The sequence below is a fragment of the Ruminococcus flavefaciens genome, from assembly GCF_900143025.1.
GTDB classification, from domain to species: domain Bacteria; phylum Bacillota; class Clostridia; order Oscillospirales; family Ruminococcaceae; genus Ruminococcus; species Ruminococcus flavefaciens_I.
Map to the genome: position 1 here is coordinate 22,371 of NZ_FRCT01000014.1, position 57,671 is coordinate 80,041.

The window sequence follows — 57,671 nt, forward strand, 5'->3', positions numbered from 1 at the left end:
TCGCCGCCGAAGCCGCCAAAGTTCATTCCGCCGCCGTTGTCGCCGCCGAAGCCGCCAAAGTTCATTCCGCCGCCGTCACCGCCGCCGAAACCGCCCATCTGGCTGAAGTCAAAATTGCCCATGTCAAAACCGCCTGCTGATGTCGAGAGAGGTAAGCTTGCTGCGATCATCATTGCAGATACGGTTCCGCTGACGATCTTTTTGAGTGTGTTCTTTTTCACACCAATCACTCCTTTGTAATCATTTATTTTTCTACAAATTAATGATTAAATAAACCCCTGATGAGCAAATGCTCTATATATTTCACTTACAGAATAAACTATTTGGCAATTAGATACAAGTCAATACTTGCTGTAATTAATTTAAGTTACCATTTTTTGTCATTTTAATTAAATAGAAATATTGGCACTACCAATCAGCTTTATACATAAGGTGGACAAAACACATATTTAGTGGATATTATACTACAGGTGTAAATAATTGCTTGAAATTATAACTAATTGTTGTATTGTTTAAAGTAGTAATTTCCATATCTTATCATCAGCAAAAAAGTGTGTTTTTACAAAAATGAAAACAGAACTTCACAAAATAAAAAATGCAGCCCCTCCCTGAAAAAACTTCGGGAACGGCTGCAATAACGTTCAATTAATATTTAATCACGCCTTAATAAATCACTGAAATAAGCAGGCTGTTCACTGCTTTCGGCACTTATTTCTTCTTTTCGTACACAGAAAAGCTGAGTCCGAGATCATCTCTGCGCTCCTGCTCAACAAGCTCAAAACGGCTCTTGTCAAAATCAGGGAACATGACAGTTCCCTCAAAGGGGCGATCCAGCTCAGTAAGGTAAAGTCTATCCGCCATATCAAGCGCCTCGGCGTATATCCTTCTGCCGCCGCAGATGAAGATCTCCTGTTCTCCGCCCGACATTTCCGAACATTTCTGCGCCAGCTTCACAGCTTCATCAAAGCTGCGCACCGTCCGAAGATTGCGTGAAAAAAGGCTCTGCGACGAGGATACTATAATATTTATCCTGTCAGGCAGAGGTCTGCCGACGCTTTCATAGGTATGTCTGCCCATTATACATATATTTCCCTTTGTCAGCTTTCGGAAATAGGCTCTGTCCTCGGGGATATCCCACGGCATCTTTCCCTTGCAGCCTATTACGCCGTTTGCTGCTACTGCTGCTATTATATTTATCATCTGTCACCAAGCCTTTCAAGAAGTTCCGAGACCTTCACTCCGAGTACGGGGTGAACGTAATCGGGCATAAGCTCTGCTGCGGGTCTGAGCACGAAATCCCTGTTCTGCATATCAGGGTGAGGAACTGTGAGGTCGGCATCTGATATGACGCTCCTGTCGTAGAAGATCAGATCAAGGTCAAGGGTTCTCGGACCCCAGTGGATCTCGCGTGTGCGTCCTGCTTCGTTTTCGATACGGTGCATGAGGTCGAGGAGTCCTCGCGGCGAGAGAAAAGTCTCGCAGAGAACAGCTCCGTTAAGAAAATCGTCCTGCTCCGTGTAGCCATAGGGCTTTGTAACTATGAGCGAGGACTGCTTTACGCTGCTGATATACTCACTTTCTTCCAGCTTTTTCACGGCTTCAGCAATAATGCTCCTGCTGTCGCCCATATTCGAGCCCAGTGCAATAAGCGCAGTATGGCGGCTGCGGCTTATTTTTACCGATACAGAGCCGAATTCCATATCTATAGGCGCTTCGGGCTTTCTTATCTCGATATCCGTGCGGACTATAAGGGGAGAGCTTTTCAGTACGGCTATGGCTACTGCCTGTGCTGCGGCTTCAATAAGCTTGTAGGTGTGCTGCGTCATGGCTTCGTTTATGACCTTACAGACCATGCCGTAATCCACGGAATTTTCAAGCTCGTCGGTAAGTCCAGCCTTTTCCGTATCAACGTAAAGCACAGCGTTTACGTAGAAATTCTGACCGTTTATGTTTTCATGCTCAAATACACCGTGATGAGCAAATATTTTCAGTTCGTCAATGCATATCCTGTCCATTCCTGTATCCTTTCATTACCGCCATAGTCATTTTTACGGCACGGACATTTTCCTTTATATCGTGTACTCTCAGGAACGCTGCCCCCTTCATGGCTCCTATTACCGAAAGAGCAATAGTTCCTTCAAGGCGTTCATCTGAAGGCAGGTCAAGAGTAAGTCCGATAACAGATTTTCTTGAAGCTCCTAAAAGTACGGGATAGCCTAGTCTTTTGCAGAATTCGTCCATGCGGTCCATGACCTCGAGATTGTTTTCGTAGCTCTTTGCAAAGCCTACTCCCGGGTCGAGAATGATCCTGTCACGGCTGATGCCTGCTTTTTCCGCAATTTCAACAGTTTCCTCCATATCGGCAATGACATCATCAAAATATGAGGTATAATCCATATTGTCCCTGTTGTGCATAAGACAGCAGGCTGCGCCGGTTTTGGCTATGAGTGCTGCCATTTCGCCGCTGTCGTATTTAAGTCCCCATATATCGTTGACAAGGTCCGCACCTGCTTTTATGCCTGCCTCTGCGACCCTGAATTTGTAGGTATCAAGTGAGATCGGTACATCAAAACGACTCTTTACAGCCTCGATAACGGGAGCTGTACGCTGTATTTCTTCCTCGTCGGATATCTTTGTATAGCCCGGACGGGTAGACTCTCCGCCGATATCAAGTATATCCATGCCCTCCGAGAGCATTTTCTCGGTCTGTCTGAGAGCAGAATCTATATCGTTATAGCGTCCGCCGTCTGAGAAAGAATCGGGAGTAACATTGAGAATACCCATTATATAACAATTTCTGTTTACGTCAAATTCTTTATTGCCTATCTTCATTTTTATACCTCTATATTATAATTCCTTTTTTCTTTTGACCAGTTACATTCGTCCTGTGCCTTGCAAAAGCTGCACATCCTCGATTTCTTGTCAGCCTCGTAAAAGGCAGCTTTCAGCTTATCCGCTTTGTCTCCGCCTTTTCTGTGAGAAAGTATCAGGCCTGTTATTTTCTCGGTCTTTTCTCTGCAACAGCCTATTTCAGCCAGTATCTGCCTTGCCATTTCAGCTCCCGCAGTCTCATGCGGAACACCCTGTGTATATTCCTCTACCCTGCCTATATCGTGGAGAAGTGCCGCAGAATACACGATATCGGCTTCGGCAGCTATATTTCTCTCATTGCATATCAGCATGGTCATTCTTGCCACAGCAAGCAGATGCTCAAGCCCGTGTCCGCAGAAAATACGCTCTTTTTCAAGTATTTCAAGCTCCTCGAGCCTGCGGCGGAACGTGCTGTTCCCAAGTATCTTATTTGCAGTTTCCAACATCATCTTTGCCTCCGATGAACAGATGGTTTCAATTAATTATATCACAAAATATAAAATAAATCAATAAATGTCTAATTTATAGTTTTTTATTGAATTTTCTTGTATAAACAGTCAATAATAATTGACTTATCATATAATATATGATATAATAATTACAAAAGAAAAATGATAAATAATATGATAAAGTCAATCTTTAAATCTGCACTGCTATATAGGCTTATTTATCGGAAAGGAACGCACTTATGAACAATACAAGAAAAAAACTCGCATTGTTTGTCGGACAGGCTGACGAAGAATATCAAAGCCGTTTCATCAGTGGCTTCCTGAAGAAAGCTCTCGCTGCGGATTACGACGTGTGCATCTTTTCGATGTACCTCAAATACCAGGATACTCAGGAAAGAGAGCTTGGAGAATCAAATATCTTCTCCCTTATGAACCCCTCGAAATTTGACGGCGTTATTATTCTGAAAGACAGTATACAGTCCGAAGGCGCAGCCGAAACGCTTGAAAACAGATTAAAAGAAACTTTTGACAGACCTATCGTTGTTATAGAAAAGGAAAGCGACCTATTTCCGAGTATATGCACTGACGGCTATTCCGCTGTATCCGAGCTGATAGATCATCTTATCACCACACACGGTTGCAGGGACATATCTTTCGTTTCAGGCAAAAAATGGCATAAACATTCTAAAGAGCGCCTTAAAGCCTATCGTGACGCTATGAAAAGTGCAGGGCTCGAGGTATCCGAGGACCGTATTTTTTACGGTGATTTCTGGTATCAGAGCGGCGAGATATACGCCGAAAAGCTGCTGGCAGAAAATGCTCCTCTGCCCGATGCTGTAGCCTGCGCAAATGACCAGATGGCTATAGGACTATGCAAGGTATTCTCCGCTCACGGCATACGCGTCCCCGAGGATATCGCTGTTGTGGGCTATGATTCAACATATGAGGGCAGAACAAGTCCCTGCTCTCTCACTTCTTCCGTTATACCTGCATATGAATTCGGCGAGTATGCCTTTGATTTCCTCATGAAAAAAATGCAGGATAAAACTCCCGATTCGTTCAAGCTAAAGCCTCAAATGCTCATCGGTGAAAGCTGCGGCTGTCACAATGAAACTATGCCTCAGTATCAGATAAGACGCAGTGAATGGGGTACAGATATCTCGGAGGAAGGCTTTGACTCTATTTTCAATAATATGGACGAGAACCTTATCACTCAGTCTTCTCTCATCGAATACATAAGTACAGTTTATTCCTACGCCTACCAGCTAAAGGGCATAAGCGAATTTCACCTTTGCATTGAAAGCAAATGGAGAAATATAGGGCTGGGTGTACGTGTACCTCACAATGGATACAGGGATATGATCCATGCAATAAGATATTACAGCAGCCATAAAAATAATATGGCAGGTCTGGAGGAAACTTTTTCGGCAAAGGAAATGCTCCCCGACCTTTACAACGAACGCCCGTCCCCTGCCGCTTACTTCTTCACTCCTGTTTATTTCGAGAACGAGTGCTTCGGATATGCGGCAGTAAGATGCACGGAGCCGTGCAATTCATATAATGATATATACAGACGCTGGATAACCGCAGTTTGCAGGGGCTTTGAGATACTCAAACGCAATGTCGCCCTGAAGCATATGCAGGAACAGCTCGAACGTATGCGGAACAATAAATTTGCTGTATATTCCTACGCTTACGGAAGTCTTGACGAAAAGGAAAAAAAGGAATATGACCTCGTTTCGGATATACTCAACGAAAACCTGCTGGATTATTACTTCCAGCCCATCGTCAACACCATTGATGGCAGGATATACGGCTATGAAGCTCTCATGCGTTCAAAGACAAATCCATATGTAAGTCCGCTTTCCATAATCAAGTTCGCAACTATGCAGGAAAGGCTTGAAGATGTTGAAAGGGCTACCTTCATAAATGTGCTTCGCATAATAAATGAAAAACGCGATCTGTTAAAAAATGTAAAGGTGTTTATAAACAGTATCCCAGGAATAAGGATAAACAAGGACGATCTTCCTTTGATAAAGGACTATCTCGACCGCAATTCAGCGGAAATAGTCATCGAACTTACGGAGGAAGCCGAACTCAGCGATAATGACCTGACAAGGCTTCAGGATTTCTACAATGAATATAACATCGGCTTTGCAGTTGACGATTACGGTACGGGCTATTCCAATGTGACAAATCTGCTAAGGTATATGCCTGATTATGTAAAAATAGACCGTTCTCTGATAAGTGAGATACAAAATCAGCCCAAGAAACAGCATTTTGTCAGCGAGATCATTGATTTCTGCCACGACAACAATATCTTGGCTCTTGCCGAAGGCGTTGAGACTTCCGAAGAACTGAGAACTGTTATACATCTTGGCGCAGACCTGATTCAGGGCTACTATACCGCAAGACCTTCAGCCGAGATCATTCCTCATATAGATGAGAAGCTTATGAATGAGATCAGGCAGTTTCATCAGGAACGCATCGACGGCAATAACAAGAAGATATATTCAGCAGGCAAGACCAATCGAATATCACTTACCAAGCTCGTCAAGAACGGATATACGGATATAGTTGTGGGCAAGGACGAAATGGTATACAAGGACGTTTCCATAATCGGAACCCCTGAAATGAAAACCAATATCCACCTGCGGGTTGAAGCCGGCTACAGCGGACGCATAACCCTTGAGGACGTATTCTTTACCAATATCAAAAAGCGTCCGTGCATAGAGATCGGCGCAGATTCAAATGTTGCTATCGTGCTCCGCGGAACAAATCGCCTGATGAATACAGGCATACAGGTCCACGAATCGTCAAGGCTAATAATGGAGGGCGACGGCACTCTTACTATCGACCTTAACGCTGCCGAATACTACGGCATTGGAAATAAGCTCGACGCCCGTCACGGCGAACTCATATTCGATCAGGACGGTGCCATAAATATTAACTGCCGCGGACAAAAGGGCGTATGCATAGGCTCGGGACTTGGCGGTAAAATATCCATAAACCGCGGTGAATACAACCTGATATCCTGTACCGAGTCCTGCGTGGGCATAGGCGCTGTAACAGGCGAGGCAAGACTTAACATAAAAATGTGTCTTATCGAAGCTGAATTCACAGGCGAAACAGGTCTGCTGATAGGCTCGCTTGAAAATAATGCCTTTGTTTCAATTAGCAAGGTCACTATCCATCATTACGGCAAAAGCACATATATGTGCATCATAGGCTCTATAAACGGTAACAAGGCAGCTGTAACCGCAGGCAGCTTCGGAAGCATGATAAACATAATGTCCGATAATTCAACGATTTTCGGAGCTCTGAACGGCATATCCGAGATAGACCTCTCAGATTCCTCGCTGAAGCTTGAAAGCACAGGCAAAAATGCTCTTATTTTCGGCGGCTTTAACGACAATACATCAATAAAGCTTTTCAATTCCGATATAAACGCCGTTGTACGCTCTGCTGAGGAAAAGGATACATATGCCGACGACGAAAACATTCATATCGTCAACGGAAGGTTAAAAATTCTTGTAAACGATAAGGAAATAAAGCATAATATCGTTTTCAATTATACATGATATTTTAAACCTCATCTCTCCTGCCATAATTTCGGAGGCACGGAGCTTTATGCAAATTCTCTTGACGGAGGTGAAACTCTCAATGATCAATCCACTTATAACTATAGCATTTTTCGGGTGCGCTCTTACAAGCAGATACAGAAGCGGTCTTTGCAGATGCTTCAATAAAGCCGCAAGAAAGATCAATGCCAATATTGTTTACTTCAATTCTCTCGGAAAAATAGGTGAAAAAACAACTGATTTCGCAGAAGGCGAATATGACTTTATTGATTATATAGACCTGGAACAGTTCGATGGCATAATTTATGACGGTGAAGGCTACAACGTGAAGGGTGCGGCAGAAAAGGTAATAGAAAAGCTTCGCACCGCAAAATGCCCTGTAGTATCTATCAGCACTCATGTTGATGGGTTTTATAATATAGAATTCGAGGACGCATCAGGTATGCGCAGGCTCATAGAGCATTTCATAGATGTTCACAAACATACAAGAATAGGCTTTATGGCGGGCTATATGACACACCCCGATGCACAGCTGAGACTGAAGGTGTTCAGGTCTGTAATGAGATCAAGAGGTCTCCCCGAGGACGGATCAGGTGTATTTGAGGGCGATTTCTGGTTCCATAAGGGCGGTGAAGCCGCTGATTTCTTCCTTTCACAGCCGGAGCGTCCGCAGTCTATAGTATGCTCAAATGACTATATGGCTATATCCCTTATCTCCGCCTTTAAGCTGAGAGGGATAAGAGTCCCCGAGGATATAGCAGTATCGGGCTATGACGGCTCTATTGAGGGAAAACAGGTCGTTCCCCATATCACTACTGCTACACGCGAAAGAGAAGATATCGCCGAGAAAACTATGTCCATACTCAATAAGCTCATACATAACGAGCCTATTGACGAGGATAATGTGGTCTCTCCGAGAATTATCGTATCCCAGTCATGCGGCTGCAAAAAAATAATCTATAAGGACGAGATACATAATATCGACGAAATCAATAATATCATAAGATTATTCGATTACTGTGTAAATGATGCTCAGGCTGCGATGATAAAGCTGAATAAGGTTGAAAAGCTTGATGAGCTGGAATCTACCTTCAAGGGCTGTGCTACAAACTTTGGTGATTATAACGCATTCTTCCTCTTTGCTCAGACCGATACCAAGGGCAGATTATCCTGTACCAGCGAATACTCTGTTCCCTCGGATAAGTTCGTTCCGCTGATATGGATAGACAAGAAAAATGAATATGCACAACTGAAGTCGGAAGAGCCTATGAAAAGTGCGGACCTGATAGCACATATCAACCTTGATACTCCCCATTTCTATTATATTATGAGTATACACTGCCCTGAGCGAATGTTCGGCTATACTCTTATCGAAATGGAAGACGATGACATCTTCAGCGACTTCTATAACATCTTCCTGCTCAATCTTTCCGTTACTATTGAACGTCTTTGGAAAAACGACAATATCAAAAAGCTTTACGAAAACCAGAAGGGTCTCTACGAAAAGCAGAAACAGATCAGCATACACGATGCACTTACGGGTATGTTCAACCGCAGAGGCTTCAATGACGCCTCTGAGTCTGCGGTAAACAGCCTAAGCGGTAAAAGCACGATCTGCACTATGGTGCTCGATATTGACGGTCTAAAACGTATCAATGACGTTTACGGTCATAACGAGGGCGATATTGCCATAAAGGCGGCGGCAGATATAATCACTCAGTGCTGTACTTCAAATGAGATAGCAGGACGTGTGGGCGGCGATGAATTCTACATCTATGCTTCCGATTATTCACAGGAAAAGCTGGATAAATTCAATTATGATCTCCTGCGTCTGTGTAACGAGTACAATGCAACTCAGGGCAAGCCCTATAAGATCGAGCTGAGCTACGGTGCATATCTTATAGAAGCGGATAGTAATACACGTATTGAGGATCTTATAAAAATTAGTGACGCAAGAATGTATAAACAGAAGATGTCAAAACCCGGAAGACAAAAAAGATAATTGGTAAAATCATACCCCCGATGCGGTAATTTTGTACCGTTTCGGGGGTGTTTTTTGCTTTTTCATTACTTTTGTACAAATGGCAGAAGCATTGTTTATATATTTTGCTGATTTAACAGTTATTTAATAATATCAAATGTCCGCAAAAATATAACTAATTGTAAAGAACCGTTCTTTTTCTACAAAAATCATCATTTTTTGAGTTGACAGTAGACAAAAAACATGATAATAATTAATATATATATTATTTTTTTGGCATAACTGTATATTTCTTACCGTACTCCCTCTATGGCTGATACCATTGTCAGAAAAAATATGCAGACAATGTCTAAATTATATTTTATAGGAGGATTGGAAATGAAAAAGAAAATTTTTTCTACCATGTCGGCTGTTGTACTTGCCCTCTCATGTACACCGGCTGTACCTGCTTGTGCAGCAGAAGATGAGTATATACTGCACAGCACATTCGAGGAAGGAAGCGAACAGTGGAACGGAAGAGGTGCTGCATCTGTAAAGACAGTATCAGGCAAATCACGCTCAGGTGAGGCTTCTCTTTATACCAGCGGAAGAACAAACTCTTGGAACGGTGCTACCGTAGGACTTGGTTCGGGCTTCTCCGCAGGACAGGATTACGCTTTCAGTGCATATGTAATGACTGAGGATACTTCCTCTCCCGTTACATTCTACCTTACTTTGCAGTACAGCGACGGAAGCAGCACCAGCTATCCTAAAATTGCAGAAGTAACCGCTGAAAAGGGGCAGTGGGCTCACCTTGAAAGCAGCAAATTCACTATCCCCGACGGCGCAAAGGATATACAGCTTTATGTTGAGACCGACGAAAGCAATTGCGACTTCTATCTTGATGAGGTAGTCGGTGCAAAGAGCGGCACTGTGATAAGCGAACCTGCTGCCGCAGTTCAGATGAGCAAGGGCGATATCAACTATGACGGTACTATCGACTCGCTGGATATCATTGCAGCCCGCAGAGGTATCATAAACGGTATTACAGACAAGAAAACTCTTAGAGCAGCAGACGCTGACAGCAACGGCGTTTTTGAAGTAAACGATGCTGTTCTCATTATGCAGTTCGTTGCAGGTAAAATAAAGGAATTCCCTGTAAATGAGCCTGTTGTTGTTCCCGGTCAGCAGAAGTACACCTGCGAGGAGCTCACCGAGAAGGTGCAGAGCGAGCTGGTAAACAATGAGCCTTCAAGTTCACATCAGGAGAAGTCAGGCGTTCAGTACGGAACGATCAAGAAGGAAAACTATTTCTCAAAGAAGGCTAACAAGAACAAGCCTTATAATATCCTGCTCCCTGCAAACTATGATCCTAACAAGAAGTATCCTGTACTCTATGTGCTCCACGGATTCTTCGAGAACGAGGACCGTATGATAACAAAGGGCAACGGCACTATGTATACACGTCAGATAGTCGGAAACGCTATCGCTGAGGGCGCAGCTAAGGACATGATCGTTGTTTGCCCGTTCATATTCACAAGCGCTACTATGAGAGACGCTACAGGCTTCGGCGACGCAGGCTCTGTTGAAGGCTACAACAACTTCGTTGACGATATCGTTGACAGCCTTATGCCTCATATCGAGGAGAAGTACAGCGTTGCTACAGGCAGAGAGAATACTGCCGTTACAGGCTTCTCAATGGGCGGTATGGAATCACTCATGATCGGTATGAAGCACGGCGACAAGTTCGGCTATGTTGGTGCTATTTGTCCTGCTCCTGGCGGTTCGGGCGCATTCAAGTGGAGCAATCCTGACGAGCAGCCATATCTCCTTATGATAACAGGCGGTACTCAGGACGACGTTGTTGGTCTTAATACTCCTGAAGGATATCACAATAACTTCAACAAGAACGGCGTTCCTCACGTATGGCACGTTGTTCAGAACGGTCACCACGGCGACGACTCTATCCATTCACATCTCTATTGCTTCGTAAGAGGCGTATTCCAGGCAACTGAGGGCGATGTAAGCGGTTCATCTTCAACACCGACAACTCAGACTCCTACTGTTACTCCTACAGAAACACCTTCAACAACTCCTACCGAAACACCTTCGACCTCAACAGGTCAGCGCAAATACAGCATGGAAGAGCTCACAAAGCTTGTCCAGAACAAACTCGTAAACAACGAGCCAAGCAGCTCTCATAACAAGAAGCAGGGCGTTCAGTACGGTACTCTCAAGAGAGAGACATACTTCTCAAAGAAGGCTAACAAGAACAAGCCTTACAATATCCTGCTCCCCGCAAACTATGACCCAAGCAAGAAATACCCTGTACTCTATCTGCTCCACGGCTTCTTCGAGAACGAGAACCGTATGATAACTCAGGGCAACGGTCAGATGTATACACAGCAGATAATCGGAAACGCTATCGCTGAGGGCGAGGCTAAGGACATGATCGTTGTTGTTCCTTTCGTATTCACAAGCGCAACTATGAACGATGCTACAGGCTTTGCAGATCAGGGCTCAAATCAGGGCTACGACAACTTCGTTGACGATATCGTTGACAGCCTTATGCCTCACATCGAGAGCAAGTACAGCGTTGCTACAGGCAGAGAGAATACTGCCGTTACAGGCTTCTCAATGGGCGGTCGTGAGTCTCTCCAGATCGGTATGAAGCACGGCGACAAGTTCGGCTATGTTGGTGCTATTTGTCCTGCTCCCGGTGCTTCAGGTGCATGGAAGTGGAACAGCGAAAGCGAAACTCCTTATCTCGTTATGATAACAGGCGGTACTCAGGACGACGTTGTTGGTCTTAATACTCCTGAGGGCTATCATAACAACTTCAACAAGAACGGCGTTCCTCATGTATGGCACGTTGTTCAGAACGGTCACCACGGTGATGACTCTATCCATTCACACATCTACTGCTTCGTAAGAGGTATATTCCAGGCAACTGATTGATCCTATACCTTTATAAAAGATCTCCCTGTTTTCACAGGGAGATCTTTTTTCATTTTCTTATAAATGCATTGTCAATGTCGGGAACTCCGCTTTTATCGGAAATGTAACGTTCCAACTTATTCAATAAACAAATTGTGTACCTGCGATCATTTTTCAGGTGAAAGCAGACGTTTATATGTCCTGTCTATCCCTATCGCTCCAAGAGGTGCTGTTATCAGTATGGCAAGGACTGCTACCGATAAAACTTTTTTTCCGCAGGGAAGTCCAAGTGAAAGGGGTACAGAGCCAATAGCTGCCTGCACTGTCGCTTTTGGAAGGTAGGCTATGATGCAGAAAAGTCTCTCCTTTAAATTCAGCTCCGTGCCAAGCATACATATAAAAACTCCTATGGCTCTGAATATGAGTGCAATGAATATCATAAGCAATGCGGAAGCTCCTGCGGCAAGAGTATAGCGCACATCTACCGCAGCTCCAACAAGTACAAACAGCATTACCTCCGCACCTATCCACAGCTTGCCGAATTTCTCCGACATACGTGCCGAGACCTGCTTTTCGGCTCTGAGCTTTACAACACAAGCCATAGCCACAACTGCAAGAAGTCCTGATACGGCAATATATGGCTTCGCAAAGCTCTCAACTGACATCAGCAGAAATGCTGTGCCCAGCATAATAACAGCTTTTGCAGTATTTCGTATCTTACGGCTGTGCTGATATGATTTCTCGAAAAACAGATACAAAGCCAGTCCCACTGCTGCGCCGAGTATGACTCCTGAAACTATGGACACGGGTATATCAAGAAAGTCTGTCACTTTTGCAGAGCCGCCCTGCGCCATTGCGGTAAATGTGGAAAAAAGTACGATAACAAAAATGTCATCGCAGGAAGCTCCTGCAAGTATCATCTGTGGTATGCTTTTTGCTGTGCCCTGTTTATCCTCTATGAGTTTTACCATTCGCGGTACTACTACCGCAGGCGATACGGCACTCAGTACAGCTCCCATTACTGCTGCTTCCATGCAGTCGACCTCCAGTAAAAGCGGTGCAAAGCACACATATCCCGCTATCTCAAAGCAGGCAGGTAAAAAAGACATCATCACGGCAGGTCTGCCTACCTTTTTCAGGTCGGACAGATCAAGTGAAAGTCCTGCCTTTATCAGTATTATTATGAGAGCTATCTGCCGCAGCTCCGATGAAATGCCGAGTATGGAGCTGTCGAGAAGGTCGAGCACATAGGGGCTTACTGCTATACCAACACCTAACATTCCTATTATTCGCGGCAAGCCTATCTTCTCGGATATGGCTGCTGCGAATAGTCCTGCAAGAATTATTATTGCAAGTGATAATAACATAAAAATTCCTCCATAAAATCAAAAAAGCCGACAGCTACTGCGTAAAAATGCAGAAGTCATCAGCTAAATAAGCGGTTTTGGTTTCCCACGGGAGAACATCATTCCCATATAAAATTGTCTGATATTATTATAACATGATAATACGCGAAAGTCAACAACTGTATATAAAACTTTGTACTCTACGGAGCGTGGATTGACGATGCACTGACTATGAGGTATAATGAAAGCATGAAGTGAACAAATATGATTTATAAAGAGGTGATATTATGGATCAGATCAAAACAGGTGAGCTTATCAGGCATTTCCGTACAGAAATGAAACTTACCCAGAAACAACTCGCCGAGCGTATAAATGTAAGCGATAAGGCTGTTTCAAAGTGGGAGCTTGGCAACGGCTGTCCCGATATTTCCCTGCTGGCGACACTGGCTGAGGTCTTTGGCACAGATGTACAGGTGCTGCTGTCAGGTGAAATTGATAAAAACGAAAGTGAGAAGGGTAATATGAAAAAAATAAAATTCTATGTGTGCAGCAATTGCGGAAATATCATTACCGCGACTTCAGATGCGGCAGTTACCTGCTGCGGAAACAAGCTCTTCCCTGCCGAACCAAGAAAGGCTGAGGAGAATGAGAGACTCAACGTGGAAGATATAGGCGGCGAATGGTACATTTCCTCAGATCACGAAATGACCAAAGAGCATTACATCACATTCGCGGCTTATGTTTCAGACAGCAGTATAATGATGTTCAAGCAGTACCCCGAATGGAATTTGCAGTTCAATCTGCCTATGTACAGATCGGGCAGACTCATGTGGTACTGCACAAAGTGCGGTCTGTTATATCAGGATATCAGACCCGAAAGGAAGTAAAAAGAGCCCCTTTTTTCAAAGGGGCTCTGTCATTAATATATTGCTTTCTTTATGGACAGTATTTATTAGTTTGTGCTGTTGGCAGCAACTGTTGCTGCTACGATAGCGCAGCATATCACTGCTTCCTCTGCGGCGATCATAGCAAGTGCAGAAGCTGATATGGCTGCTTCTGTATTGGTGTTATCTTCATAAAGATCGGCTGTAAGCATTGCTGCGTGCATGAGCCTTGTTTTCTTGTCAAGACTGAATATGCCATAGCCCTTCTGCTTTTCAAGCAGATCATCTATTCCTATGATATTGTCAACAATCTCTTTTTCATCAGCATCTATTATTGAAACAGCTGCAAGTGAGGTCAGTTCAAAATGCTTGCCGAACTTGTGTCCTGCTTTCTTCAGCATCTCAAACATACTTGTCATCCTTGCTGTCTTTTGCTCAGGTGCGCCGTCTGTCATAGCGAATATATGAGATACTGTCTGTATGGCATTTTTATCGGAAAACTCTTTTTTCAGAAGATCATAGCACTTCTCTGCATCGCTGATGAGCTGTTCATCACTCTTTGTTGAAAAAGCCATGAAGCCTGCCATGATATTGTCTTCGCTCGAAGTGAGTATAGGATGCTCCTTCTTCATCATATCATATAAAGACTTACCCCTTAAAGCGATCTTTTCTGCCTCTTCAACTGTCGTTCTCTCGGCAAGAAGAGCTGCAAGCATTGCAAGATATTCCGATCTTTTGAAATGCTCCTTTAAAATATTATATATCTCAGCGGTCTTTGCAAAAGCTGCCCCGGGATCTGAGGTTATACACAGCTTTGCTGCAAGAGGTGTAATGACATTTCCTTTTAAATATGAGGCAAAGCCTGCATTATCCTTGATTATCTTCTTACACTCCTTCAGTTTGTCTGCGTCTGCCTTTACTCCCGCTGCGCAGAATACATTTGCGGCAACCGGATAAATATAATCGCTTTCATGCTTTATTGCTTTCTTTACTATATCCCTGTTTTCAATGAACTCCTGTGTGATCTGATCAATAGTGCTTCTCATTGCTAAAACTCCTTTTTCATTTATCAGTAAGCTTTCCGCTTCTGTGATCTTAGTATAACATATCATCAAATACTTATCAACATTTTAATATTACGGAACATTACAATTTTGAAATGATGCTATATGGATAATAAATGTATCATTCTCTCCTTCTGTAAATATATACAAAGCCGCATATGCCTATTACAGCAAATACTGCTCCGCCAAGTATCATTAGTATAAACAGAATATAGTCAAAGTCGTCTGTTGGCAAATATACTACTTCGGGCGAATGCGAGTCTATCAGTATTTTAATCCTTAGTCCACGCTTGTATTTTGCAGGCTTTGTGCCTGTATTACTTGTGTATTTATACGTTTTACCATTGTATTCATATTCAAGCACCGGAGAGTATGTTATTCTCTTATGCAGTCCCGGCGTTTTAAGGCTTACCATATCAACTACAACGGCATTTACCTCAGTATCACATTCGGATTTTGTATATGCTCTTGATATAAAAAGATAAGCTCCCAGTGTAATAAACACTATGCCTATGAGCAGAAAAAGCCCCAGGCCAAAGAAGTTGTTTTTCATTTCCTTTGATATGTTTTTCATGGCTGCCTCCCTTACAGAAAAGAATTACATATCAATTATACATTATAATCATAAGAAATACAAGAAAACAAAAAAGTCTCTGTACTGAACAGAGACTTTTCTGCTTTTTATTGGAGGGATTCATCTCATTCTGAGAAATGACTAACTTTGCTTATATCATCTCTTCTGTCCGTAATACGCATTTGAACCATGCTTGCGGAAGAAATGCTTATCAAGAAGTCTCTGCGGCATCACGCCTGTATCGGGACGAAGTGTACGGGTTATCCACGCCATTGCGGAAAGCTCTTCAAGCACTACCGCATTGTGGACAGCCTCCATACAATCCTTTCCCCATGCAAAGGGTCCGTGATTTGCCACAAGGACTGCGGGTATCTTATCATAATCATGACAGCACTCAACAATGACTCTGCCTGTTTCAAGCTCGTAGTCTCCGTTGACCTCTGTGTCTGTCATATCTCTTGTACAGGGTATCTCACCGTAAAAATAATCGCCGTGAGTAGTTCCGAGAGGCGGTATGCCCTCACAAGCCTGTGCAAATGAGGTCGCATAGCGGCTGTGAGTGTGTACTACTCCGCAAACGCCCTCAAAATTCCTGTATATCTCCAGATGTGTAGGAGTGTCACTTGACGGCGAAAGCTCGCCTTCGACCTTTTCACCGTCAAGTGTCAGTATAACTATATCATCTGCCGTCATTGTGTCGTATTCAACACCGCTGGGCTTTATGGCAACAAGTCCGCTCTCACGGTCGTATTCGCTCACATTGCCCCATGTGAATGTCACAAGTCCGTACTTTGGAAGAAGCAGATTGGCTTTAAGGACACGCTCTTTAAGCTCCTTAACGTCCATATATCACATCTCCGATCATTATATCGCGTTCAAGCTTTTCCTTTGTGGTATCCTTGTTTATGACAACAAGCTCTATTCCCATGATGCGTGCAAAATCACGTACAGTCTCGTCTGTTATATCGTATGAGAGTACTGTATGGTGTGCTCCTCCTGCGATGATCCAACATTCAAGTCCTTCAAGAAATGATGGTGCAGGCTTCCACATAGTTCTTGCTACGGGGAGATTCGGCATTGACTGGAATGGCTTTTCACACTCAACGTCCTGGGAGATGAGCCTGAATCTGCCGCCGATGTCGATAAGTGACAGTGCCTTTGCCGAGCCTGACCTGCCCTCGAATACTATTCGTGCAGGTGCTTCCTTGCCGCCTATTCCGAGAGGGTGTACCTCTATGCGCGGCTTGTCTGCTGCAATGGACGGGCATACCTCAAGCATATGTGAACCCAGTATCAGTTCATGCTTATAATCGTATGTGTAATCTTCCATAAATGATGTATTTCCGTCGGGATACATTGCCTTTACAACTGCGGTCATACCGGCAGTTTTCCAGTCGCCCTCAGCACCGAAGCCGTAGCCCTTGTGCATGAGATGCTGTGTTGCAAGTCCCGGGAGCTGACGCATACCGTGAAGGTCCTCGAAGGTGTTGGAGAATGCCTTTGCGCCCTCGCGTACAAGCATCTTTTCTATTGCTATCTCCTCACGAGCCTGATATCTTATTGCTTCTTCGTCCTTCTTGTCGTAGTCGTAAATCTCTGCGTATTCTTTCATAAGCGCATCTATCTCTGCATCTGTTACAGCGTTCATGCACTCAACAAGATCCCCTACCGCAAATGTATTTACCTGCCAGCCCAGCTTGAGCTGTGCTTCTATCTTATCGCCCTCTGTCACGGCAACTTCACGCATATTATCGCCGAAACGTACTATTTTAAGGCTTCGGCTGAACATAACGCCTACAGCTGCACGCTGCCACTCTGCTATCTTCGCCTGCACCTTCTTATCCTGCCAGTGTCCTGCAACAACTGTTCTTGGCATACGAAGTCTTGCTCCGATAAATCCGTGCTCTCTGTCGCCGTGAGCGGACTGGTGAAGGTTCATATAGTCCATGTCTATAGCTTCGTTGGGGATAGTCTCGTTGAACTGTGTGTGGAAATGCAGCCACGGCTTCTGTAAGAGTGCAAATCCGTTTATCCACATCTTTGAGGGCGAAAATGTATGACAGAATGTGATTATTCCTGCACACTCATCGTCATAATTTGCTTCCTTTATCACACGCTCTATCTCCGACTCTTTCTTTACAGTCAGCTTGTATTCAACAGGGAACGGAAGGTCGAGTCCGTCTACTATCTTCTTTGAGTCCTCCTCTACCTGTCTGAGTGTTTCTTCGCCATACAGAAACTGCGAGCCAGTTATAAACCAGAATTTCATTCTATATCTATCCTTTCTATTTTTCGGAAACGGCTGCCCTTACTGCCGCAAGTCCCGAAAGATAATTTCTCATGTATTCATTTATTCCGTCCACATCTTTTTGCTGAGGAGAAACAGTATTTCCATTCATATCAGCAAATACCCTGTTATTCAGATAGTCCTCAAGGGTTTCGTCCTTCTCCCTGACCGCCATATAGTCCGCAAGAAGTGCTATGCCCCATGCTCCGCCTTCTCCTGCGGTCTGCATAAGAGTAACATCTGCGCCGAGAGCTGCCGAAAGGAAATTCTGACTGGGAACGGGGGTTTTGAAGAAGCCTCCGTGAGCATATATCTTTTCAAGCTTTACGTGCTCCTGCTCTGTCAGTATATCCATGCCTGCTTTGAGGGAAGCGATACAGGAATATACAAGACTGCGCACAAGATTCCTGATGTTGAATACCGACTCGGGGTCACGCATCAGAAGGGGCTTGCCGTCCTTTATACCTGTAACGGGCTCGCCTGCAAAATAATTGTATGAGACTATGCCGCCGCAGTCGGTCTCTCCCTCTGCTGCAAGACCGTAAAGCATATCATACAGTCTGCCTTTGGGGATATCAGTGCCCGATTCTTTCAGCAATTCGCCGAATATCCCAAACCATGAATCCAGGTCAGAGGTACAGCTGTTACAGTGTACCATTGCAACAGGTGCTCCGCAGGGAGTAGTGACAATGTCTATCTCACGGTGGACTGTTTTAAGCTTCTCTTCAAGAACTATCATTGAGAAAATTGACGTTCCCGCGGAAACATTGCCTGTTTTGGGTGTAATGCTGTTAGTTGCAGCCATACCTGTCTGTGCATCTCCCTCGGGAGGACAGAAAGGAACTCCTGCCTTGAATGTTCCTGTAGGGTCAAGAAGCTTTGCGCCTTCTTCTGTAAGCTTTCCAGCACACTCTCCTACAGGCACTATGCGCGGAAGAATGTCTTTCAGATTTGCGCCGAATTCTGTACCCTCGGCAAGCTCATCAAACCTTGAAAGCATTTCACCGTCGTAGTCACAAGTATCCTGTGCTATGGGGAATATTCCCGAAGCATCGCCTGTTCCTATGACCTTTTCGCCTGTGAGCAGATAGTGTACATAGCCTGCAAGCGTGGTCATAAATGCTATATCCCTGACATGAGGTTCTTTATTCAGCATTGCCTGATAAAGATGAGCTATGCTCCAACGCTGAGGGATATTGAAGCTGAATTCTTCTGTAAGCTTGTCGGCTGCCTCCTCGGTCATGGTATTGCGCCATGTTCTGAAAGGAGCAAGCTGCTTATCGCTTTTATCGAATACGAGATAGCCGTGCATCATTGCCGATATGCCTATTGCAGCAGCTTTCTCAAGCTTTATCCCGTATTTTTCTTCTACGTTTTTCATAAGCCCGGCAAAACATTCACGAAGTCCTTTTCTGACATTTTCGAGAGAGTATGTCCATACGCCGTCCAGCAGTTCATTCTGCCAGTCGTATACTCCCGATGCCAAAGGAGCACGATCCTCGCCTATAAGGAGTGCCTTTATCCGTGTAGAGCCGAACTCGATGCCTATTACGGCTTTGCCGTTATTTATTGTTTCTGCACCGCTCATTTTTTTACTCCTTTTGCTTCCATGGACTTTGCTGCTGAAAGGTTAGCTTTCTTGCGGCGTGCTATGATGATACTCTGGACTACAAGGAATATACAAAGCATAGAAGCATTGGTTATTCCCGTCCACCAGGCATCGGTAAGTCCTACAGATGATACGATATTCTGGATAAGAGCAAGTGAAAGTACGCCGAACAGTGTTCCCACTATATTTCCGACGCCGCCCGTAAGCATCGTTCCTCCTATGATAGAGGAGGCTATGGCATTCATTTCAGCTCCCGTTGCGTGAGAGGCTGAGCCCGAGCCTACGTGCATAAAATATACAAATCCGCCAATTCCGCCTAAAATTCCGCACATAAGGTATGCAAGGAAGGTGGTTCTCTTTACATTTATTCCAAGCATAAGTGCGCTTTGTTTATTTCCGCCTACTGCATAGAAATTCCTTCCTGTCTTTGTCCATTTAAGGAAAAGGAAAAGTGCAGCAACGACTATAAGTGCTACTATGACGCCGATCTCTATGTAAGCGTCAATATAGATTCCTCTTTTGTTTACAGAGCCCATTCCGGGAACTGTTATTCTTGTTTCCTTCAGCTTTACAAACGCCCTGTTCTGAACATTGAATGGGTTTGCATTTACAATGGTCGTCATGCCCCTTGCAAAGAACATTCCCGCCAGCGTTACTATGAATGGCTGAATGTCAAGATAAGCTACAAGAAAGCCCTGAATTAAACCGAATGCAAGTCCGATACCAAGTGATATCATCATTGCTCCGAAAACGCTTCCGCTGTGTTTGTCAAGATATACAGCTGAGCTCATGCTCACAAGCGCTGCCATACCGCCTACCGAAATGTCGATACCGCCTGTTATCATTACCAGCGTCATACCGCAGGCAAGTATGATAAGTGCAGCATTTGCGTTTAGCATATTGAAAAATGTCTGTGCCTTGAGGAAACCCTCGCCAAGTCCGAATATGGCATAAAGGTACATGATAATAAATACGATTATGGTTATGGACATGAGCAGATTGGTGTCTGTTATTCCTCTAAGCAGATGTCGGCGTGGTCTACCGACAGTCATGTCTTTCTGCGGCATATATTATTCCTCCGTTCTGCCCTTTTTCAGCTCTTGCTCTCTGCATTCACAGGTGAACGCAGATTTTTGAATAAGGCTGCCATTTTTTCACGTACTATAGGTGCGCTCAGTATTACAAGCAATATTACTACTACTGCCTTGTATGCAGGAAGCGCGTCAGACTGTACATTGAATTTGTAAAGAGTGGTCGTAAGGAACTGTATAACATATGCTCCGAGTATTGATGCGGATATGTTGAACTTTCCGCCGCTGAGAGAGTTGCCGCCTAAAGCAACTGCCAGTATAGCGTCCATTTCTATATCCTTTGCAACTACGGAATAATTTATAGTTGAAAGACGGCTTACCTTTATAAAGCCTGCAACTGCTACACATAGTCCGAGTATAACATAGGTTATGAACTTGATGAATGCAGGATTAAGACCGTTAAGACGGGAGGTCTTTTCGTTTATTCCGACTGCTTGTACGTACAGTCCGAGATTAGTGAATTTCAGCACCAGCCATGTAACGATAAAGCAGACAATGGCAATGAAAAACGGTGTTGGTATCGGTATGCCCGGTATATATCCGCCAAAATATGTAAATGTCTTGTCATTTACTACAGGAAGCTCGTTGTTGTTTATCCACGCTGCTATCGAACGTCCTGCTGTAAAAAGTATAAGCGTTGCTACCATTGGCTGTATCTTGAATATGGATACAAGTGCGCCGTTGAATGCGCCAAATGCCATTGCAACAAGGCAGCTTATGAGAAATGCTACTATTATAGGAGCCTGCAAGGTCTCGGGACGGGAATTCGTTCCGCAGAGTACCCTTAGCACCACGCTTCCGCTGATAGCTATTGCCGCTCCCACACTGATATCCTGTCCGCGTGAAGCGGCTGTTACCAGCGTCATGCCTATGGCAAGTATGGCAAGCTCCGAGCCGTAGTCGATTATGGAAATAAGATTTCCCGAAAGTACGGGGTGTCCCTCGCTGTTATGTCCAAGAGTTATCTTGAAGAAGGAAGGGTCCATTATAAGATTGAATATCGCAAGTATGAGCAGGGCAGCTATTGGGATAAATATCTGCTTTTTTATGATACTTGCCAAGAAAGAGCTTTTTTCAGCACCTTTTGTTCCTGCTGTCATTCCTGCTCACCTCCTGCTATAGTATTCATTATCGTTGCCTGTGTAAGTTCGTCACCTGTAAGCTCGCCTACAAGCTTACGGTCGCGCATTACCAGCAGTCTTGAACAGGTACGGAGCATTTCATCGGTCTCGGAGGAGATGAAGGTTATGCTCATACCCTCAGAAGCAAGCTTCAGTACAAGCTTCTGTATATCTACCTTTGTGCCGACATCTATGCCGCGGGTCGGTTCATCAAGGATAAGATATTCGGGGTGGGTCAGCAGCCAGCGTCCAAGTATTACCTTCTGCTGATTTCCGCCTGACAGCGATTTTATAGGCGTGTTCACCGACGCTGTCTTTATGTCAAGGAGCTTGATATACTCCTCGGCGAATTTAGTCGCCTCAGCCTTTGTGAAGGGCTTGAAGAAGCCTTTCTTTACCTGCAATGCAAGTATTATATTGTCACGGACAGAAAGATCACCTACTATTCCGTCACGCTTACGGTCCTCGGGAAGATAAGCTATACCGTTCTTCATTGCGTCTATAGGCTTGTTTATCTTCACTTCCCTGCCGTTTATCTTGACTTTTCCGCCTGTTACCCTGTCAGCTCCGAAGATCGCTCTTACGCACTCGCTTCGTCCCGAACCGAGAAGTCCAGTAAAGCCGTTGACCTCGCCCTTGCGGATATTGAAATTGAAGGGTTTTATGCCCTCAGAGCTGCACAAGCCCTCAGCCTCATACACATAGCCTTTATCCTTTTCGCTGAAAACAGGTATATCGTTTTTTATGTCAGCCATATCGTCAAGCTCTTTGCCAAGCATTTTCGATACAAGCTGAACACGGGGAAGATTTTCTATCTCATACTCGCCTACGAGCTGTCCGTCACGAAGAACAGTTATCCTGTCACATACCTCGTATACCTGATCGAGAAAGTGAGTTACGAATATTATTCCTACTCCGCGCTCTTTAAGCTGTCTCATAAGCATGAAAAGCTTTTCTACCTCTGATTCGTCAAGTGATGAGGTAGGCTCGTCAAGGATAAGCACACTACATTCCATGTCAACTGCTCTTGCTATCGCTACCATCTGCTGAACAGCTATGGAACAGCTTGCAAGCTGCTGTGTGGGCTTTACCGCAATGCCCAGCGAGTCAAGGAGCTTTCCTGCCTGACGGTTCATATTTCTCCAGTTCACAAGTCCGCTCTTACCTCTGCCAAGAAAGATATTCTCTGCCACAGAGAGGTTTGGACAGAGTGATATCTCCTGATATACCGTGCTTATGCCCAGATCCTGAGCGTCCTGCGGAGAATGTATCCTGACAGCTCCGCTCTGTCCTTTTATAAAGATATCTCCGCTGTCCTTTATATGTACGCCTGTGAGCACCTTTATAAGAGTGGATTTACCTGCGCCGTTTTCGCCCATAAGCGCATGGATCTCGCCTTCACGAAGTGTAAAATCCACATTTCTCAGTGCCTTGACTCCCGGAAAGGATTTATAGATACCGCGCATTTCCAGCAATGATCTTTCCTGCATTGCTTCTCCTCCTAAGTGAGTTTCTGCCTTATTTCCGTGTAATTCCAACGAAAAAAGCTGTAAAATTAGTGCGGTGACAAAATTCCCGAACGCGTCACCGCACTTATTTTATTATTGATGTCCTGTAAACAAAATTATCAGATGCCGTAGTTCTCTACATCTTCAGAGGTAATAGTCTTTGCATCAAAGCCCTTTTCGTCCATGATAATGGTCTTCTGAGAGAGGGTCTCACCATTTTCGAGCTTGTCTATTACGTCCTTGATATATGTTGACTGGAAAGGATTGCACTGTCCGTCATAGTTCCAGCTGCCCTTCTGAAGCTCTTCAAGCGCCCACTTGTTGCAGTCAAAACCTATAACGACTACGTCCTTGTCTACGCCGTGTGAGATATTGGCTCTGTCAAGGGCTGCAACTGCTCCCTTTGCCATATCATCGTTTTCTGCATAGATAACGTTGAACTTCTTGCCTGAGTCGATAACCGACTGAACTATCTGCTGCGCCTTTTCAGCATTCCACTCAGCTGTCTGCTGTGTGATGATGTTCCAGCCCTCAGACTTTGCGGTATCTGTAAGAGCTCCCGAACGTCCTTTCTGAGCTGCCGAACCGATAACGCCCTGTAAATGAATGATATCATATGATACGAGATCCTGAGATTTCAGCCAGTCAACTGCCTGCTCGCCTTCCTTGTCCATATCGGATACGATAGAAGCTTCATAAAGGCTCTCGTCTGCGTCAATTGTACGGTCGAAGAGGATAACTCTTACGCCTGCATCTCTTGCGTCCTTGAGAACTGAATCCCAGCCTGCGGTATCAGCTGCCGAAAGAAGAAGATAATCCACCTCGTCCTGAATGAACTTCTGAGCGTAGTTTATCTGCTCTTCGTTCTTCAGGCTGTAGGCAAATGATGCATCAAAACCGTTTGCCTCTGTGAAGGTTGCCTTCAGATCGTTTACGTTTGCTGTACGGTAGCCTGATTCGTTAGGATCATTATTGATGATGCCGACCTTGATAAGATCGCCTGACGAGCTTCCGCCGCCGTTGTTTTCAGTGCCTGAGTCAGCAGCAGCAGTAGTTGCAGCATCTGTCTTTTTTTCAGTATCTGCTGTTTTTCCTGAATCTGCTGAATTTGACGAGCTTCCCGAATCTGATGATTCTTTTGCGCTTCCACAGCCCACCAGCATAGTACCACAGAGGAGTGTACTTACTGCCATTGCCAAGACTTTTTTCATTTTCATAATTAAAATTCCTCCATCTGAATTTATTATGTTATTAACGTCCTCGCCGTTAACTTGTATTTACATTATAACCAATTTGTACATACATCGCTACCGAAAATCTTACACAAAATGTTTATTATATTTTGAATATTATTACCAGTATAGATTTTACGGACAAATATTAGCGTTGTTCTGAAATTGCCTTGGTGTCTGACCTGTGTATTTCTTGAATATCTGGCTGAAATACCGGTAATCCTTGAAGCCTACATCATATGCCACCTCATACACCATTTTCGAGGTACAGCATAACAACTCCCGTGCATGAGCTATTCTTGAAAGTGCAAGATATTCAAACAAATTCTGACCGTACACCTTCTTGAACTGTGTACTCAGATATGAGGGGCTGAGTCCGACTGCATCGGCTACTACGATGAGGGAAAGCTCGTCGTTCATGTAGTTCTTGTCAATATAATCCTTTGCCTTGGCAACGATACTGCTGCTGCTACCTTTTGCCGATTCTATGCGCCATTTTATACATTCACGGATAAGCGTATGCAGAAATTTAACTGTATCATCAACGGTCATAAGCTCGTTTCCGATCTCGTCCGCTGTGCCGAAAGCATCGTAGAATTTTTCGGTGCTAACGCCTATCTTACGAGAAAAGGCATAGGCTGTAACGTAGATCTCCATACATATGTACAGTCTGAGCATAAGAGACTCAATGTACGAAAAGTCCACGTCATTCAGCAGCATATCCAGCATATCATCGCAGTTTTCGAGGCTTCCGCTCTGTAGCAGTTCCTCTGCTTTCTTTATGTCGATGCGTTTCACATCGTTGATTTTCTCCATATTTTTCTTCATAATAATACCCCACAAACTAATTTAAAACTTCCGAATTCAAATACTTTTTACAGATTCACGCAGCCTTAACTCAGGCTTGAAAATAATGTCGCTGTTATCCATAGGATAGGAATTTATCATGTCAATGAGCTTTTCCGCAGCTGCTTCTCCGAGCTTTCGCTGCGGGTGAACAACAGTAGTCAGCGGTACATCGCAGATCGATGCAAATTTTGAATCATCTATGCCTATTACGGACAGATCATCGGGAATACTGATGTTATGTTCCTTGCAGAATTGCAGCAGCTTTATGGCTATGTTGTCATTGTAGCAGACAAATGCCGTAGATTCGCTTATAAGCTCCAGCAGCCTTGTGCAGCCTGATGTAAATACAGAGTTTTTGTCGGAGGTCGCAAACCACATTACATTGTCCTCTGCATTTCTGATACCGTGGGCAATACAACTTTTGGTGAAGCCACTATATCTCTTGTGCCCCTGTATATCGTCAAGTGCAAATATTCCCGCTATTTTTCGGTGTCCGCAGTCGAATACACGGTCTGTCGCTATCCTGCCCGCCGCTTCATCATCAAGGGATACGCAAGGGTACTCTGACCAGGGATACTTTGCATTGAAGAATACAACGGGGATATTCTTGACTCTCAGCTCCTCATACAGATCCATATTCGGATTCGGAAGGGCACTTTTTGACGGCTCTACAATAAGTCCCTGAACTCCTCCCGAGATCATGCTCTGCAAAGCCTGCCGCTCCTCTGCTCCCCTGTTATGAGTTATAGCCAGCTGCATGGAAAATCCCGAATCATTGAGCACACTTTCGATACCTGTAACGATGCTCGGGAAAATGTAATCGTTGAAATACGTTGATATAACGCCGATATTCCTTATCTGTCCCGCAGCAGATACGGACTTTGTGCAGCCCGATGCCACGAAAGCTCCGCTGCCTCTCACACGGCAGATGATGTTTTCTTTTTCAAGGCAGCTCAATGCCTGTCTGACTGTCTGTCGGCTGACACCGTGTATCTCGCAGAGCTCCTTTTCTGTCAGAAAGCGGTCTTTCGGCTTTAAATTCCTTGCGCTTATAAAGTTTTTTGTCCACTCAACTATAGTCATATATTTATAATCTTCCATAACTACCTCCAAAACCGATAATACATCGGATTTTTCTTCATCATAACATATTATTCATATTTTGTAAATACAACTTACAGCAACGCCTCGAAATTTGTATGCACATACAAAATAATCTTCTGTTCTTTGTGCAACAACACAATAATTATTCGTGTTTCAACAATACAATTTCCCCTCATTTGCTAAAGTTGTATTGTTTGCATACCAATTGATCTGTATTTCTCATATGCTTTTCATAATAAAAAAACAGGCTCCTGTATCAATGCTACAGAAGCCTGGTCGTGATATTTTATTCTGCATTTTTCAGTGCAAGCACCTTAGGTATCTTGCGTATGCGAATGAAATCGATAATTGTTATGATGATATATGCTGCGAATACCATTACGAATTCCTTTACATAGCCTGAGAAAGGCATTATGAATTCAAACCAGCCGCTCATGCTCATAAGCATTAGTTTCCAGAATAACGCCATAAGCTTATAGCCAATATATATGGTGATAAACTCGGAAATGAACACCACTATGGCTGTAGGTATGAGGTACAGTGACGCTATCTCATTATCGTCATAGCCCAGTATCTTCGTCATGGAAATTGCACGCTCATTCTTTTCTATGATTATTTTTGTCAGCAGGTAGAGTATTATTGCTGCAACTATAACGCATACATACTGGAAATACACCATGTACGAGCCCATCGAGTGGTCAAGCTGACGCGCTATCTTCAGCATATCGTCTTCCGTCAGTTCATTTGCGATGTATTCCTCGTCAATATCTGTTATTTTTGAATTGCTTATATATCCGCTGAAATAATCTTCGTCCTTGTCAAAGATCTTATTAAAGTTCTCATTTGACACGAACACCGTAATTCCCGCTGTATAGTCATATATATCATATACCTTCCAGCTGTATTCCTTGTGCTCGTATTTCTCCGACAGCACTATTGTATCGCCTTTTTTTACGTTGTATTTATCGGCATATGCCTTCGAGATGTATACAGTGTTCTCGTCAGCATTATTGCAATAATCCTTTGCAAGCTTAATATATCTGCTGTTTTCGACAATTCCGCAGACCATTACCTCTTCGTTGTATGTTTTGTCTTTTCTTTCCAGTGATGTCATAGAAAAACGTTCTGCATCCGGGTTGTCTGTAGTTATGATATTTCCGTCCTCGTCCTCTGTTGTGCTGAGTATTATCTGCTCCTTAGCAAACATGGAATCGCCCATATTGTCCTGATAATAGGAAAGTGTCTCAGGCATTCCCACAGCCATTGAGAGCAGCAGCATTACAAAGGTTATACCCACGAAAAGCATAAGGTAATTCGGGATATTCTGTAAGAAAACACGCATACGGAAGCGTCCGAAGAATTTCCATTTCGGAAGGCGTATAGCCTTTTTGCGCTTGCTGCGTTTAAGGTCATGTCTCAGGAAGCGAAGCGGTGAAAGCTTCAATGTCCTTATGATAACAACAAGATTTATGATAAGCATAAGAACTATCGGCACTATCGTTGTCTTTACAAAAGCCTCGGGAGTCCATATAGTCTTGTACGTAGGGAGACTGTAGCTGTTATAGTACATATCAACTATAACATCCTTGAATAAGGTGTAGCCAAGAACGTTTCCGATTATTGATGCAATAATGACAACTATCAGCGGTGCGCTCATATAATAGCGCAGCAGCTCTCCCTTTGTATAACCCGATGCACGGAGAGTTCCGATAACCGAAGCCTCTTTTTCAAGGGTCGTGCTTATAGTGACTGCAAATATGAATGCAAGCACAGCTGTAAGTATGTACAGGAGCACTCCGCCCATCGCCTTATCCTTGCCGAGGTCATTTTCTGCAAATGACATTGCCTGATTTGCATATGCAGGAACGTAGTCCTTTATTTCAAGATCTTCCTCATCAGAAGCTGCGACCTGTGTTATAAGCGACTTGAGGAAATGATCCGACATCTCCTTTTCCTCATATTCATCAGCAGGCGCTTTGTTATATTTGTATGCATAATTTGCTCGTGTATTGCTGCGTATACGATCAAATCCTGCGTCTGTTGTCATAGCGATATCAAATGTCATGGAGTCAAACATTGTATCGGTGTTGCTCTCGTACAATGCTGAATAATCAACAAATGCCGCAAGTCCTACCACATCAAACTCCGCATTGCCAACACTTAATCTGTCGCCGACCTTTATCTTAGCATTATCAGCGTGCATACGGTCAATGATGATCTCGTTCTCGTTTTCGGGAGCTCTGCCCTTTATTATGTCGTACAGATCAACGTCCTTGCGCTGATCGTAAACTCTGACAGTCGAAGTCGTACCGCCTGATGCTTTCTTCTGCTCTACGTCCTTATAGAACAGCTCGTAAACGGTTACGGGTACGGGATCGAATTTTTCATCAAGACCGTAACGCTCTGAAAGCTCGCTGTACTTTTCGTCGATCTTCTTGTCTATCTCTTCATGTGCTTTTTCACGAGCTTCATCAAGAGCCTTTTCGTAATCCTCAGACTCCTTCGCCTGTTTAACAGCGTCATTATATGCCTTGTCGTAATTCTCGGACATAGCAGCTTCGAGAGCCGACTCAACTGCGGACTGTCTCGCCTCCGAGGTGATATCCTGTCCCATTTTCCTTGCAGCTTCAAGCTGTTCATCGACTGCCTTTTCCACCTGCTCTGTGATAGCTGCACGCACACTGTCGGCAACTTGTTCTTCCATTGCTTCGTCAACAGCCTTCTGTACCTCTTCCTCAGCCTCGGAATACGCACGCTCACGGTATACCGTCACTACATCTGCAAGCTCACCTGTAGCAATGGCGGAAAGAGTTGCCTCATCAGCCTTCTCCGAAAGCTGAAAATGTCCGCTTTCTCGTTTAAGCAGATCAACATTCTTGCCAAGTGTGTCCAGCATACTGTTATTGGCTACATACATACCCGAAACGAAGCCTATCGTTGCAATGAGCATAAGCATTATCATAAAATAACGCTTGCGGTCACGCCAAATGTCCTTCCATACGCGCTTTACCATAGGGTCACGCGGACGTTTGCCGAATGATATACTCTTTTTCTCCATGTCCTCGCCCCCTTACCATTCAAGGTCGGCAGCAGCAGTCTTTTCGGTATTTACTATATCGTGCCTTATCTTACCGTCACGGAGCTTGATGACATGGTCAGCCATTTCCTTTATGGCTTCATTATGAGTTACCATTATTATAGTGTTGCCGTATTTCTGATTGACCTCCTCTATGAGCTGCAATATCTCCTTAGATGTGGTATAATCAAGAGCTCCCGTAGGCTCATCGCAAAGAAGTATATCAGGATTTTTTACTATAGCACGTCCGATAGATACTCTCTGCTGCTGACCTCCCGAAAGCTGATTAGGCAGCTTGTAACGGTGCTCGTACAGTCCGAGTATCTTCAGAAGCTCGTCGATATCCAGCGGCTTATCGGAAAGATATGCGCCTGTTTCGATGTTTTCCTTTACGTTTAAGTTAGGGATAAGATTGTACATCTGGAAAACATAGCCGAGATGCTTTCTTCTGTACCTTGTAAGTCCTTTCTCGTCCATGTCCTCCAGCTTGTCGCCGTCTATGACTATCTCGCCGGAATCAGCACTGTCTATGCCGCCGAGTATATTCAGCAGCGTGGATTTTCCCGAGCCTGACGGTCCGAGAAGAACACAGAACTCTCCTTTTCCGACAGTAAAATCAAGTCCCTTCAATACGTCCTGCTTTGTGTCACCGCTGCCAAAGCTCTTTTTCAGTCCGCTGACTGAAAGGAATTTCTTTTCTTTTTCGCTCATGGTGTTATTCCCCCTATATCAATGATTTCCGATACCCATTTCTCGAATAAGTTCAGATGAACATATGAGTGTCTATTCATATGTTAGCACATAATCATAGATGTGTCAAGTGCTTTTTTATCATTTCGTCAGTTTCGATATTATCAACAATCATAGTTTATCTCATTAAGTTAGTCTATACAAATATTATATATTTAACAAATTCAAATACATGAAAATTCCCCGCATTTGCGGGGAATCATATTTATCAGCTATATTCACTCAGGCGGATAATATCCGTTCTGCGGTTCAGTTTTTTCTTTTCCTTCGGTTCAAAATATCGCTTCCGCAGCATATTGCGAGCAGAATGATGCCGAACGCTGAAACTGCCTTTCCTGTATTGAGAAGTGGGGCTTTGAAGCTTATCTCCACCTTATGAGATGAGCTTTTAACAGGGAAACCCAGAAATGCAGTATTGACCTTTATGGGCTCGACTTCAGCGCCGTCGACCAGTACCTTAAATCCTTCATTCATAACAAAGCTTGTAGCAGCTATCCCGTCACAGCCGGAAGAAATACTGCCCGATATCCTGTCACCGCAGGTCGCGGACATATCGGCTTTGAAAGATGTAAGTCCGTCAGCCGACGCAGCTAAACCTTCTGTCTCAAGGGTATATGCTTCAATATCTGATATCCTGACATCTTCGCCTGTGACAGTGATGTCAAGCTCGTCACTCATATCGGAAATAACATACTCAAAAAGATTGTTGCCGTTCTTGTATTTCCATTCAGGGTTACAGAGTGTGTTCTTTATGCCGTTTATGGTTATGCGAACATCGCCTTTTATCTCCCAGTTGTAATTGCCGCTTTTTTCGGGATCGGCAACATGAAATCGCAGGAGAAGTATCTTTCCGTAAACTTCTTCAGGCAGCGGATAACTGAATTCCACTTCGCCTTCGTTTACACCGATGACCTTTTCGCCGTTTCGTTCCTCAGATGTAATACTGTCAAAAATATCGCTCAGGTCAGCCGTTTCAAAATCGGAGCTGAGCTTTGTATCGGGTATATCCTGCGGAACTATGGTATAATTCATCAGCGCCATGATATTATGAGGATATTTCAGCGTTCTGTACTGCCGCTCGCTCATAAGTGAACTGCGGATATACACCATAGGAAAGGCGTTTTTGTTCTCGTAAAGGTAATATCCATCCTCGGACTTTATAAGCTCTAATCCGTAAAACGAAACAGGCTGATTTGTTATGCAGAAACGGTTGCCCATGAACGAATTGAAAAATGTGTTTTTTGTACGTACAGTAAGGGCAGAATTGCGGTACTCGTTCTCGTTGTACATCTCATTGAAGTAAAAGCCGTTGTAATCACGGGAATGAAGTGACGAATAAATGGTATCACTGTAATGATGCGGAGAATAGACTTTATTTACTGTATAAAGTCTCCTTGTATCGATTGCAGTACGGTAAATATCATCGTCAGGCAATTCAGAGAAAAGCTTGTATACAGCCCCGGAATTTGCTATATCATAGCCCTCTCTTGAAGTCAGCTTATCATAATTGTTTGCAAATATACAGACCGCCATAGGTACAGCAAAGGCAAGCACACAAAATACGCTCTTGCGTGTTCTTATGTAAATATATATGACAGCCGATACCACAACAGCATCTGCAAGATATGCGCCAAGCATTGGACTCATGCCGCTTATCAAAAATGATATCAAAGAAAAGACCACAAAGGCTGTCAGTGCCTTCCAGCTTCTGAATTTCGGCAGTCCTTCCAGCATATCCGCAGTCAGGGTAAGTGCCAGTGGAAGGAACGGGAACAGCACTTTAGGATCTGTATACAGAGTACCGTTGAGCAGGTAGAGCGTTACAGGAAAAATCGGGAATGAAAGTATCAGTGCCGCAGCAAATCTCTGGTGCCTTTTCCCCTTGAACAAGAAATAAAACACCGCCAGTACACCGAAGCCCGAAAGTCCCATTGCCGAATTGTAGTATGTAAGCTTATCAAGTCTCAGTGTGGGGAGCAATTCCTTTAACGGCACCCCATTCGCTGAAGGGTCTCTGTCCTTGATAAGCAGATATGCCGTGGGAAGTACAAGCACTGCCGCCGAGATCAAACCTGCAATAATACAGAATGAAAACGGTATGAGCCTTTTGAAAACAGGCTTTCCCTCTTTTTCAAGTATGAGCCATATGCCGTATGCCACAACAGCGGCTGCTTCTGCGGGGATAAAATAATAATTGCACATTGCCGTCAGGAACATTCCTACTGCAAGCATCCCCTTCTTTCCGCTTTGAAAAAATCTTTCGGCTCCGTGAAGGGTTATAAGCATGAAGGGCATATACGATGTGAACATTATCTGCCTGTGGGTATTCAGTATCAACGGAACAGAAAGTGCAAAAAAGGTCGTGGTAAGCAGGCTTACAGACGGTTTATGCCGCCTGCGCAGAAGCTGGTACAGCAGACATTCCGAAGCAAGTGCAGCTATCAGCGAAGCCAGCATTATATAAGTGCCCATAGAAACAAAGGGCAGCAGATATGACGGAAGTATTATGGGCGAAAGGAGCCCGTAATAGGAAAGGGAGAAAATGTTCTCACCGCCGCCTATATTGGGTGCATAAGAGGGTATAAGCTTTCCTGTATCGTAAAAAAGTGTACGGAAATACTCCGGTATCGCATAGTGCTGTGAAGCCCAGTCGGTCTGTGAGCCGTAGACCATATCAGGCGACAGAAATGCCGGTATTATCAGCATGGTCATAAAGGTGAATGCCACTACTGCATAGATATCACAGCGGAAATTCAGCTTATCGGATTTTTCTCTCATTTGCTGTACTCCTTCCAGTTCTCAAACGGGAACATATGAGCAAGCTTTTTCATAGTACGCTCCTGAGAAGTATATATGCCGCAGAGCTCACGCTTCTTCTGCATGATTTCCTCAGGTATCACAGAAGTTCCTGCCTTTTCTATGTCCGAAGCCTTATAGTAATCGCCGAAGAAATACAGCTTATCCGCGCTGTCAGTCTCATTGAACGCCTGAACAGTGATAGCATTGGTCATTTTATGGTGGATATGTCCGTATTCGCCCTTAGGATTGTGGGTAACTGCAAAATCCCAGTGCTTAGCTGACATGACGAGGCTGATATCGGACTCTATAGCTTCTTTACAATCAGACCAGTCATCACGCATGAAAAATATCTTGTCGGGATAATCAAGTATCAGCGGAGTATTTCCCGACTGCTCCACAGCCTTGCGGAATTCCCCGGCACGGCGTGTATTATATCCGTTTGTGATACACACCACAAGATAACCGCCGTCAAGCAGATGAGCTCCTCCCCATATGGTCTCATCATCGGGGTGAGCGACTATCATAAGCTTTGAAGCGTTACTGAGGTCTGTATGGCTGAGCTGCTCCACAGTTAAAGGGGCAGGACAGCTTTTTTCACGCTTTATGCATATTGCTCCGCTGACTGACGAGAATACACAGAAGCATATTATCAGAAATATTAGGCATTTTATTTTTGAATTATTCTTTTTTTCCATTTAATTGATTCCCATTTATCATTTATTGAGCGAAAATGTCTGAGCATCAAAAAAGCCCGATAAATCGGGCTTTTTCATTTTGTCTTTATCACAGCAGCTCACTGCTGTTATTGTGTCTTTTCCGCGCTTATCGCCTGTATTATACCACTATCGGGCAATTATGTCAAGCTTTTTGCGCTTTATACTATGCCTTGAATATAAATCTGATGAAATTATACATCAGCGGTATAACTGTACTGCTGTCGTGTCCGCCGCCCGGTACGGAGATATAGATATTCTCTGTGCCGTGCTGTGTGAACAGGTCGCTGTACTGTTTCGGGAAATCGTTTACCATGCCGTCGCTGGTTCCGCCTGCTATCATAAGCAGATACGGAGAATAAGGCGGATCTATCCTGAGATCGTCCTTGCTCATTACACCGGGGTGGGTCATGAACTGATCCTTTGTCGGGAAGATACCGGGCGCAGGTGCTCCGCCGCCGATATATCCTACCTTGTCACAGCACTTCATACCGATATAAAGCGACTCTCTGCCACCCATAGAGAAGCCTGCAACGGCTGTATTTTCACGTCCTGTCTTTACAGGATAATGTTCTTCGATGTATGGCATAAGGCTGTCGGGGAGATCCTCAACAAAATTATCGTAACCAGGAACATCTGCCTGACCATTGCCTGTCTGCTTTTCATGCTGGGGGTCTGTGTACTGGTTGGTGAAAACGATTATCATTGGCTCTGCTTCACCGCTCTTTATGAGGTTGGTGGCTATCTCGCGCACTCCCATACCGTTCATCATGGTGAATTCATCGCCGCCGTATCCGTGGTTCACATAGAATACAGGATATTTTTTACTGCTGTCATATCCGGGCGGGAGCCATACATTTGCACCCTTATTGCGGTTCGCTTTTTTGGAGAAATAGGTGATATGCTCAACCTTGCCTTCCGCATTTTTCAGTACATTTGAAGGCACGTTGACTGTTATCTTATCGCGTATGCTTGACATATACTCCCCTGCGCTTACAGTAGTTGTAGTAACGGGAGCTGTAGTCGTAGTTGTAGTTGTTGTGACTACAGGCTTCGGAAGCTCCTTTGCCTGTCCGAGAATGAACTTTGAAAGCAGTACCAGATCATTGACCGCAAAACTACCGTCACCGTCAACATCTGCCGCAGTCATGCTGACGCTTAAAGCTGAACCTGTGGTATAGGAAATAAGAGCCTTTCTTGCTGAAACAAGATCAAATGAGTCGATCACCTCATCGCCGTTAAAATCGCCCTGTATAGCTTCAGCAGGCGTTTCTGCGCCTGTCTGAGCACCTGCCTTTGCAATTATCACCTCATCAACGCTGAAATCATCTGTGCCTGTTTCAGTCTCAACATAGAGAATATATCCTGAACCCTCGGGGAGTTTATAGTTTTTATTTACAAGCTGTACGTAATCACCTGAGGACTTGCCGTCGGCAATATGATCGTACACCGTTTTTCCGGAAGCGTCCTTATACTGGAGCGAAAGCATCATGTTGCCCGAGCCCGAAACTGCTGCACTGAAGCTGTACTCCTCCCCTGCCCTGAATACAGAGTCATCGAGAGTTTTCTGTGCGCCGTGCCATGAACTGCCTCTGTCGGAAACCGTAAGTGCCTTGCTGCCTGCATAGGCTGTACCACCCGTAATGACAGAAGCTCCGCCTCTGCCTTCCCAGTCATCTGTACCGCTCTCAAATGTATCATGGCAATAGTAATCATCTGCGGCATTTACATCAAGCTTATATGTAAATGTATTCGTCGGCATTGCCAAATAAGCAGAAAATGCCATTGTTCCCGCCATAACTCCTGCAAGCATCGTCTTTATCCTGTTCATAGTCGCTTCCTCCTTTAATGTCAAAATCTTTCCTTATAAATAACGAGATCGCTTATTTATATAATATACCATACGAGCTTATCGGTAAACTCATTTTTTACTGTTTTGGTGGATAAAAAGGTGGATTTTTTATTATTTGACCTGTTTAAATGCGAACTCATGCACAAAGAAAACGTATAGATAAACAGAGCATAAAAAGATTTTCTGCCTTTATTATACTACTTCCAAACCATTATAGAAACCCGAGATCTTCATTTTTTCCGTTAACAGTACGATATAATAAAAAAATATCCGCCCGTACCAATTGAGAGTACGGACGGATATATTTCTTATTTCTCGGTATCAGCTGTGATATTGTCTTTTGATTCTGTTTCGGGATAAAACACCAATTTCCCTGTTTCTGTACTAATGAAATACATATCATTTTCAAACAGCTTTCTCAGCAAGCTAATGGAACTCTTTATCATCTTAACCAACACCTTTTTATATTTCTTATGACAAATAGTATTTAGGAGGTTTTTATGCAGTTTACTTCAACATCGTCCCGTACTGCACATTCGGTCTGTCCCCCTGACGATAGAGCGGAGCATACCAAGCATACAGGATATTCTGTTTTTCATTTTAACCACTCCTTTCGTTTGATGTGACTTTAGTATATCACACAGAAAGGAACTTGTCCAATGCTAAAAATCCATTGCAGATTATAGAAAAAAGCTATATCTGCCGCCCTTGAAATACTGATGTGCATATGATATACTTATTAAACAGGTAGGAATTGACTTACAGCTTTGTGCTTGCAAGACTTACAATATATGCGGCATGACCGCCCTCGATATTGTAAACGTCATATCCGCGGTCTTCAAGTATCTCGGCTACTTCTTCGCTGAGATCGCCTGTTCTGCACAGGACGTAGACAGGCTTGTCTTTCGGGAGCTTTGAAAGTCCCGCAGAAATCTCGTCAAAGGGCACATTTACCGCGCCCTTTATACCGCTTCTTTCAAATTCTTCGCGGCTTCTTATGTCAAGAAGAAGCACTTTTTCCGTATCAAGTGCGGTGATCTCTGCTGCATTTATACTTTTCATATCAATTTCCTTTCAGGAGGCAAAAATGGCTTTAACAGACGAACAGCTCGAACGCTATTCGAGACATATCACATTAAAAGAAATAGGCGTGAGAGGACAGAAAAAGCTTCTCGCCGCAAAGGTGCTCATCATAGGCGCAGGCGGTCTCGGCGCTCCTACCGCAATGTACCTCGCAGCCGCAGGTGTGGGAACTATCGGCATCGCCGACTGCGACAATGTGGAGCTTTCAAACCTGCAAAGGCAGATAATACATACCACCAATGATGTGGGCAAATCTAAAGTGCAGTCCGCAGCCGAAGCTATAAAAGCTTTAAATCCCGATGTTACGGTAAAAAACTACCACGAATATGTAAACAGCAAGAATATCGCAAATATGATAGCCGATTATGATTTTATTATCGACGGTGCGGACAACTTTCCAACAAAGTTTCTCATAAATGATGCCTGTGTTCTCGGACACAAGCCCTTTTGTCACGCAGGGATACTACGATTTGAGGGGCAGCTTATGACATACGTCCCCGATAAAAGTCCCTGTTATCGCTGTATTTTTGAAGCTCCGCCGCCGAAAGACGCAGTACCCAGCTGCCGCGAAGCAGGAGTCATAGGCGCAATGGCAGGTATCATAGGTTCCATGCAGGCTCTTGAAGCTGTGAAATACATCACAGGTCAGGGAGAACTGCTGACAGGAAGTATGCTCATATTTGACGGACTTAAAATGGAATGGCGCAAGATAAAGCTGCCGAAAAGAGTACCTACCTGTCCGATATGCGGCGATAATCCGACAATAACCGAAGTTTTTGACGAGGAACAGCAGACTTGCTCACTTGGATGAAGTCAGATCCTTTACTATCTCCCCTGCTATGAGCAGTCCTGCCACCGCAGGAACAAATGCTGTACTTCCGGGGATATCGCGGCGTTCAGTGCATTTATGCTGTGCCCCAGGAGGGCATATGCAGTGAGTGCGGCAACTGATAGACATATCCTCGATAGGTCTTATGGGCTGCTCGTCCGAGTAAACGACTTTGAGCCTTTTTACTCCCCGCTTTCTGAGCTCATGGCGCATGACACGGGCAAGCGGACAGACCTGTGTATCATAGATATCCGCTATTTTCAGCCTTCCTGCGTCTATTTTATTGCCTGCTCCCATTGCGCTTATTATCGGTACTCCGAGACTCTGTGAGCGCATTATCAGTTCCAGCTTTGCGGTTACGGTATCAACTGCGTCAACAACGTAATCATATTCATCAAACAAAAAATCATCGGCGTTTTCGGGCAGAAAAAAGCACTTGTGTATACGGATATCCGCATCGGGATTTATCTCCTGCATTCGCTCTGCCATGACCTCAGCCTTGTATTTGCCCACAGTTTTTCTTGTGGCAAGTATCTGGCGGTTAAGATTGGTAAGGCACACCTTATCGTCGTCGATAAGTTCAAAATGTCCCACACCGCTGCGTACCAGAGCTTCGCATACGTATCCGCCTACACCGCCGATACCAAATACCGCCACTCTCGACTCAGAGAGCTTTTTTATTGCTTCTTCACCGTAAAGAAGCTGTGTTCTCGAAAACTGATTCAACATTTGTCTCACCCGATATCATAGTATTTTTATAGTTATAATATGATTATATAACCGCTTAGAGTAAATGTCAATAACCAATTCATAGAAAACATATTGACAAAGTATGCTAATTATAGTATAATATAACATAGTAAAACAGTATGTATTGACGGAGGTGTTTGTTATGCAGGGACATATGTGTAAAATGAATATTTGCATAACGAGCCCCGCGCTTTCTGTATCATAGGCTTTTTCTGCCTGTAAGCAACAGTCTGCCGCGGTGGCAGACTATTTTTATTTGCAGGAGGAATAATATGAAAAGGATCGAAGTAATATCACTTGACAGAATAGGTCTGGTAGGCGAAATATCCAATGTCATCAGACGGCTGAACGGCAACATTATAACTCATACAGCTAATGTAGTGACAGATGAAAAGAATACCCTCGTTTCACATTTTACCGCAGATATCCACTTTGAGACTGCTTCCGAAGATGAAGCTGTTTCACGCAGGCTCCGCAGGATAAAAAATGTGCGTCAGGTAAGAATTACAGATATTTGAGGTGATAGCTATGAATGAAAACATTAGAAAAGCAATATACGATAAATACATAGCTCCTACCAAAAAAGAGCGCCCAGACTATATCGGAGTTGAGATTGAAATGCCAGTCGTGAACCTAAGCGGACAGCCTGTTGATGAGGCTGTGTCCATTGAGACTGCCGAAAGCTTTATCAGACACTTCGGCTTCATTGAAGCAGGCAGGGGCGCAGACGGCAATATAACCTCTGCAAAGCATGAACCAACCGGCGATATACTGTCATTTGACTGCTGCTATTCCAATCTTGAATTATCCTTTGGCAAAGCGGCAGATCTATTTGAAATCAAGTCACGTTTTGAGAAATACTGCCGTTTTCTCAATGCTGAATTCTCAAAGCACGGCTATACTCTCACAGGTATGGGCGTTAATCCAAATGCGGATATAAACCACAACCAGCCTATACAGAACGAACGCTACCGTATGCTTTACCACTATCTGCACTCCTATCCGCTGCATAAAAATGAAGTTGCGATGCGTTTCCATGAACGCCCCGATTTCGGTACATTCACCAGTGCCTCACAGGTGCAGCTCGATGTGAGATACGACGAGCTTACAGATGTTATCAACGTTTTCGGACTTCTTGAACCATATAAGGCTCTGCTGTTTGCAAATTCCTATCTGCCCGATTATCCCGACTTTCTCTGCGTGAGAAATATGCTGTGGGAGCACAGTATGCAGGGCTATAATCCCCATAATGTGGGAATGTTCGGCAAGAAGGTCTCCAGTATAGACGAGCTTATCGACTACATAGGTACACAGTCCATTTACTGCACTATGCGCGACGGAAAATATATTGATTTTACACCTCTGACTTTAGATGAATTCTTCTCCCGTAAAGCTGTTGAGGGAGAATATTTTGACGGGGAAAAGTATCAGAAAATAACTTTTGCTCCCGATATAAGCGATCTTGAATATCTCCGCACATTCAAATTTGAGGATCTGACATTCAGAGGTACTATCGAATACAGGAGCTCATGCTGTCAGCCGCTTTCCGAGTCTCTGACAGTTGCGGCATTCCACACGGGTCTGAAGGAAAAGCTGTACGAGCTGAAAGAGATACTTGAAAACGATAATGTCATCTACTCCCACGGCTTTAATGCATTAGAGCTTCAGAAGCTGCTGTCGAAGCGCAGCCAGCCCTATTTCATTGACGAAAACAGCATAGAAAAGCAGCTTATCCGTATTCTTGACCTTTCGGCAGAGGGACTGAAACAGCGTGATCTGGGGGAGGAAATACTGCTTGCTCCTCTGTATGAAAGAGCGCAAGGACATACCAATCCAGCCAGAACTATGCTTGAAGGGATCAAAAAATGTATCCCCATGATAAACTACATTAAGCAGTATGCTGCTATCTGAAAAGGTGATAAATATGACCACAAACAAATATTACTACAGCGGAAAGTTCGGCATTGAACGCGAAACTCTACGCGTGGACAGTCAGTGCAGACTTGCACGGACTCCCCACCCTTTCGGCAATGACGAGCATATCACCCGTGATTTCTGCGAGAACCAGATAGAGCTTGTAACGCCTGTCTGTCACAGTGTTGACGAGGCTGTTAAAGTACTTGCCGAGCTTGATAAAAGGACCCGTGAGGAGCTTGCTAAAAACGGCGAGAGCATATGGCTGTACAGCAATCCTCCCCACTTCGACAGCGAGGACGATATTCCTATTGCAGACTTTATCGGCGACCATTCCTCGAAGCGGGCTTACCGTGAAGTTTTACAGCAGAAATACGGCAAAAAGCTTATGCTTTTCTCGGGAATACACTTCAATTTTTCGTTTGCAGAGGAATTCCTACGCGAACTGAATACAAATAACGAGGACTTCCATACATTCCGCAACGAGCTGTATCTCAGGCTTTACAAGCAGCTTATGGTGCATAGCTGGCTGCTTGTACTGCTTACGGCGGCAAGTCCTTACTATGACGCTTCACTTGACAAGGACGGAAAAAGCGGTATAATTATGAGTGAGTATTCGTCCCTGAGAAACAGCAGACGCGGCTACTGGAACAAATTCCTGCCAATACTCGACCACAGGAGCTTAAAGACGTTCGCAGGCAGTATCAAGAAGCATATCGTGACAGGTTCGCTGTATTCCGTAAGCGAGCTGTATCTGCCTATACGCCTTAAACCAAAGGGCGTGAACAGTTTCGAAAATCTTGCTGCAAACGGTGTTGACCATATCGAACTGAGAATGTTTGACCTTAATCCGTCCGCACCTCTCGGTATCGACAGCAGAGACCTTGAATTTGCACATCTGCTCATACTGTATCTGCTATCGCAGCCTGATTTTGATCTCACTCCTGAGTTGCAGGAAAAGGCGGTCCGCGATCATCAAAATGCAGCGCTTCTTGAACCCGATACAAAGCTTTTGGAGCATGGAACAGAAGTTATTGAGAGCATGGAAAAGCATTTCTCGGAAAACGAAAAAGCTATTGAAATAATTGCATTTGAAAAAGAAAAAATACTCGTCAGAAATCATTTCAAATCCTCGATCGTTTCAGCTTCTGCAAAGTAATTACGAATTATACAAGGCGGTGACATAAATGTGCGAGCTTCTCGGCTTCACTTCAGAAATAAACACGGATATATCTGACTATCTCAGAGCCTTTTTTACTCACAGCGAAAACAACCCTCACGGCTGGGGAATGATGTACGAAAACGGCGGCAGGATCATTCTGAAAGAGCCTGTATGTGCCAACGAAAGCAGCTTTCTCGGTGATATGATAGACAGCTTTGCTCCGCAGAAAAACCTCCTCGCACATATAAGATTTGCCACTGTCGGCTCAATAAACGAAAATAACTGCCACCCTTTCACGGACACTGATATATCCGGCAGAGAGTGGACTCTTATCCACAACGGAACTATATTCAACGGCAGACATAATCACCGATATTCTGCCGCGCAGCATGGCGATACGGACTCCGAGCGCTTTTTCCTTTCACTTCTTGATGCTATGAACGAGCATATCTCACGAGCTGTTCCCAATGAGCGTGAACGCTTTGAGATAGTCAATAACTTCATAGTCGAAAACGCTCCGCGCAACAAGCTTAATTTGATGATATACGACGGAGATATGCTCTATGTACACAAAAATCTGAAAAACACACTTTGCTTCAAGCGGCTTGAAAACGGCATTATCTTTGCTACAAAGCCCCTTGACAACGGTGTTTGGATACCGTTCCCAATGGCACAGGTCATCGCCTATAAGCACGGTCATGAGGTCTACAGAGGCGACCGCCACAAAGGCACTTTTGTTCCGCCGCTTGAGTATATCACGGCGATGGACGCAATGTATATATGAGGTGAATTATGAGCTATAATTTCTACGGCTGGGAAACAGCTTTGGTACCTGCCATAAATAACGACTTCAAGGGCATAGATACGCCCCGTAAGTTATATGACGCACTTACGGAAATATGGTGCGAATACACCTGTGCTCCACGACTTCGCACTAAATGGAGCAAAGATAATTTAACTCTGGGGCAGTGCTCCATAACCGCTTTTTTAGCGCAGGATATCTTCGGTGGAAAGGTTTACGGCGTTCTCCGTCCTGCAGGTAATTATCACTGCTACAATGTTGTGGGAGATGTAGTCTTTGACCTGACAAGCGAACAGTTCGGCAGTGAAAAGCTTGACTATACCAACAATCCCGAGCAATTCAGAGAAAGCCACTTCTCAAAAGCAGAAAAACGCGAGAGATATGAGTATCTCAAAGCAAAACTGAAAGAATTTACGGAGCAGAGATATGAGCGAAAATGAACTCAGAAAAGCTGTTATTTCCGATGATGAACTATACTTCACCCATAACGGCAGAGATTACCTTTTATACGGCTGGAACCAGTGCGACGGCTATGTCCTGAGCCTTGAATGTGAGGGTGAGCTTGTATGGCAGTCACCACCTATGCTGAAATCAGCCTGTGCAGATGAATTTATAAGGTATTATTCCGAGCTTTGACTTATATTCACATAAAACATACAACTGCAACAATAAAGGAGAGCTGCTTTTATCCAAGCAGCTCTCCTTTATATTCTCCGTTTTGTATTTTGAAGAAAAACTCACTGAAATCGTTTGTTTCAAATATTTGCATAAGCTCGCGCATATTCCATATCAGATTTGCTTTGTCGATGTCAGCTCTGTCGAGCCAGAAAACTCTGCCCTCCTCGGAGCTTTTCAGCTCGCCTTCAAACTGATCCGTTTTGTACAGCAAAACGATATAGCGTGTACCGTCCTCAAGTATCCAATCCTTGAAGCCGCAGGGCTGAGGATTATGTATCGTAAGTCCTGTTTCTTCCTTCATCTCGCGGATAACCGAGTCCAGCAGCGACTCGTCACTCTCTACATGACCGCCCGGAAATACCAGACCGCCCTTATACTTGTCCTTTAATCCTTGTTTTTGCTGAACAAGAACACGTTTTTCATCATATATCAGACACATATTTGTCAGTTCGATTTTTGAAGATCTGTCCATTATTATAACTCCTGCCTTTGCGTTTTTCTTTCTTAATTATATATCATACCCGATAAAAAAACAAGACCGCATTTCTCACAGTTTCACAAAGCTCATTTTACTTACGGTATCCTTGCTTTTTTAAGCTATCAATGCTATAATAATATAAAATCCTCGTTATAAGGAGCAGAACGTGAATGGACAAGCTTTCAGTACTAAAAGGATACTTCGGTCATAAAAGCTTCCGCAGCGGACAGGAAGAGCTTATCGACCATATTCTCGGCGGCAGCGATGTTCTCGGCATTATGCCTACAGGTGCAGGCAAATCGGTGTGTTATCAGGTACCCGCAGTCATGCTTAACGGCATGACTATCGTTATATCTCCCCTCATTTCATTAATGAAGGATCAGGTCAGCGCCCTCATTTCTTCGGGAGTAAGTGCCGCCTGCATAAACAGCTCTCTTTCTCAGGAGGAATATGCCGAAACCATGTCCCGTGCCTTACGCGGTGAATTCAGGCTTATATATATCGCTCCCGAAAGGCTCGAAACTCCAGAAATAAACCGTATCGCTTCATCAGTAAAGATATCCATGATAACAATAGATGAAGCTCACTGTGTTTCGCAGTGGGGACAGGATTTCCGCCCGAGCTACCTTCGCATATCCGAATTTATCAAAAGTCTGCCACAACGTCCGATAATAAGCGCTTTCACGGCTACCGCAACTGACACGGTAAGAGAGGATATCATACAGCTTCTTGGGCTGAACGCTCCATTTACACTTGTTACAGGATTCGATCGTCCGAATCTTTATTTCTCCGTGATAAAGCCCCATAACAAGTATGCCGAGCTTCGCAGACAGCTTGACGAATTTGGCGGTAAATGCGGTATAGTCTACTGTATTTCACGACGCAATGTAGAAGAAATATGCGAGAAACTGAACTCTGACGGCTTCTCGGCAACAAGATACCATGCAGGTCTTTCCGACCTTGAACGAAGAAAAAATCAGGACGATTTCATATACGACCGTAAACGTATCATGGTCGCTACAAACGCTTTCGGCATGGGTATAGACAAATCAGATGTGGCTTTTGTTATCCACTACAATATGCCCAAGAACATTGAAAGCTACTATCAGGAAGCGGGTCGTGCCGGCAGAGACGGAAGTCCTGCACAGTGTATTCTTTTATATGGTCCGATGGATGTACGAACCAATAATTTTATGATCGAGAAAAGCCGTGAAGACAATACCGAGCTCTCAGAAGATGAAAAGGATATCATGCTTGAACGTGACAGACAGCGCCTTAAAGAGATGACCTTCTACGCGACCTCCACCGACTGTCTAAGGCAGTTCATGCTCGGATATTTCGGCGAAAAAGCTCCTTCCTACTGCGGTAACTGCTCTTGCTGTGTAAACGGATTTGAGGAGGTCGATATAACTGTCGACGCACAAAAAATCATTTCGTGCGTATTCAGAGTAAAACAAAAAGGCAGATATTTCGGAAAAAGCATGATAGTTGATATACTAAAAGGCAGCCGAAATGAAAGACTCGCCGCCTTAGACTTCGACAAGCTCTCAACCTACGGTATAATGCAGGATACTTCTGCAAAACGCATAAGAGCGGAGCTTGAGTATCTCATCGAAAAAGGCTATCTGTACAGCAGCGACGACGATTATCCTGTAGTTGAGCTTACTGCATTGTCGGCAAAAATACTGAAGGAGCATATCAGCGTCAGCATGAAGCTTCCGAAGGAAGAAAAGCCCAAGGACAAAAAACAGCACAGCAGCGAAACAAATATCGACAATACCCTCTTTGAGAAGCTCAGAAAGCTTCGCGGCGAGCTTGCAGCAGAAGCAAATGTTCCTGCGTATATAGTTTTCTCCGATGCAGCCCTGAGAGATATGTGCAGGATACTCCCAACCAATGAGGAGGATTTCCTGAAGGTCTCAGGAGTAGGCAAAATAAAAGCCGAAAGATACGGAAAAGTTTTCTGCGAGCTTATAAAAGAACATAACAGCTCAGACAGCATAGATCCATGAATATTCCTATTTGATAAAAGCTCCCGTTCTTTCGGGAGTTTTTCAGTTCAGAACATATTATTGCACGGATATATTCAAAAACAGGATTTTCTATTGACAAACGGCAAATTATATGGTATCATATGAATAGTTGTTCATGTATTCATTTAATATACAAGAAAAAATATCTATAGGAGGCTGATGTCATGGGCAAAAAATTATTCTGGGATAGAGTCTCACCCATATATGACCTTTTTGAGACAATTTACAACAGAAAGGTTTTCACAGGAACAGGATCAAAGGTCGCCGAGCTGATAGACTCTTCCGATAATGTGCTCGAATGTGCCTGCGGAACAGGTGCTATAAGCATTTATATCGCACAGAAATGCCGAAAACTGGTTGCAACTGATTATGCTGTCGGAATGTTGAAGCAGGCATCAAAAAAGTGCCGTATGTACTCAAATGCTTCATTCAAAAGAGCAGATATTACAAATTTGAAGTGCAAAGATGAAATCTTCGATAAAGCAGTAGCGGGAAATGTCATTCACCTGCTCCACGAACCTGATAAGGCTTTGCATGAACTTGAACGTGTTGTAAAGCACGGCGGTAAAATTATAATCCCGACTTACATTAATATGTCAAGAAAAACAGGAAAAGTGGCAGTCAAGCTTATAAAATTGCTTGGAGCAAACTTCAGAATGCAATTTGATCTGGACTCCTATAAAAAATTTTTTGCAGATATGGGCTATAAAAACGTGGAATACCATGTTGTGAACGGACGTATGCCATGTGCAATAGCTGTTATCGTGAAGGAATGAGAAACATATCTGCTTAGGCGCTGTTATACGAAAAAAATGCTGCGACATCACCATGAATCGTCGCAGCATTTTATTTTGTACAAAGCCGTTTGATCTTTGAGTTTTGTTTAGTTCAACGCCTGTTCAAGAGCCATTCTCGCAGCGTCGATAATACCGTTTGAACTGTAGGTCGCACCCGAGCAGGCATCAATTCCATCTGCACTGCACTTTGCGGCGATCTGTGGGATAACCGTATTCATCGCATCGCTGAAGTACTCGGGATCATCGTCGTCAGCACTTGCAGAAAAGCTTGTTATTCTGTCATTTTCAATGCTGAGCTTTACGTGTATCTTTCCTGCATAGCCCTCAGCATCTGCTTCGTATTCGCCGTTTTTGTACTTGTACGAAGGCTGCGGCTCGGTTGCAGGAGTTTCCTCGTGCTGCTCCTGTGCAGGTACGTCGTTGTTTGACTGCTCCTCATGTTTTTCCTCTTGCTTTTCTTCGCCTTCGGAAGATGCCTTTTCGTCCGTTTTCTTTTCGTCTTTTTTCTTATCGTCAGTTTTCTTATCTGTTTCAGTTGAAGATGTTGTCGTTTTTGAAGCTTTATCTGTAACCGCAGCAGTTTCCGTACTCTTTTTATCGTCCTTTGCAGTAGTTACGGCAGTCTCAGTGACCGATGAAGTTTCGGGAGCAAATGTAAAGGTCGCAGTATTCCCGTCGGTAACTGCATTTGACTTTGATGGAGCTGTATCGGAATTATATGAAAGTGCTCCCAGAAGAGCTACGGGCAAAGCAAATACACAGGCAGAAACTGCATTCGGCACAAGCTTCTTTTCAGGCTTTTTATTGATGACATAGTACTTTCTGATACGCATGACCGCATAACCTATGAAAACCGCACTGTACGCAATGACACTGAGGAAATATCCCTCCCTGCCCTTCTGAGCCTTCGGCATGAACAATACAAGGATATGGATATAGATGCAGGCATAGAATATGTATGCAAAACGCTGTATCTTCTTCCATGTTTTGGCATTCATCTTCTTTCGTATCTTCTTGAAGGACATCACTGTCAGCGGTGTCATTATCAGTACCATTGCAAGACATACGATACTTGTTGTCACAAAATCCGAGCCTGTTCTGCCATTGATGAGATTTTTTATGTACTGCACGCCGTATGTGATAATGTGCGAGAACGTGAGTATTGCCGCAGTTATTGAAAGTTCTCCTCTTATGGGCATCAGCTTCTTAATTGGAGCTGAGCCGTTGGGAAGAGCTCCTGCCCACATGACAATTGCCCAGAACGCAGTACCGAGAGCTCCGCGTGAGAAAATCCCGAGAACATTATCGCGTACAAAACGGCTGGATATGTCAATATCAGACTGAGTAATAACTACAGAAGCTACAGTCAGCACTGCTGCCGAAATATAGAAAGCCGCAGGACATTTTTTCAGCGGCTTGTCAAGACAAAAAGCGATAAGGATCGCTATAAGAAGAGCGGTCAAAAATAACATAAGATCTACCTCTTTACAGTATTTGACCTCCGCAGCCTAAGCCGCAGAGGTCATATTTTAGAATGGAAATAACAATGATCAGTCTTTCTTCTTTCTGAGTGTAAGTGCCGATACTCCTGCAAGTGCAAGGAAAGCTACAGGCAATGCTGCTCCGTTTACGCCTGTTTTCGGGCTGTCTGTCTTTGCAGCTGTTGTACTTTTAGCTGTTGTAGATGCTGTCTTAGTTGTTGCCTTAGAACCTGTAGTTGTTGTGTTAGTTGTTGTAGTTGTAACAGCAGCCTGCTCGCCTATCTCGAACTCATAATTTTTCTCATATCCTGTTGCTTCAACAATAAGCTTATACTTGCCAGAGCCGTCGAATACATTTTCCTCCCCCGACTTAGCGTCAAGCTTTACCTCGCCTGTCTGAGAATCAATGATAGTAGCTCCTCTTCTGCCTGCTGCGTATCTCTTATCACCAACTGTTACAGCTGAGATGTTCTTGAGATAGTTTGCAGCGTCTGTAAGTGAAGCTCCGTCAGCAGCAACAAGCTTGCCGTCGGAATACTTAACAGGGATAGAGTCTGTTGTAAGTGTGAAGCTGCCTCTTACAGATGAATACTTACCGTTCTCATCTGAAAGTGTAAGGGTGTAGTTACCGGGCTGAGCGTTGTTATAGCTTACAGTATTTCCTGATACGCCGAATCCGTCAGCTACTTCGCCCTTTGCCTTGTAATCGGAAGGAAGTGCAAAATTATCAAATGTTACACTGCCCTTGCCAGACTTGCCGTTCTCGACATTGATGCTGTCAGCAAATTTGATTGGAAGATAGCCATTCTGTCCTGAAAGTGTGCTGTAACCATTGAGAGTAATGAATGTTACGTCTGTGATAGTCTGTCCCTGTGAGGACTTGTAGTGCTCAGATGAGAGAACATTGCCGTGAGGCTCCTTCTCCTTTACGCCTGCGCCCCATGAGATAGCACCGTTGCGCCAGATATTTTCAAGAGCACGCATACCGTAGTCTGTGCCCTCTTTTGTCTTTACGATAACGCCGTAGATGTCGCAGTTTGTCGGGATACCCTTGACATTTATCTGATAGTCGCCCCAGCTTGAAAGGCTCGATACAGTCATTTCACCGCTGAGCTTTTCTTCTCCGTCGCTGTCAACCAGCTTGCCGAAGGAAGCCTTACCGTTCTCGACTGTTACAGGCTTGTATGCAACAGGCTTCTCGGAGAGCTCTGTGAAGTTCATCTTATCACTGAGCTTTTCAAGATCAGCCTTTGCGATCTCAACAGGATAAGTAACGCCGAGGATCTTACCGCCGCCGTTTTCTCCTTCTTCGTTAAAAGTACCTGCTGCAAGTCCGCCGTTCTGCCACTTGCCGTCATCGCCCATTTTTCCTGTAGCGTTGCCCTTCCACTTATTCTGAGTTGCGGAAGATACTGCGTCAACAGGAACGCTGTTATTCAGTTCTGAAGCGTAGAAATCAGCATATGGGATATTCATTGTGCCGTATACTTTATCGCCGTCAGCAGCGTTAGCTGTGAACGGAACTGCACCCAGAACACAAGCTGCAGCACATAAAACAGATGTAAACTTCTTCATTTTCGCGTCTCCTTATGCAAGCTGTGCAGCAAGCTCTTTAAGCTTTGCAAGGTCGTCATCTGAAGCAGCCTCGTTTACGATAAAGCCCTCGTCACCGATAAGCTCTGCACCTGCTGCCTTTGTACGATCGTACCAGTTACGCATCCATTCGCCGTCGCCCCAGCCGTATGAACCGAAAAGAAGTACCTTCTTGCCGCTGAGTGAACCCTCTATGCCTGCAAAGAACGGCTCAAATACTTCTTCTTCAAGTACCTCTGCTCCCATTGCAGGGCATCCGAAAGCGAAAGCATCATAGTCTGCTGCATTGCCGCTGAATTCTGATACCTCAAAAAGTTCTGCGTTTGCACCCTCGGCAGCTGCCTTAGCCATAGCCTCGGTATTGCCTGTGCCGCTCCAATAAATTACTGCTGTTTTCATATATTTTCCTCCTTGGAAATAGCCCGAAACAAATTCGGACAATGATTTAATCTATCGAACAGGATTTCCCTGCAGCGATCGTAAGTTTTGAATGTCTGCCGCGCTTTTTCGGCGTTTTCATAGACCTTCCAGTAGCCGCAAAGCAGACAGTTTTTGCCGCTGTTGTTTATAAAACCGCGAATATCTCCCACAGGATAGCCGAGAAATGCTCCTATCTCATGGGGGAAGCTGCCGCAGCTCATACGTGAAGCAAGTCTGAGAAGCTTTTCCTCGGTACTCATATCCGCAGGGTAGCCGTACTCTGAAAGCAGATCTCTGACCTGCGGCATACTGAGCCATGCACTCAGCATTTTCTCGTTGTAAATGTAAACGAGCGTGCGTGTTCTGCACTTGCATAACTGCCTTGCGCAAAGCCCGCTGTCAGACAGTTTAACTGCAAACTCGTGCAGATATTCCGCCATTGTATGCTCATTTCTGTCAAACGAGATAAGATTTGCACATTTAACTCCAAGTAATGTCGGAGCACTGTGAAAAGCCATTACATTATCAATGCTTCTGCGTTCAACTTCTGACATATTTTCGCCCCTTAATATCAGTAAGCAGCTGTTTCAGCGCACTTACGCTTGAGCTGTGAACGTGATCAACGGGTACGCCGTTTTTCTCGGAGCTTTTTTTAACAGCTCCTAACATTTTGTGGGAACAAGTCCCGGTGAAAACCACCATAAGATCAGGAGTACCAAGCTTGTTCTCGAAGTCCGCAGGCATTTGAGTGAAAACCTTAGACTTATGATTGAATGATTTGCAGATATCCTGATAACGTGTTGCCATGCGGTCATTACCGCCAACGATTACTATGCTCATAAATTCCTCCTTTTTATTAGCCTATGCTAACATTATGGTTTTTGTGTGGGGCGATGCAGTCATCGCCCCGATTTTTGTTTATGATATTTTTTATTTATGGCATTTTCCGTGCATTGCACAATGCTCACAGCCGCAGCCACAAGAACCCTTGCCCTGTTTTTTATCCTTTACCATTTTTACTATAACCAAAGTCACAATACAAATGAGTATCAGCGATATAATTATAGTACCAAGATTTGCAGATAGCCATGCGAGCATATTACCACTCCTTAATAGATCAAGCCTTTACCTTAACATTACCCTTGAACTTTGAAGCCTCATGATACTTCTTAACGAAGAGTAAGTAGCACATGAATACAAGTATCAGAGCTGATGCGATAACGCCGATCATATTTGCATCACCTGTAAAGAGCTTGCCGAACTGTGTTATCATAAGTGCGATAGCATAAGCAAAACCGCACTGATAAATAATAGCAAATGCTGTCCACTTTGCATTGTTCATCTCACGCTTGATAGCTCCGATAGCTGCAAAGCACGGAGCGCAGAGCAGATTGAACACAAGGAATGAGAAGCCTGTTACGCTGGTGAATACTGCGCCGATGTTCTCCCATACAGTGCCGTCTCCGCCGCCATAGAGAACACCCATTGTTCCGACGATATTCTCCTTTGCAACAAGACCTGTGATTGAAGCAACGGCTGCCTGCCAGTTGCCCCAGCCGAGAGGCGAGAAGATCCATGCGATAAGTCCGCCGAAGCCTGCAAGGAGAGAGCTGTCAAGCTGATCCTCCTCAAGCATTCCAAAGCTGCCGTCAACTGTTCCGAAACGCGACAGGAACCAGATAACGATAGTAGAAAGAAGTATGATAGAACCAGCCTTCTTGATGAACGACCAGCCGCGCTCCCACATTGAACGGAGAACGTTGCTCATGGTCGGCATATGGTATGCAGGAAGCTCCATAACGAATGGAGCAGGCTCGCCAGAGAACATTGCTGTCTTTTTAAGCATGATACCCGAAACGATGATAGCTGCCATACCGATGAAGTATGCTGATACAGAAATGATAGGCGAACCGCCGAAGATAGCGCCTGCGATCATTGCAATGAACGGAACCTTAGCTCCGCATGGAATGAAAGTAGTCGTCATGATAGTCATACGTCTGTCGCGCTCGTTCTCGATAGTTCTTGAAGCCATGATACCGGGAACGCCGCAGCCTACGCCAACAAGCATAGGAATGAAGGACTTGCCCGAGAGACCGAACTTACGGAACACACGGTCAAGTACGAATGCGATACGAGCCATATAGCCGCAGGCTTCGAGGAAAGCAAGCAGGAAGAACAGTACTAACATCTGCGGTACGAATCCGAGAACTGCACCTACACCCGCAACAATACCGTCAAGGATAAGACCTTTCAGCCAATCAGCGGCGTTAACCTTATCAAGACCTTTTTCAACAAGAGCAGGGATACTTGGAATGAATACACCGTAATCAGCAGGATCAGGCTCTTCGCCTATTCTCTCGACTGTTGCAAGAGCTTCGTTGTAATCCTCGATAGTAGCAGTCTCTTCTGTTGTTTCGAGTGTTTCCTCATCCTCAACAGAATAAGTGAACTCGCCCTCGGGAGCACTGCCGTTTTCCTCGACATATGCGTCGTAGGCATCAATTATTTCCTGTGCGCCTGCGTATTCATCAGCAATTTCAGAATACTTTGATGAGCCGATACCGAACAAATGGAATCCCTCGTCAAAGAGGTTGTCGTTTGTCCAGTCAGTAGCCCATGCGCCGGGTCCCTTCATTGCGATGAGATAAACAAGTGTCATAATTACCGCAAAGATAGGAAGTCCAAGCCAGCGGTTCGTAACGACCTTATCGATCTTGTCGGAAACCGTAAGACTGCCTGCGTTTTTCTTCCTGTAGCAAGCCTTTATGACATCAGCTATGTAGACATAACGCTCATCGGTTATGATACTTTCAGCGTCGTCGTCCAGTTCTTCCTCCGCAGCAACTATATCACTTTCGATGTGCTTCTGAATACTTTCAGAGATATTGAGCTTTTCAAGCACCTTTTCATCGCGCTCGAAAACCTTGATAGCGTACCATCTCTGCTGCTCCTCAGGCATATCGTGGAGTACAGCCTCCTCGATATGTGCGATAGCGTGCTCTACAGGACCGCTGAACGCGTGCTGAGGAATGGTTTTTTCATTCTTTGCAGCAGCTATAGCAGCCTCCGCCGCTTCTTCAACACCTGTGCCTTTAAGAGCGGATATTTCAACTATTTTGCAGCCAAGCTGCTTGGAAAGCTCGTCTATCTTGATCTTGTCGCCGTTTTTATTAACGACGTCCATCATGTTTATCGCACAGACAACAGGTATTCCAAGCTCTACAAGCTGTGTTGTAAGGTAAAGGTTTCGTTCGAGATTTGTGCCGTCGATGATATTGAGTATAGCGTCAGGTCTTGTTTCGATAAGATAGTTTCTTGCTACGACTTCTTCGAGAGTATAGGGCGATAATGAATATATACCCGGCAGGTCGGTGATGATAACATCACTGTGCTTTTTCAGCTTTCCCTCCTTCTTCTCAACAGTAACTCCGGGCCAGTTTCCGACAAACTGATTTGAACCCGTAAGTGCATTGAACAAGGTGGTCTTACCTGCATTTGGGTTTCCTGCAAGTGCTATTCGCAGTTCCATTTATATCTTCCTTTCAGGTTATTTAAAGCTAACATTTTGTCAAAAATTCAAGGACCTTACGTCCTGTTTATTGATTATTCGACTTCAATCAGTTCAGCGTCCGCCTTTCTCAGTGAAAGCTCGTAGCCGCGGACTTTTATCTCAATGGGATCGCCGAGAGGAGCCACCTTGCGCACGAATACTTCAGTGCCCTTTGTAAGCCCCATGTCCATAATACGGCGCTTTATCGCTCCCTCTCCGTGGAGCTTCTTCACTTTCGCCGTAGAACCCACTGCCGTTTCTCTAAGCGTTTTCATTTTCTCCCCCCTATCAAACCATTATTCTGCGAGCCATATCCGCACCGATAGCGATACGTGACTCCTTGACCTTAACAATAACATTTTCACCCAGCACGTTTATAAGCGTAACTGTTCCGCCTACGGTAAATCCGAGGTTTTCAAGATGCTGACGTATAGCAGGAGTTCCTCCAAGCTTCTTGATAGTCAGCTCCTTTTCAGGCTCAGCCAAACTAAGCGGCATCATTACAACACTTCCATTCTTTGAAATTGTTAGTGATATATAACATTGAAATAATATCACCTTAGATATGATTTGTCAATATTTTCAAAAGCTACATATATAAAGTTTGTATACAATAACAAAATGTAAGTGTTATCTAACGATTTTTTTGTCGTTTAATAAAGTATTCTTTACCATCAACTACCCAAGTGCAACGTCCAGTGACATCATAAGCGTAAAACCCACAGAAAACATAACCACGCCTATATTTGAATGTTCTCCCTCCGACATTTCGGGAATGAGCTCCTCAACGACCACATATATCATCGCTCCTGCGGCAAAACTGAGCAGATACGGCATGACAGGCAGAAGATGACTTGCAAATAATATAGTCAGAAGCGCTCCTACAGGTTCAACAGTTCCCGACAAAACACCTCCCGCAAAGGCTTTTCCTTTGCTTTTGCCTTCAACATGAAGGGGCATAGAGATTATAGCTCCCTCAGGAAAATTCTGTATCGCAATGCCAAGAGCAAGCGCTAAAGCTCCGCCCGCTGTCATATTCGCAGAGCCTGTTACAAAGCCTGCATAAACTATGCCCACAGCCATTCCTTCGGGGATATTATGCAGAGTCACCGCAAGTATCATCATGGTCGTTTTTGCAAGTCTGCTTTCAGGTCCCTCTGCTTTTTCCGAATTCATATGCAGATGAGGTATAACACTGTCAAGCAGCAGAAGGAACAGGATACCGAACCAAAAACCAACTGCCGAAGGAAGGAACGCCAGTCTTCCCATGCTGTCCGCCATATTCATTGCAGGAATTATAAGGCTCCATATCGAAGCGGCAGTCATTACACCTGCGGCAAATCCTGTCAATGATCGCTGAACTCCTCTGCTCAAAGCACGCTTCATAAAGAATACGCAGCCCGAACCTGCCGCCGTACCGAGGAAAGGCAGCAGCAAGCCGCTGATAGCTTCCTTTTGCATGATGCAACGCCCTTCCGATATTATTTACCAGACGAACGTTGCCCAGCGGTCATTCATTTTAGACAGCAGCAGTGCAAAAAGCTTTCCGCGGATACTGTATTTTTTCATTTCTTCGTTAAAGCTGTGTTCTTCCACAAGCTTTATTCCGTCTGTAAGTTCTGCGATCTCCTGTCCGGAATCAGTTCCCGAAAGGAAGTGTGCATTAGTATTTTTTACTGTATCGTGATGTTTTTCACTCTTCTGCATCATCTTGCAGTTCTGTTCTGCGATAAGTGTACCGCCGCCGGGGAAATTGTTTTTCAGTATCTCCAGAAAAGTGCGTATCTGATCCAGCGTCAGGTACATAAACAGTCCCTCAGCGATGAAAACCGGTTTTGCTCTCCTTCCTTCAAGAGCCTCTTTCACCTGTCCGCACCAATCATCTTCAAGCGCGTTTCCGGCTATCATAGTCACACGATCCTTCTGCGGGAAAGCCTTTCTTCTTGCGGCAATAGAATCAGGAAGATCAAGATCAAACCACAGTATTTTGCCGTTATCTACTCTTTCAAATCGGTTGTCAAAGCCTGCACCTACATTTACTATCACTGTATCGGGAGCATTCTGGATTATCCCTTTCAGCTGACGGTCAAGCATTATTGTTCGTGCAATAACGCCTTCATGCGACATGAATTTGTCGTAGGGTTTTGTGTTGATTTTTAGTGCTTTTATTATTTCAACTGCCTTTTTATCCTTGATGCGGGCATTTTTTCTCATTGTCTCGTTTGCTTTGACTGCCAGCGGGATAAGTGCAGTAGTCTGCACATCGCCTAATCTTAATTCCATGATCATTACTCCTTTATTAATTATTCAATGCCTTTCAGCATAGATAAGCCAATTTGTTAGTATTTACAAACTTATTATCAAAAAAATAGATCCGTTAAACCATTATTCTCTTGTGATGCGATCTCAGGGTGCTTTTTAAAGAAAAAATTCAAAAGTGCTTTATACGACTCATCGCACATACTATGCTCCATTTTACACGCATCGATCCTGGCATTTTCTTCTCCAACGCCCAGATATCTGAGCATTATAAGGAAAAAATAATATCTGCCCTTTATTTTTTTTGCCAGCTCCATTCCTTTTCTTGTCAAAATTATATGAGAGTTATTTATACACTCAATATATCCATCTTTTTCGAGTTCGTGTACAGCAACACTTACTGTAGGTTTGGAAACACCAAGTTCCTCAACAATGTCAACACCTCTTGCACTACCGCATGATTCCTGGATTTTCAAGATCGTTTTCAGATAATTTTCCGTTTTTTCTTTTCCAATCATTCATGCCACTCCTTTTTACAATATAATTAAGATAGCTCCAAAATGTTAGATTATGATAACTAATATTCATTTGAATTATATCACACAAAAAATAGTTTGTCAATACGCAGCAAAAAAACTTTCTGCTCCGCGATAATTGTTTTTTGCAAAGACTGGTTGCAACTGAAATAAAAAAATGAAGCATATATAAGCTGATAAAATCGACTGTAAAATAACTTTTATCACAAGAAAGCCTTTTATCTGCAATTGAACAAAAGCTGCAAATGCCAATATACAGGCAATTTCAGCTTGCAAAAAAATTTTCTCATGCCATTCGGCTTCAAAAAATTTCACTTACGTCAAAATGCACAACAATCTCACTCATATATATGCAATATGACAAAACTGTCTTTTTCATGATATTATTTTGCACAATAATTGATGTGCCATGTGTGATGAATACAGAGGCATATATCCTCACGAAAATAATGAAGGATCAAAAAAATGTACATTTTCAGCGCGTATTACCGAATGATAATTCAGAAAGGATCGATGAAAAAATGAAGAACTTTACACGTCATTTGCTCAGCATGACTGCTGCTGCGGTGATCGGAGGCGCTACAGTTCTGAACTGCGGACTTCCTGCTGCATTGGCAGCCGAATATGAAGCTGCGGCAACAGGAAAGCTTGTTCCTGTCATAATCAGTCTCAGCGGAGATGCAGTGCTTGTCGGAGAAGAAGCAGCAAAACTGGGAACGGATTATCTTGATACGCCCGAAGCAGAAGAAAAAGCGTTATCACTCAATAAGATAAGCAGCGAAGCAGAAGCCTACCTCCGAAATCTCTATCCTGATCTCGAGATCGGCTACCGCTATAATGTCCTCATGAACGGTTTTTCCTGCGAGTTGCCGGAGGGACTTCTTGACGAAGCAAGCTCCTGCCGTTGGATTGAAAAGATAACAAAGTCAGAAACTGTAAATGTCGTTAAACCCGAGCTCTACACAGCAGCCGATCTCAGTGATCTCAGCTATTTCGGCGAGACAACAGGTTATTTCGGTGAGGGCGAGGTCATTGCAGTTCTGGATTCCGAATTTGATGTCACGCACGATATGTTTGCTCCTATTGACGATAAAGAGAACAAGCTGACAAAAGACGATATCATAGCCGTATCCGATGAGCTTAACGTTAAGATAGACCCGGATAAGGCATATATCAGCAGCAAGCTGCCGTATGTAATTGATTATTCCGATGATACTCCTTATGAGTACGCTGCTCCTGATAGCTATCATGGAACCCACGTTGCAGGCATTGCGGCAGGCAACACAGTAAGTGATGATGACGGCACAGAGCTCTCAGGTATTGCAAAGGACGCTCAGCTCGTAATGATGAAGGTGTTCAAGCAAGAACTCGTTGACGAAATGAGCGGAACATATATTAGTACTGCTGAATCTGACGCTATCCTTGCAGCTCTTGAAGATGCAGCAAAGCTCAAAGTAAATGTTGTCAATCTCAGTCTTGGAAGTATTGAACCTGATTTCAGCAAAGTTCCATACAAAGATACTATAACAGCACTCAATAATGCAGGTATCATAGTAGTTGCAGCAGCAGGCAATGACAGTAATAACCTTGTTGGTCAAGGTGAATACTTTGATATTGATACATCATCACCTGATACACATACTATCGGT

52 protein-coding genes and 1 riboswitch (1 of these 53 only partly in view) are annotated in these 57,671 nt (G+C 44.1%); of the genes, 14 read left to right on the forward strand and 38 right to left on the reverse strand.

The genetic code is table 11. The features are described 5' to 3' along the window. The 5 genes from BUB28_RS12935 to BUB28_RS12955 all read right to left on the reverse strand — a co-directional run. The coding region (locus tag BUB28_RS12935; protein ID WP_175547856.1) for a hypothetical protein at positions 1-221 on the reverse strand (221 nt) is incomplete at its 3' end. Positions 222-708: 487 nt separating this feature from the next. Then, a complete protein-coding gene (locus tag BUB28_RS12940; RefSeq protein WP_072951964.1) occupies positions 709-1,200 on the reverse strand; it encodes a dihydrofolate reductase in 492 nt (163 codons plus the stop codon). Beyond that, entirely contained in the window at positions 1,197-2,015 is an 819-nt protein-coding gene (gene folK, locus BUB28_RS12945) for a 2-amino-4-hydroxy-6-hydroxymethyldihydropteridine diphosphokinase (RefSeq protein ID WP_072951965.1), read from the reverse strand. Before folK ends, BUB28_RS12940 begins: the two co-directional genes overlap by 4 nt. Then, positions 1,996-2,832, reverse strand: coding sequence for a dihydropteroate synthase (folP, locus tag BUB28_RS12950; protein ID WP_072951966.1), 837 nt, complete (start codon positions 2,830-2,832; stop codon positions 1,996-1,998). The genes folK and folP overlap by 20 nt, the downstream gene beginning before the upstream one ends. Positions 2,833-2,834: 2 nt before the next feature. Continuing rightward, the gene (locus tag BUB28_RS12955; protein WP_081373517.1) at positions 2,835-3,320 is read right to left on the reverse strand and encodes an HD domain-containing protein; all 486 of its coding nucleotides are present in this window, start codon (positions 3,318-3,320) and stop codon (positions 2,835-2,837) included. Positions 3,321-3,559: 239 nt separating this feature from the next. Between BUB28_RS12955 and BUB28_RS12960 the strand changes: the two genes are divergently transcribed. From BUB28_RS12960 to BUB28_RS12970, 3 genes are all read left to right on the forward strand, one after another. Next, positions 3,560-6,901, forward strand: coding sequence for an EAL domain-containing protein (locus BUB28_RS12960; RefSeq protein WP_072951967.1), 3,342 nt, complete (start codon positions 3,560-3,562; stop codon positions 6,899-6,901). An 82-nt stretch (positions 6,902-6,983) separates the two neighbouring features. Next, on the forward strand, positions 6,984-8,903 hold the full coding sequence (locus BUB28_RS12965) for a diguanylate cyclase domain-containing protein (RefSeq protein WP_072951968.1): 1,920 nt from the start codon (positions 6,984-6,986) through the stop codon (positions 8,901-8,903). 357 nt (positions 8,904-9,260) lie between these two features. Beyond that, a complete protein-coding gene (locus BUB28_RS12970) occupies positions 9,261-11,819 on the forward strand; it encodes an alpha/beta hydrolase-fold protein (RefSeq protein WP_072951969.1) in 2,559 nt (852 codons plus the stop codon). A 146-nt stretch (positions 11,820-11,965) separates the two neighbouring features. Here BUB28_RS12970 and BUB28_RS12975 read toward each other — a convergent pair whose 3' ends face one another. After that, positions 11,966-13,165 (reverse strand): cation:proton antiporter, encoded by a 1,200-nt coding sequence (locus tag BUB28_RS12975; RefSeq protein WP_072951970.1) that lies wholly within the window; start codon positions 13,163-13,165, stop codon positions 11,966-11,968. 43 nt (positions 13,166-13,208) lie between these two features. Then, a riboswitch (Fluoride riboswitch) is annotated at positions 13,209-13,280 on the reverse strand. Positions 13,281-13,431: 151 nt separating this feature from the next. On the opposite strand from BUB28_RS12975, the gene BUB28_RS12980 reads away from it, so the two are divergent. Beyond that, entirely contained in the window at positions 13,432-14,031 is a 600-nt protein-coding gene (locus tag BUB28_RS12980; protein ID WP_072951971.1) for a helix-turn-helix domain-containing protein, read from the forward strand. 65 nt (positions 14,032-14,096) lie between these two features. On the opposite strand, the gene BUB28_RS12985 is transcribed toward BUB28_RS12980, so the two are convergent. The 17 genes from BUB28_RS12985 to BUB28_RS13065 all read right to left on the reverse strand — a co-directional run bounded on the left by BUB28_RS12985 (position 14,097) and on the right by BUB28_RS13065 (position 36,719). Beyond that, positions 14,097-15,074, reverse strand: coding sequence for a DUF4003 family protein (locus BUB28_RS12985; protein WP_072951972.1), 978 nt, complete (start codon positions 15,072-15,074; stop codon positions 14,097-14,099). 139 nt (positions 15,075-15,213) lie between these two features. Then, positions 15,214-15,666: a DUF3592 domain-containing protein gene (locus tag BUB28_RS12990; RefSeq protein WP_072951973.1), complete on the reverse strand. Its 453-nt coding sequence runs from the start codon at positions 15,664-15,666 to the stop codon at positions 15,214-15,216. 156 nt (positions 15,667-15,822) lie between these two features. After that, positions 15,823-16,512 carry an L-ribulose-5-phosphate 4-epimerase gene (locus tag BUB28_RS12995; protein WP_072951974.1) on the reverse strand — a complete coding sequence of 230 codons (690 nt, stop codon included), beginning with the start codon at positions 16,510-16,512 and terminating at the stop codon, positions 15,823-15,825. Further along, entirely contained in the window at positions 16,502-17,935 is a 1,434-nt protein-coding gene (araA, locus tag BUB28_RS13000; protein ID WP_072951975.1) for an L-arabinose isomerase, read from the reverse strand. The genes BUB28_RS12995 and araA overlap by 11 nt, the downstream gene beginning before the upstream one ends. Positions 17,936-17,951: 16 nt before the next feature. Then, positions 17,952-19,541: a xylulokinase gene (locus tag BUB28_RS13005; RefSeq protein WP_072951976.1), complete on the reverse strand. Its 1,590-nt coding sequence runs from the start codon at positions 19,539-19,541 to the stop codon at positions 17,952-17,954. Further along, positions 19,538-20,629 (reverse strand): ABC transporter permease, encoded by a 1,092-nt coding sequence (locus tag BUB28_RS13010; RefSeq protein ID WP_072951977.1) that lies wholly within the window; start codon positions 20,627-20,629, stop codon positions 19,538-19,540. The genes BUB28_RS13005 and BUB28_RS13010 overlap by 4 nt, the downstream gene beginning before the upstream one ends. A 26-nt stretch (positions 20,630-20,655) precedes the next feature. Further along, the gene (locus BUB28_RS13015) at positions 20,656-21,753 is read right to left on the reverse strand and encodes an ABC transporter permease (protein WP_072951978.1); all 1,098 of its coding nucleotides are present in this window, start codon (positions 21,751-21,753) and stop codon (positions 20,656-20,658) included. Continuing rightward, the gene (locus BUB28_RS13020) at positions 21,750-23,264 is read right to left on the reverse strand and encodes a sugar ABC transporter ATP-binding protein (RefSeq protein ID WP_072951979.1); all 1,515 of its coding nucleotides are present in this window, start codon (positions 23,262-23,264) and stop codon (positions 21,750-21,752) included. The genes BUB28_RS13015 and BUB28_RS13020 overlap by 4 nt, the downstream gene beginning before the upstream one ends. Before the next feature lie 137 nt (positions 23,265-23,401). Continuing rightward, positions 23,402-24,499, reverse strand: a complete 1,098-nt coding sequence (locus BUB28_RS13025; protein ID WP_072951980.1) for an ABC transporter substrate-binding protein — start codon at positions 24,497-24,499, stop codon at positions 23,402-23,404. A 150-nt stretch (positions 24,500-24,649) separates the two neighbouring features. After that, positions 24,650-25,342: a helix-turn-helix domain-containing protein gene (locus tag BUB28_RS13030; protein ID WP_072951981.1), complete on the reverse strand. Its 693-nt coding sequence runs from the start codon at positions 25,340-25,342 to the stop codon at positions 24,650-24,652. Positions 25,343-25,378: 36 nt separating this feature from the next. Beyond that, positions 25,379-26,464: a GntR family transcriptional regulator gene (locus tag BUB28_RS13035; RefSeq protein WP_072951982.1), complete on the reverse strand. Its 1,086-nt coding sequence runs from the start codon at positions 26,462-26,464 to the stop codon at positions 25,379-25,381. Between the two features lie 289 nt (positions 26,465-26,753). After that, positions 26,754-29,525 (reverse strand): ABC transporter permease, encoded by a 2,772-nt coding sequence (locus tag BUB28_RS13040; protein WP_072951983.1) that lies wholly within the window; start codon positions 29,523-29,525, stop codon positions 26,754-26,756. A gap of 12 nt (positions 29,526-29,537) precedes the next feature. After that, entirely contained in the window at positions 29,538-30,254 is a 717-nt protein-coding gene (locus BUB28_RS13045) for an ABC transporter ATP-binding protein (RefSeq protein WP_072951984.1), read from the reverse strand. Between the two features lie 288 nt (positions 30,255-30,542). After that, complete coding sequence (locus tag BUB28_RS13050) at positions 30,543-33,071, reverse strand: YfhO family protein (RefSeq protein WP_072951985.1); 2,529 nt, start codon at positions 33,069-33,071, stop codon at positions 30,543-30,545. Then, positions 33,068-33,787, reverse strand: a complete 720-nt coding sequence (locus BUB28_RS13055; RefSeq protein ID WP_081373521.1) for a PIG-L family deacetylase — start codon at positions 33,785-33,787, stop codon at positions 33,068-33,070. Before BUB28_RS13055 ends, BUB28_RS13050 begins: the two co-directional genes overlap by 4 nt. A 184-nt stretch (positions 33,788-33,971) precedes the next feature. After that, positions 33,972-35,636, reverse strand: coding sequence for a carbohydrate binding domain-containing protein (locus BUB28_RS13060; RefSeq protein WP_072951986.1), 1,665 nt, complete (start codon positions 35,634-35,636; stop codon positions 33,972-33,974). Positions 35,637-36,416: 780 nt separating this feature from the next. After that, the gene (locus BUB28_RS13065; protein ID WP_072951987.1) at positions 36,417-36,719 is read right to left on the reverse strand and encodes a rhodanese-like domain-containing protein; all 303 of its coding nucleotides are present in this window, start codon (positions 36,717-36,719) and stop codon (positions 36,417-36,419) included. Positions 36,720-36,744: 25 nt separating this feature from the next. On the opposite strand from BUB28_RS13065, the gene BUB28_RS13070 reads away from it, so the two are divergent. Further along, complete coding sequence (locus BUB28_RS13070) at positions 36,745-37,551, forward strand: HesA/MoeB/ThiF family protein (protein ID WP_072951988.1); 807 nt, start codon at positions 36,745-36,747, stop codon at positions 37,549-37,551. Here BUB28_RS13070 and BUB28_RS13075 read toward each other — a convergent pair. Next, entirely contained in the window at positions 37,540-38,298 is a 759-nt protein-coding gene (locus BUB28_RS13075; protein WP_072951989.1) for a tRNA threonylcarbamoyladenosine dehydratase, read from the reverse strand. The genes BUB28_RS13070 and BUB28_RS13075 overlap by 12 nt on opposite strands. 293 nt (positions 38,299-38,591) lie before the next feature. On the opposite strand from BUB28_RS13075, the gene BUB28_RS13080 reads away from it, so the two are divergent. Genes BUB28_RS13080 through BUB28_RS13105 form a run of 6 tightly spaced genes read left to right on the forward strand, consistent with a single transcriptional unit; the run spans position 38,592 to position 42,833 of the window. After that, positions 38,592-38,837: an ACT domain-containing protein gene (locus tag BUB28_RS13080; protein ID WP_072951990.1), complete on the forward strand. Its 246-nt coding sequence runs from the start codon at positions 38,592-38,594 to the stop codon at positions 38,835-38,837. Between the two features lie 10 nt (positions 38,838-38,847). After that, entirely contained in the window at positions 38,848-40,230 is a 1,383-nt protein-coding gene (locus tag BUB28_RS13085; protein WP_072951991.1) for a glutamate-cysteine ligase family protein, read from the forward strand. Positions 40,231-40,243: 13 nt separating this feature from the next. Next, the gene (locus tag BUB28_RS13090) at positions 40,244-41,392 is read left to right on the forward strand and encodes a glutathione synthase (protein ID WP_072951992.1); all 1,149 of its coding nucleotides are present in this window, start codon (positions 40,244-40,246) and stop codon (positions 41,390-41,392) included. Positions 41,393-41,420: 28 nt separating this feature from the next. Continuing rightward, the gene (locus BUB28_RS13095; RefSeq protein ID WP_072951993.1) at positions 41,421-42,179 is read left to right on the forward strand and encodes a class II glutamine amidotransferase; all 759 of its coding nucleotides are present in this window, start codon (positions 41,421-41,423) and stop codon (positions 42,177-42,179) included. 8 nt (positions 42,180-42,187) lie between these two features. Beyond that, positions 42,188-42,637 carry a YunG family protein gene (locus BUB28_RS13100; RefSeq protein ID WP_072951994.1) on the forward strand — a complete coding sequence of 150 codons (450 nt, stop codon included), beginning with the start codon at positions 42,188-42,190 and terminating at the stop codon, positions 42,635-42,637. Then, a complete protein-coding gene (locus tag BUB28_RS13105) occupies positions 42,624-42,833 on the forward strand; it encodes a hypothetical protein (protein ID WP_072951995.1) in 210 nt (69 codons plus the stop codon). Before BUB28_RS13100 ends, BUB28_RS13105 begins: the two co-directional genes overlap by 14 nt. Before the next feature lie 49 nt (positions 42,834-42,882). On the opposite strand, the gene BUB28_RS13110 is transcribed toward BUB28_RS13105, so the two are convergent. Continuing rightward, entirely contained in the window at positions 42,883-43,347 is a 465-nt protein-coding gene (locus BUB28_RS13110) for an 8-oxo-dGTP diphosphatase (RefSeq protein WP_072951996.1), read from the reverse strand. 176 nt (positions 43,348-43,523) lie between these two features. Between BUB28_RS13110 and recQ the strand changes: the two genes are divergently transcribed. Both recQ and BUB28_RS13120 read left to right on the forward strand, forming a co-directional pair. After that, on the forward strand, positions 43,524-45,365 hold the full coding sequence (gene recQ, locus BUB28_RS13115) for a DNA helicase RecQ (protein WP_072951997.1): 1,842 nt from the start codon (positions 43,524-43,526) through the stop codon (positions 45,363-45,365). A gap of 185 nt (positions 45,366-45,550) precedes the next feature. Continuing rightward, positions 45,551-46,162: a class I SAM-dependent methyltransferase gene (locus BUB28_RS13120; protein WP_072951998.1), complete on the forward strand. Its 612-nt coding sequence runs from the start codon at positions 45,551-45,553 to the stop codon at positions 46,160-46,162. A gap of 107 nt (positions 46,163-46,269) precedes the next feature. On the opposite strand, the gene BUB28_RS13125 is transcribed toward BUB28_RS13120, so the two are convergent. The 13 genes from BUB28_RS13125 to BUB28_RS17295 all read right to left on the reverse strand — a co-directional run bounded on the left by BUB28_RS13125 (position 46,270) and on the right by BUB28_RS17295 (position 56,337). Then, positions 46,270-47,655, reverse strand: coding sequence for an FMN-binding protein (locus tag BUB28_RS13125; protein WP_072951999.1), 1,386 nt, complete (start codon positions 47,653-47,655; stop codon positions 46,270-46,272). A 78-nt stretch (positions 47,656-47,733) separates the two neighbouring features. Next, entirely contained in the window at positions 47,734-49,239 is a 1,506-nt protein-coding gene (locus tag BUB28_RS13130; protein WP_072952000.1) for a hemoblobin-interacting domain-containing protein, read from the reverse strand. 12 nt (positions 49,240-49,251) lie between these two features. Beyond that, entirely contained in the window at positions 49,252-49,656 is a 405-nt protein-coding gene (locus tag BUB28_RS13135; RefSeq protein ID WP_072952001.1) for a flavodoxin, read from the reverse strand. Next, positions 49,653-50,231, reverse strand: coding sequence for a DUF3793 family protein (locus BUB28_RS13140; RefSeq protein WP_072952002.1), 579 nt, complete (start codon positions 50,229-50,231; stop codon positions 49,653-49,655). Before BUB28_RS13140 ends, BUB28_RS13135 begins: the two co-directional genes overlap by 4 nt. Further along, positions 50,218-50,517, reverse strand: a complete 300-nt coding sequence (locus BUB28_RS13145; RefSeq protein ID WP_072952003.1) for a DUF2325 domain-containing protein — start codon at positions 50,515-50,517, stop codon at positions 50,218-50,220. Before BUB28_RS13145 ends, BUB28_RS13140 begins: the two co-directional genes overlap by 14 nt. Before the next feature lie 90 nt (positions 50,518-50,607). After that, positions 50,608-50,775 carry a FeoB-associated Cys-rich membrane protein gene (locus BUB28_RS13150; protein ID WP_072952004.1) on the reverse strand — a complete coding sequence of 56 codons (168 nt, stop codon included), beginning with the start codon at positions 50,773-50,775 and terminating at the stop codon, positions 50,608-50,610. 19 nt (positions 50,776-50,794) lie between these two features. After that, positions 50,795-53,206, reverse strand: coding sequence for a ferrous iron transport protein B (gene feoB / locus BUB28_RS13155; protein ID WP_072952005.1), 2,412 nt, complete (start codon positions 53,204-53,206; stop codon positions 50,795-50,797). 74 nt (positions 53,207-53,280) lie between these two features. Beyond that, the gene (locus BUB28_RS13160; protein WP_028514680.1) at positions 53,281-53,502 is read right to left on the reverse strand and encodes a FeoA family protein; all 222 of its coding nucleotides are present in this window, start codon (positions 53,500-53,502) and stop codon (positions 53,281-53,283) included. Positions 53,503-53,515: 13 nt separating this feature from the next. After that, positions 53,516-53,728 (reverse strand): FeoA family protein, encoded by a 213-nt coding sequence (locus tag BUB28_RS13165; protein ID WP_028514679.1) that lies wholly within the window; start codon positions 53,726-53,728, stop codon positions 53,516-53,518. Positions 53,729-53,905: 177 nt separating this feature from the next. Further along, positions 53,906-54,688: a ZIP family metal transporter gene (locus BUB28_RS13170; protein WP_072952006.1), complete on the reverse strand. Its 783-nt coding sequence runs from the start codon at positions 54,686-54,688 to the stop codon at positions 53,906-53,908. A 24-nt stretch (positions 54,689-54,712) separates the two neighbouring features. Next, positions 54,713-55,510, reverse strand: coding sequence for a class I SAM-dependent methyltransferase (locus BUB28_RS13175; RefSeq protein ID WP_072952007.1), 798 nt, complete (start codon positions 55,508-55,510; stop codon positions 54,713-54,715). A gap of 77 nt (positions 55,511-55,587) precedes the next feature. After that, a complete protein-coding gene (locus BUB28_RS13180; protein WP_072952008.1) occupies positions 55,588-56,004 on the reverse strand; it encodes a metal-dependent transcriptional regulator in 417 nt (138 codons plus the stop codon). Positions 56,005-56,103: 99 nt separating this feature from the next. After that, positions 56,104-56,337: a hypothetical protein gene (locus tag BUB28_RS17295; RefSeq protein ID WP_207647109.1), complete on the reverse strand. Its 234-nt coding sequence runs from the start codon at positions 56,335-56,337 to the stop codon at positions 56,104-56,106. 206 nt (positions 56,338-56,543) lie between these two features. On the opposite strand from BUB28_RS17295, the gene BUB28_RS13190 reads away from it, so the two are divergent. Further along, positions 56,544-57,671, forward strand: the 5' portion of a protein-coding gene (locus BUB28_RS13190) for a S8 family serine peptidase (protein WP_175547857.1). The gene runs 3,840 nt beyond the window's last position; 1,128 of the gene's 4,968 nt are visible here — the first part of the coding sequence; the start codon lies at positions 56,544-56,546; its stop codon lies off the right edge, out of view.

Excerpts from the sequence above, each read along its gene's own strand:
- BUB28_RS13100 (WP_072951994.1), top strand. The coding sequence starts at position 42,188 with ATGAGCTATAATTTCTACGGCTGGGAAACAGCTTTGGTACCTGCCATA.
- folP (WP_072951966.1), bottom strand. The coding sequence starts at position 2,832 with ATGAAGATAGGCAATAAAGAATTTGACGTAAACAGAAATTGTTATATA.
- feoB (WP_072952005.1), bottom strand. The coding sequence starts at position 53,206 with ATGGAACTGCGAATAGCACTTGCAGGAAACCCAAATGCAGGTAAGACC.
- BUB28_RS13070 (WP_072951988.1), top strand. The coding sequence starts at position 36,745 with ATGGCTTTAACAGACGAACAGCTCGAACGCTATTCGAGACATATCACA.
- recQ (WP_072951997.1), top strand. The coding sequence starts at position 43,524 with ATGGACAAGCTTTCAGTACTAAAAGGATACTTCGGTCATAAAAGCTTC.
- BUB28_RS13145 (WP_072952003.1), bottom strand. The coding sequence starts at position 50,517 with ATGAGCATAGTAATCGTTGGCGGTAATGACCGCATGGCAACACGTTAT.
- BUB28_RS13110 (WP_072951996.1), bottom strand. The coding sequence starts at position 43,347 with ATGGACAGATCTTCAAAAATCGAACTGACAAATATGTGTCTGATATAT.
- BUB28_RS12975 (WP_072951970.1), bottom strand. The coding sequence starts at position 13,165 with ATGTTATTATCACTTGCAATAATAATTCTTGCAGGACTATTCGCAGCA.
- BUB28_RS12940 (WP_072951964.1), bottom strand. The coding sequence starts at position 1,200 with ATGATAAATATAATAGCAGCAGTAGCAGCAAACGGCGTAATAGGCTGC.
- BUB28_RS13090 (WP_072951992.1), top strand. The coding sequence starts at position 40,244 with ATGACCACAAACAAATATTACTACAGCGGAAAGTTCGGCATTGAACGC.
- BUB28_RS13130 (WP_072952000.1), bottom strand. The coding sequence starts at position 49,239 with ATGAAGAAGTTTACATCTGTTTTATGTGCTGCAGCTTGTGTTCTGGGT.
- BUB28_RS13010 (WP_072951977.1), bottom strand. The coding sequence starts at position 20,629 with ATGCCGCAGAAAGACATGACTGTCGGTAGACCACGCCGACATCTGCTT.
- BUB28_RS13180 (WP_072952008.1), bottom strand. The coding sequence starts at position 56,004 with ATGATTGGAAAAGAAAAAACGGAAAATTATCTGAAAACGATCTTGAAA.
- BUB28_RS13065 (WP_072951987.1), bottom strand. The coding sequence starts at position 36,719 with ATGAAAAGTATAAATGCAGCAGAGATCACCGCACTTGATACGGAAAAA.
- BUB28_RS13150 (WP_072952004.1), bottom strand. The coding sequence starts at position 50,775 with ATGCTCGCATGGCTATCTGCAAATCTTGGTACTATAATTATATCGCTG.
- BUB28_RS13005 (WP_072951976.1), bottom strand. The coding sequence starts at position 19,541 with ATGAGCGGTGCAGAAACAATAAATAACGGCAAAGCCGTAATAGGCATC.
- BUB28_RS12970 (WP_072951969.1), top strand. The coding sequence starts at position 9,261 with ATGAAAAAGAAAATTTTTTCTACCATGTCGGCTGTTGTACTTGCCCTC.
- BUB28_RS13175 (WP_072952007.1), bottom strand. The coding sequence starts at position 55,510 with ATGGAATTAAGATTAGGCGATGTGCAGACTACTGCACTTATCCCGCTG.
- BUB28_RS13105 (WP_072951995.1), top strand. The coding sequence starts at position 42,624 with ATGAGCGAAAATGAACTCAGAAAAGCTGTTATTTCCGATGATGAACTA.
- BUB28_RS12980 (WP_072951971.1), top strand. The coding sequence starts at position 13,432 with ATGGATCAGATCAAAACAGGTGAGCTTATCAGGCATTTCCGTACAGAA.
- BUB28_RS13095 (WP_072951993.1), top strand. The coding sequence starts at position 41,421 with ATGTGCGAGCTTCTCGGCTTCACTTCAGAAATAAACACGGATATATCT.
- BUB28_RS13160 (WP_028514680.1), bottom strand. The coding sequence starts at position 53,502 with ATGAAAACGCTTAGAGAAACGGCAGTGGGTTCTACGGCGAAAGTGAAG.
- BUB28_RS12985 (WP_072951972.1), bottom strand. The coding sequence starts at position 15,074 with ATGAGAAGCACTATTGATCAGATCACACAGGAGTTCATTGAAAACAGG.
- BUB28_RS13040 (WP_072951983.1), bottom strand. The coding sequence starts at position 29,525 with ATGGAGAAAAAGAGTATATCATTCGGCAAACGTCCGCGTGACCCTATG.
- BUB28_RS13050 (WP_072951985.1), bottom strand. The coding sequence starts at position 33,071 with ATGAGAGAAAAATCCGATAAGCTGAATTTCCGCTGTGATATCTATGCA.
- BUB28_RS13055 (WP_081373521.1), bottom strand. The coding sequence starts at position 33,787 with ATGGAAAAAAAGAATAATTCAAAAATAAAATGCCTAATATTTCTGATA.
- BUB28_RS12955 (WP_081373517.1), bottom strand. The coding sequence starts at position 3,320 with ATGATGTTGGAAACTGCAAATAAGATACTTGGGAACAGCACGTTCCGC.
- BUB28_RS13020 (WP_072951979.1), bottom strand. The coding sequence starts at position 23,264 with ATGCAGGAAAGATCATTGCTGGAAATGCGCGGTATCTATAAATCCTTT.
- BUB28_RS13045 (WP_072951984.1), bottom strand. The coding sequence starts at position 30,254 with ATGAGCGAAAAAGAAAAGAAATTCCTTTCAGTCAGCGGACTGAAAAAG.
- BUB28_RS13030 (WP_072951981.1), bottom strand. The coding sequence starts at position 25,342 with ATGAAGAAAAATATGGAGAAAATCAACGATGTGAAACGCATCGACATA.
- BUB28_RS13125 (WP_072951999.1), bottom strand. The coding sequence starts at position 47,655 with ATGTTATTTTTGACCGCTCTTCTTATAGCGATCCTTATCGCTTTTTGT.
- BUB28_RS13135 (WP_072952001.1), bottom strand. The coding sequence starts at position 49,656 with ATGAAAACAGCAGTAATTTATTGGAGCGGCACAGGCAATACCGAGGCT.
- BUB28_RS12990 (WP_072951973.1), bottom strand. The coding sequence starts at position 15,666 with ATGAAAAACATATCAAAGGAAATGAAAAACAACTTCTTTGGCCTGGGG.
- BUB28_RS13085 (WP_072951991.1), top strand. The coding sequence starts at position 38,848 with ATGAATGAAAACATTAGAAAAGCAATATACGATAAATACATAGCTCCT.
- BUB28_RS12960 (WP_072951967.1), top strand. The coding sequence starts at position 3,560 with ATGAACAATACAAGAAAAAAACTCGCATTGTTTGTCGGACAGGCTGAC.
- BUB28_RS13035 (WP_072951982.1), bottom strand. The coding sequence starts at position 26,464 with ATGGAAGATTATAAATATATGACTATAGTTGAGTGGACAAAAAACTTT.
- BUB28_RS13015 (WP_072951978.1), bottom strand. The coding sequence starts at position 21,753 with ATGACAGCAGGAACAAAAGGTGCTGAAAAAAGCTCTTTCTTGGCAAGT.
- folK (WP_072951965.1), bottom strand. The coding sequence starts at position 2,015 with ATGGACAGGATATGCATTGACGAACTGAAAATATTTGCTCATCACGGT.
- BUB28_RS13075 (WP_072951989.1), bottom strand. The coding sequence starts at position 38,298 with ATGTTGAATCAGTTTTCGAGAACACAGCTTCTTTACGGTGAAGAAGCA.
- BUB28_RS12965 (WP_072951968.1), top strand. The coding sequence starts at position 6,984 with ATGATCAATCCACTTATAACTATAGCATTTTTCGGGTGCGCTCTTACA.
- BUB28_RS13025 (WP_072951980.1), bottom strand. The coding sequence starts at position 24,499 with ATGAAAATGAAAAAAGTCTTGGCAATGGCAGTAAGTACACTCCTCTGT.
- BUB28_RS12995 (WP_072951974.1), bottom strand. The coding sequence starts at position 16,512 with ATGGACGTTAAGGAGCTTAAAGAGCGTGTCCTTAAAGCCAATCTGCTT.
- BUB28_RS13060 (WP_072951986.1), bottom strand. The coding sequence starts at position 35,636 with ATGAACAGGATAAAGACGATGCTTGCAGGAGTTATGGCGGGAACAATG.
- BUB28_RS13170 (WP_072952006.1), bottom strand. The coding sequence starts at position 54,688 with ATGCAAAAGGAAGCTATCAGCGGCTTGCTGCTGCCTTTCCTCGGTACG.
- BUB28_RS13120 (WP_072951998.1), top strand. The coding sequence starts at position 45,551 with ATGGGCAAAAAATTATTCTGGGATAGAGTCTCACCCATATATGACCTT.
- BUB28_RS13165 (WP_028514679.1), bottom strand. The coding sequence starts at position 53,728 with ATGATGCCGCTTAGTTTGGCTGAGCCTGAAAAGGAGCTGACTATCAAG.
- araA (WP_072951975.1), bottom strand. The coding sequence starts at position 17,935 with ATGAAATTCTGGTTTATAACTGGCTCGCAGTTTCTGTATGGCGAAGAA.
- BUB28_RS13140 (WP_072952002.1), bottom strand. The coding sequence starts at position 50,231 with ATGTCAGAAGTTGAACGCAGAAGCATTGATAATGTAATGGCTTTTCAC.
- BUB28_RS13080 (WP_072951990.1), top strand. The coding sequence starts at position 38,592 with ATGAAAAGGATCGAAGTAATATCACTTGACAGAATAGGTCTGGTAGGC.